This is a genomic window from Mycolicibacterium brisbanense, from assembly GCF_001570425.1.
Taxonomy (GTDB): Bacteria; Actinomycetota; Actinomycetes; order Mycobacteriales; family Mycobacteriaceae; genus Mycobacterium; species Mycobacterium brisbanense.
Genome location: NZ_BCSX01000045.1, coordinates 55,907 through 111,743, shown reverse-complemented (window position 1 = coordinate 111,743; position 55,837 = coordinate 55,907). Strand labels below are relative to the sequence as shown.

Annotated in this window: 54 protein-coding genes and 1 pseudogene (2 of these 55 cut by a window edge); 23 read left to right on the top strand and 32 right to left on the bottom strand. The window is 67.6% G+C overall.

Translation table 11 applies throughout. The features are described from left to right. The 4 genes from RMCB_RS26170 to RMCB_RS26155 all read right to left on the bottom strand — a co-directional run. Nucleotides 1-172: the start of a nickel-dependent hydrogenase large subunit gene (locus RMCB_RS26170; protein WP_062831081.1), read on the bottom strand. Its footprint begins 1,625 nt before the window's first position; 172 of the gene's 1,797 nt are visible here — the first part of the coding sequence; it begins with the start codon at nt 170-172; its stop codon lies off the left edge, out of view. Nucleotides 173-260: 88 nt separating this feature from the next. Further along, on the bottom strand, nt 261-1,316 hold the full coding sequence (locus tag RMCB_RS26165) for an NADH-quinone oxidoreductase subunit B family protein (RefSeq protein ID WP_062831080.1): 1,056 nt from the start codon (nt 1,314-1,316) through the stop codon (nt 261-263). Nucleotides 1,317-1,405: 89 nt separating this feature from the next. Then, the gene (gene hypB / locus RMCB_RS26160; protein ID WP_062831079.1) at nt 1,406-2,206 is read right to left on the bottom strand and encodes a hydrogenase nickel incorporation protein HypB; all 801 of its coding nucleotides are present in this window, start codon (nt 2,204-2,206) and stop codon (nt 1,406-1,408) included. Between the two features lies 1 nt (nt 2,207). Next, nucleotides 2,208-2,537, bottom strand: coding sequence for a hydrogenase maturation nickel metallochaperone HypA/HybF (locus tag RMCB_RS26155; protein WP_029370130.1), 330 nt, complete (start codon nt 2,535-2,537; stop codon nt 2,208-2,210). A 195-nt stretch (nt 2,538-2,732) separates the two neighbouring features. On the opposite strand from RMCB_RS26155, the gene recA reads away from it, so the two are divergent. Genes recA through RMCB_RS26140 form a run of 3 tightly spaced genes read left to right on the top strand, consistent with a single transcriptional unit; the run spans nt 2,733 to nt 4,891 of the window. After that, nucleotides 2,733-3,779 (top strand): recombinase RecA, encoded by a 1,047-nt coding sequence (recA, locus tag RMCB_RS26150; protein ID WP_029370131.1) that lies wholly within the window; start codon nt 2,733-2,735, stop codon nt 3,777-3,779. After that, nucleotides 3,748-4,308 (top strand): recombination regulator RecX, encoded by a 561-nt coding sequence (gene recX, locus RMCB_RS26145; protein WP_029370132.1) that lies wholly within the window; start codon nt 3,748-3,750, stop codon nt 4,306-4,308. The genes recA and recX overlap by 32 nt, the downstream gene beginning before the upstream one ends. A gap of 43 nt (nt 4,309-4,351) precedes the next feature. After that, entirely contained in the window at nt 4,352-4,891 is a 540-nt protein-coding gene (locus RMCB_RS26140) for an AAA family ATPase (RefSeq protein WP_062831078.1), read from the top strand. Nucleotides 4,892-4,900: 9 nt separating this feature from the next. Here RMCB_RS26140 and RMCB_RS26135 read toward each other — a convergent pair whose 3' ends face one another. From RMCB_RS26135 to RMCB_RS26125, 4 genes and pseudogenes are all read right to left on the bottom strand, one after another. After that, nucleotides 4,901-5,797 (bottom strand): amino acid ABC transporter permease, encoded by an 897-nt coding sequence (locus RMCB_RS26135; protein WP_062831077.1) that lies wholly within the window; start codon nt 5,795-5,797, stop codon nt 4,901-4,903. A 63-nt stretch (nt 5,798-5,860) separates the two neighbouring features. Continuing rightward, the gene (locus RMCB_RS36670) at nt 5,861-6,511 is read right to left on the bottom strand and encodes an amino acid ABC transporter permease (RefSeq protein ID WP_234792252.1); all 651 of its coding nucleotides are present in this window, start codon (nt 6,509-6,511) and stop codon (nt 5,861-5,863) included. 63 nt (nt 6,512-6,574) lie between these two features. Further along, nucleotides 6,575-7,387 (bottom strand): annotated as a pseudogene (locus tag RMCB_RS36665) (glutamate ABC transporter substrate-binding protein); the annotation flags it as partial. A 14-nt stretch (nt 7,388-7,401) separates the two neighbouring features. Then, nucleotides 7,402-8,130 (bottom strand): amino acid ABC transporter ATP-binding protein, encoded by a 729-nt coding sequence (locus RMCB_RS26125; protein WP_165606329.1) that lies wholly within the window; start codon nt 8,128-8,130, stop codon nt 7,402-7,404. Nucleotides 8,131-8,211: 81 nt separating this feature from the next. On the opposite strand from RMCB_RS26125, the gene miaB reads away from it, so the two are divergent. Both miaB and RMCB_RS26115 read left to right on the top strand, forming a co-directional pair. Then, nucleotides 8,212-9,792 (top strand): tRNA (N6-isopentenyl adenosine(37)-C2)-methylthiotransferase MiaB, encoded by a 1,581-nt coding sequence (miaB, locus tag RMCB_RS26120; RefSeq protein ID WP_062831076.1) that lies wholly within the window; start codon nt 8,212-8,214, stop codon nt 9,790-9,792. Beyond that, nucleotides 9,780-10,376, top strand: a complete 597-nt coding sequence (locus RMCB_RS26115) for an Rv2732c family membrane protein (RefSeq protein ID WP_062831075.1) — start codon at nt 9,780-9,782, stop codon at nt 10,374-10,376. Before miaB ends, RMCB_RS26115 begins: the two co-directional genes overlap by 13 nt. 29 nt (nt 10,377-10,405) lie before the next feature. Here RMCB_RS26115 and RMCB_RS26110 read toward each other — a convergent pair whose 3' ends face one another. Further along, entirely contained in the window at nt 10,406-11,728 is a 1,323-nt protein-coding gene (locus RMCB_RS26110) for a DUF349 domain-containing protein (RefSeq protein ID WP_072278546.1), read from the bottom strand. Nucleotides 11,729-11,959: 231 nt separating this feature from the next. Between RMCB_RS26110 and RMCB_RS26105 the strand changes: the two genes are divergently transcribed. The 4 genes from RMCB_RS26105 to hflX are packed head-to-tail and all read left to right on the top strand — an operon-like array spanning nt 11,960 to nt 15,865. After that, on the top strand, nt 11,960-12,646 hold the full coding sequence (locus RMCB_RS26105; RefSeq protein WP_062831132.1) for a class III extradiol ring-cleavage dioxygenase family protein: 687 nt from the start codon (nt 11,960-11,962) through the stop codon (nt 12,644-12,646). Continuing rightward, nucleotides 12,643-13,548, top strand: coding sequence for a tRNA (adenosine(37)-N6)-dimethylallyltransferase MiaA (miaA, locus tag RMCB_RS26100; RefSeq protein ID WP_062831133.1), 906 nt, complete (start codon nt 12,643-12,645; stop codon nt 13,546-13,548). Before RMCB_RS26105 ends, miaA begins: the two co-directional genes overlap by 4 nt. A gap of 4 nt (nt 13,549-13,552) precedes the next feature. After that, nucleotides 13,553-14,419, top strand: coding sequence for a diaminopimelate epimerase (gene dapF / locus RMCB_RS26095; RefSeq protein WP_062831134.1), 867 nt, complete (start codon nt 13,553-13,555; stop codon nt 14,417-14,419). Nucleotides 14,420-14,464: 45 nt separating this feature from the next. Then, nucleotides 14,465-15,865 (top strand): GTPase HflX, encoded by a 1,401-nt coding sequence (gene hflX / locus RMCB_RS26090; protein WP_062831074.1) that lies wholly within the window; start codon nt 14,465-14,467, stop codon nt 15,863-15,865. A gap of 66 nt (nt 15,866-15,931) precedes the next feature. Here hflX and RMCB_RS26085 read toward each other — a convergent pair whose 3' ends face one another. Together RMCB_RS26085 and RMCB_RS26080 are read right to left on the bottom strand one after the other, a co-directional pair. Then, nucleotides 15,932-17,404 carry a PE-PPE domain-containing protein gene (locus RMCB_RS26085; protein ID WP_062831073.1) on the bottom strand — a complete coding sequence of 491 codons (1,473 nt, stop codon included), beginning with the start codon at nt 17,402-17,404 and terminating at the stop codon, nt 15,932-15,934. A 105-nt stretch (nt 17,405-17,509) separates the two neighbouring features. Continuing rightward, nucleotides 17,510-19,804, bottom strand: coding sequence for a molybdopterin guanine dinucleotide-containing S/N-oxide reductase (locus tag RMCB_RS26080; protein ID WP_062831072.1), 2,295 nt, complete (start codon nt 19,802-19,804; stop codon nt 17,510-17,512). A 101-nt stretch (nt 19,805-19,905) separates the two neighbouring features. Between RMCB_RS26080 and RMCB_RS26075 the strand changes: the two genes are divergently transcribed. Then, nucleotides 19,906-21,066 carry an acyl-CoA dehydrogenase family protein gene (locus RMCB_RS26075; RefSeq protein WP_062831071.1) on the top strand — a complete coding sequence of 387 codons (1,161 nt, stop codon included), beginning with the start codon at nt 19,906-19,908 and terminating at the stop codon, nt 21,064-21,066. 168 nt (nt 21,067-21,234) lie between these two features. After that, complete coding sequence (locus tag RMCB_RS26070; protein ID WP_062831070.1) at nt 21,235-23,475, top strand: LGFP repeat-containing protein; 2,241 nt, start codon at nt 21,235-21,237, stop codon at nt 23,473-23,475. 19 nt (nt 23,476-23,494) lie between these two features. On the opposite strand, the gene lexA is transcribed toward RMCB_RS26070, so the two are convergent. Then, nucleotides 23,495-24,205: a transcriptional repressor LexA gene (gene lexA / locus RMCB_RS26065; protein ID WP_029370148.1), complete on the bottom strand. Its 711-nt coding sequence runs from the start codon at nt 24,203-24,205 to the stop codon at nt 23,495-23,497. 232 nt (nt 24,206-24,437) lie between these two features. On the opposite strand from lexA, the gene RMCB_RS26060 reads away from it, so the two are divergent. Next, nucleotides 24,438-24,920, top strand: a complete 483-nt coding sequence (locus tag RMCB_RS26060) for a LysM peptidoglycan-binding domain-containing protein (protein WP_234792249.1) — start codon at nt 24,438-24,440, stop codon at nt 24,918-24,920. Between the two features lie 160 nt (nt 24,921-25,080). Next, complete coding sequence (gene nrdR, locus RMCB_RS26055) at nt 25,081-25,533, top strand: transcriptional regulator NrdR (protein ID WP_029370149.1); 453 nt, start codon at nt 25,081-25,083, stop codon at nt 25,531-25,533. Between the two features lie 5 nt (nt 25,534-25,538). On the opposite strand, the gene RMCB_RS26050 is transcribed toward nrdR, so the two are convergent. Genes RMCB_RS26050 through RMCB_RS26040 form a run of 3 tightly spaced genes read right to left on the bottom strand, consistent with a single transcriptional unit; the run spans nt 25,539 to nt 28,387 of the window. Continuing rightward, the gene (locus RMCB_RS26050; protein ID WP_062831069.1) at nt 25,539-26,225 is read right to left on the bottom strand and encodes a PhzF family protein; all 687 of its coding nucleotides are present in this window, start codon (nt 26,223-26,225) and stop codon (nt 25,539-25,541) included. 50 nt (nt 26,226-26,275) lie between these two features. Continuing rightward, nucleotides 26,276-27,298, bottom strand: coding sequence for an alpha/beta fold hydrolase (locus tag RMCB_RS26045; RefSeq protein WP_029370151.1), 1,023 nt, complete (start codon nt 27,296-27,298; stop codon nt 26,276-26,278). Nucleotides 27,299-27,334: 36 nt separating this feature from the next. Next, nucleotides 27,335-28,387, bottom strand: coding sequence for a proteasome assembly chaperone family protein (locus RMCB_RS26040; RefSeq protein ID WP_062831068.1), 1,053 nt, complete (start codon nt 28,385-28,387; stop codon nt 27,335-27,337). Nucleotides 28,388-28,568: 181 nt separating this feature from the next. On the opposite strand from RMCB_RS26040, the gene RMCB_RS26035 reads away from it, so the two are divergent. Beyond that, complete coding sequence (locus tag RMCB_RS26035) at nt 28,569-29,396, top strand: trypsin-like serine peptidase (protein WP_062831130.1); 828 nt, start codon at nt 28,569-28,571, stop codon at nt 29,394-29,396. Here RMCB_RS26035 and sthA read toward each other — a convergent pair. After that, nucleotides 29,393-30,799, bottom strand: coding sequence for a Si-specific NAD(P)(+) transhydrogenase (gene sthA / locus RMCB_RS26030; RefSeq protein ID WP_109784435.1), 1,407 nt, complete (start codon nt 30,797-30,799; stop codon nt 29,393-29,395). The genes RMCB_RS26035 and sthA overlap by 4 nt on opposite strands. 176 nt (nt 30,800-30,975) lie before the next feature. Here sthA and RMCB_RS26025 point away from each other — a divergent pair, with 176 nt between their 5' ends. Beyond that, nucleotides 30,976-32,043 carry a DUF4192 domain-containing protein gene (locus tag RMCB_RS26025; protein WP_062831066.1) on the top strand — a complete coding sequence of 356 codons (1,068 nt, stop codon included), beginning with the start codon at nt 30,976-30,978 and terminating at the stop codon, nt 32,041-32,043. Here the strand turns inward: RMCB_RS26025 and RMCB_RS26020 are convergent. From RMCB_RS26020 to RMCB_RS26010, 3 genes are all read right to left on the bottom strand, one after another. Next, on the bottom strand, nt 32,024-32,716 hold the full coding sequence (locus RMCB_RS26020; protein WP_029370156.1) for an iron-dependent transcriptional repressor DtxR: 693 nt from the start codon (nt 32,714-32,716) through the stop codon (nt 32,024-32,026). The two genes, RMCB_RS26025 and RMCB_RS26020, sit on opposite strands and share 20 nt — an antisense overlap. 171 nt (nt 32,717-32,887) lie before the next feature. Continuing rightward, the gene (locus tag RMCB_RS26015) at nt 32,888-33,877 is read right to left on the bottom strand and encodes a sigma-70 family RNA polymerase sigma factor (RefSeq protein WP_264028723.1); all 990 of its coding nucleotides are present in this window, start codon (nt 33,875-33,877) and stop codon (nt 32,888-32,890) included. 117 nt (nt 33,878-33,994) lie between these two features. Further along, nucleotides 33,995-34,411, bottom strand: a complete 417-nt coding sequence (locus RMCB_RS26010) for a DUF3099 domain-containing protein (protein WP_029370158.1) — start codon at nt 34,409-34,411, stop codon at nt 33,995-33,997. Nucleotides 34,412-34,488: 77 nt separating this feature from the next. Between RMCB_RS26010 and RMCB_RS26005 the strand changes: the two genes are divergently transcribed. Next, nucleotides 34,489-34,725, top strand: coding sequence for a DUF3039 domain-containing protein (locus RMCB_RS26005; RefSeq protein ID WP_018600547.1), 237 nt, complete (start codon nt 34,489-34,491; stop codon nt 34,723-34,725). Here the strand turns inward: RMCB_RS26005 and RMCB_RS26000 are convergent. After that, nucleotides 34,715-35,701, bottom strand: coding sequence for a YihY/virulence factor BrkB family protein (locus tag RMCB_RS26000; RefSeq protein ID WP_062831065.1), 987 nt, complete (start codon nt 35,699-35,701; stop codon nt 34,715-34,717). The two genes, RMCB_RS26005 and RMCB_RS26000, sit on opposite strands and share 11 nt — an antisense overlap. A 61-nt stretch (nt 35,702-35,762) precedes the next feature. Continuing rightward, a complete protein-coding gene (locus RMCB_RS25995; protein ID WP_029370160.1) occupies nt 35,763-35,954 on the bottom strand; it encodes a DUF7455 domain-containing protein in 192 nt (63 codons plus the stop codon). A gap of 159 nt (nt 35,955-36,113) precedes the next feature. Between RMCB_RS25995 and RMCB_RS25990 the strand changes: the two genes are divergently transcribed. Further along, on the top strand, nt 36,114-36,476 hold the full coding sequence (locus tag RMCB_RS25990) for a DUF952 domain-containing protein (RefSeq protein WP_062831064.1): 363 nt from the start codon (nt 36,114-36,116) through the stop codon (nt 36,474-36,476). Here RMCB_RS25990 and RMCB_RS25985 read toward each other — a convergent pair. The 5 genes from RMCB_RS25985 to RMCB_RS25965 form a co-directional block, all read right to left on the bottom strand. Beyond that, complete coding sequence (locus tag RMCB_RS25985) at nt 36,428-36,832, bottom strand: RidA family protein (RefSeq protein WP_062831129.1); 405 nt, start codon at nt 36,830-36,832, stop codon at nt 36,428-36,430. The two genes, RMCB_RS25990 and RMCB_RS25985, sit on opposite strands and share 49 nt — an antisense overlap. Nucleotides 36,833-36,904: 72 nt before the next feature. After that, entirely contained in the window at nt 36,905-37,678 is a 774-nt protein-coding gene (locus RMCB_RS25980) for a glucose 1-dehydrogenase (protein ID WP_062831063.1), read from the bottom strand. Beyond that, a complete protein-coding gene (locus RMCB_RS25975; RefSeq protein ID WP_062831062.1) occupies nt 37,678-38,475 on the bottom strand; it encodes an SDR family NAD(P)-dependent oxidoreductase in 798 nt (265 codons plus the stop codon). Before RMCB_RS25975 ends, RMCB_RS25980 begins: the two co-directional genes overlap by 1 nt. A gap of 41 nt (nt 38,476-38,516) precedes the next feature. Beyond that, a complete protein-coding gene (locus RMCB_RS25970) occupies nt 38,517-39,467 on the bottom strand; it encodes an alpha/beta hydrolase (RefSeq protein WP_062831061.1) in 951 nt (316 codons plus the stop codon). Beyond that, a complete protein-coding gene (locus RMCB_RS25965) occupies nt 39,464-41,110 on the bottom strand; it encodes an AMP-binding protein (RefSeq protein ID WP_062831060.1) in 1,647 nt (548 codons plus the stop codon). The genes RMCB_RS25970 and RMCB_RS25965 overlap by 4 nt, the downstream gene beginning before the upstream one ends. A 94-nt stretch (nt 41,111-41,204) precedes the next feature. Between RMCB_RS25965 and RMCB_RS25960 the strand changes: the two genes are divergently transcribed. Beyond that, complete coding sequence (locus tag RMCB_RS25960) at nt 41,205-42,692, top strand: wax ester/triacylglycerol synthase family O-acyltransferase (protein WP_234792248.1); 1,488 nt, start codon at nt 41,205-41,207, stop codon at nt 42,690-42,692. Here the strand turns inward: RMCB_RS25960 and RMCB_RS25955 are convergent. After that, complete coding sequence (locus tag RMCB_RS25955) at nt 42,645-43,601, bottom strand: acyl-CoA dehydrogenase family protein (protein WP_062831059.1); 957 nt, start codon at nt 43,599-43,601, stop codon at nt 42,645-42,647. The two genes, RMCB_RS25960 and RMCB_RS25955, sit on opposite strands and share 48 nt — an antisense overlap. An 83-nt stretch (nt 43,602-43,684) precedes the next feature. Here RMCB_RS25955 and RMCB_RS25950 point away from each other — a divergent pair, with 83 nt between their 5' ends. Next, nucleotides 43,685-44,782, top strand: a complete 1,098-nt coding sequence (locus tag RMCB_RS25950; RefSeq protein WP_062831058.1) for an acyl-CoA dehydrogenase family protein — start codon at nt 43,685-43,687, stop codon at nt 44,780-44,782. Nucleotides 44,783-44,795: 13 nt separating this feature from the next. Here RMCB_RS25950 and RMCB_RS25945 read toward each other — a convergent pair whose 3' ends face one another. Continuing rightward, entirely contained in the window at nt 44,796-45,704 is a 909-nt protein-coding gene (locus RMCB_RS25945) for an IclR family transcriptional regulator (RefSeq protein ID WP_234792247.1), read from the bottom strand. Between the two features lie 151 nt (nt 45,705-45,855). Between RMCB_RS25945 and RMCB_RS25940 the strand changes: the two genes are divergently transcribed. Continuing rightward, complete coding sequence (locus RMCB_RS25940; RefSeq protein WP_131805583.1) at nt 45,856-46,908, top strand: acyl-CoA dehydrogenase family protein; 1,053 nt, start codon at nt 45,856-45,858, stop codon at nt 46,906-46,908. Between the two features lie 22 nt (nt 46,909-46,930). Here RMCB_RS25940 and RMCB_RS25935 read toward each other — a convergent pair whose 3' ends face one another. Together RMCB_RS25935 and RMCB_RS25930 are read right to left on the bottom strand one after the other, a co-directional pair. After that, complete coding sequence (locus RMCB_RS25935) at nt 46,931-47,722, bottom strand: SDR family NAD(P)-dependent oxidoreductase (RefSeq protein ID WP_062831056.1); 792 nt, start codon at nt 47,720-47,722, stop codon at nt 46,931-46,933. Nucleotides 47,723-47,762: 40 nt separating this feature from the next. Beyond that, a complete protein-coding gene (locus RMCB_RS25930) occupies nt 47,763-48,539 on the bottom strand; it encodes a glucose 1-dehydrogenase (RefSeq protein WP_062831055.1) in 777 nt (258 codons plus the stop codon). Between the two features lie 238 nt (nt 48,540-48,777). On the opposite strand from RMCB_RS25930, the gene RMCB_RS25925 reads away from it, so the two are divergent. Further along, nucleotides 48,778-50,412 carry a flavin-containing monooxygenase gene (locus RMCB_RS25925; protein ID WP_062831054.1) on the top strand — a complete coding sequence of 545 codons (1,635 nt, stop codon included), beginning with the start codon at nt 48,778-48,780 and terminating at the stop codon, nt 50,410-50,412. Between the two features lie 105 nt (nt 50,413-50,517). Here the strand turns inward: RMCB_RS25925 and RMCB_RS25920 are convergent, their stop codons facing one another. Next, nucleotides 50,518-51,438: a LipP1 family hormone-sensitive lipase gene (locus tag RMCB_RS25920; protein ID WP_062831053.1), complete on the bottom strand. Its 921-nt coding sequence runs from the start codon at nt 51,436-51,438 to the stop codon at nt 50,518-50,520. A 205-nt stretch (nt 51,439-51,643) separates the two neighbouring features. On the opposite strand from RMCB_RS25920, the gene RMCB_RS25915 reads away from it, so the two are divergent. Together RMCB_RS25915 and RMCB_RS25910 are read left to right on the top strand one after the other, a co-directional pair. Further along, nucleotides 51,644-52,504, top strand: coding sequence for an IclR family transcriptional regulator (locus tag RMCB_RS25915; protein ID WP_062831052.1), 861 nt, complete (start codon nt 51,644-51,646; stop codon nt 52,502-52,504). Between the two features lie 205 nt (nt 52,505-52,709). Then, nucleotides 52,710-55,607 carry an AfsR/SARP family transcriptional regulator gene (locus RMCB_RS25910; RefSeq protein WP_062831051.1) on the top strand — a complete coding sequence of 966 codons (2,898 nt, stop codon included), beginning with the start codon at nt 52,710-52,712 and terminating at the stop codon, nt 55,605-55,607. A 56-nt stretch (nt 55,608-55,663) separates the two neighbouring features. On the opposite strand, the gene RMCB_RS25905 is transcribed toward RMCB_RS25910, so the two are convergent. Further along, nucleotides 55,664-55,837: the final stretch of a CBU_0592 family membrane protein gene (locus RMCB_RS25905; protein ID WP_131805582.1), read on the bottom strand. Its footprint extends 189 nt past the window's final position; the window shows 174 of its 363 coding nt (coding positions 190-363); the start codon falls outside the window, past its right edge; the stop codon is at nt 55,664-55,666.

Sequence of the window (55,837 nt, the reverse complement as noted above, 5' to 3'; positions counted from 1 at the left end):
CGCGGAATATCGATGAGGTGCTGTGGCATTCGACGACCTCGCGGTTCTCGAAGTCGATCTTGGTGTAGATGCCGAGGCTGCCGACGATGCGCGTGATCGGGTCCCACGCCATCTCCACCAGTTGGCCGGGTTCGCGCTTGATGTGTGACGGCTCGGGGATGATGGTTGTCATCGCACTTCTCTTTCGGGTGGGCAGGTAAAGCCAGGTATGCCAACTGTTCCCGCGTTCGGGGCGGGGCCACGCGGCCCCGGCCCCGCGTCTACCAGGTGCGAGTGGCCCCGGTCTCCAGCGTCGTACCGCGATGGCGCCACTTGGGCTCCTTGTCGACGGTGCGGCCGGTGACGTGGCGCAGGCTGCGGATCACCGACCCGTAGAGCCCGGATGCCGTCGTGGACACCTTGCCGCCCGGTGGTTCGTCCATGAACGGCATGAACTTGTCCGGGAAGCCCGGCATGGTGCACCCGATGCAGATGCCGCCGACGTTTGGGCAACCGCCGATCCCGTTGATCCAACCGCGCTTGGGCACGTTGCACTTGACCACGGGTCCCCAACACCCGAGTTTCACAATGCATTTCGGCGACCCGTATTCGGTCGCGAAGTCGCCTTGCTCGTAATAGCCCGCGCGGTCACAGCCTTCGTGGACGGTGTTGCCGAACAGCCACGTGGGTCGCAGCGCGTCATCCAGCGGGATCATCGGGGCCTGGTCGGTGGCCATGTACAGCAGGTAGGTCAGGGTCTCGGCGAGGTTGTCCGGTTGGATCGGGCAACCCGGCACGCAGACGATCGGGATACCGGCCTTGCTCTTCCAGTCCCACCCGAGATAGTCGGGAACGCCCATGGCGCCGGTCGGGTTGCCTGCCATCGCGTGGATCCCGCCGTAGGTGGCGCAGGTGCCGACCGCGACGACGGCCGTGGCCTTGGGGGTGAGCCGATCCAGCCACTCGCTGGTGGTCATCGGCTGGTTGGTCGCCGGGTCGTTTCCGAACCCGCACCAATAACCCTCGCTCTTGATCCGCTCGTTCGGGATGGACCCCTCGACGACGAGGACAAACGGATCGAGCTCGCCTCTCTCCGCTTTGAAGAACCACGCGAGGAAGTCGTCGGCGCCTCCGGCCGGGCCGCATTCGAAGTCGATCAGCGGCCAGTGGACAGCGATCTTGGGCAGGCCCGGAAGGGCTCCCAGGGCAATCTCTTCGATGCTCGGTTGTGTGGCGGCAGTCAGCGCCACCGAGTCACCATCACAACTCAATCCGGCGTTGATCCACAGCACGTGGATCAGTGCCTCTTCCGCTTTGACTGCTGCCTCTGTTGGCATACGTCACAGCTTCCTGGGGCCCGGGCGCCGAACCCCAAACTCTGATCTGAGGCGCGCACCGACTTCTTCAGGGCGCCTGAAATCTGGGTCTACTCCTGGGGGTTCGTGTTGTCAACGGTAGCCCCGGGCATCGTGCTCATCGCACAGGTGTCGATCCAGGCGTACCACGACTCGAGTCCGTCCCCCCGTGTCGCCGAAACCGGCAGGATGTCGACCCGGGGGTTGACGGATCGAGCTCTGCTGCAACAGGTTTCGATGTCAAAGTCCACGTAGGGGATGAGGTCGATCTTGTTGATGACGACCAGGTCCGCGACCGCGAACATGTAGGGGTATTTCAGCGGTTTGTCGGCCCCCTCGGTTACCGAGACAACGACGACTTTGTTGCGTTCGCCAAGGTCGAACAAGGCCGGGCAGACCAGGTTTCCGACGTTCTCGATGAACAACACCGAATCGGGCTCGGGATCGAGCGCGTCGAGGGCTCCGCGGACCATGTTCGCGTCCAGATGACAGCCTGCGCCGGTGTTGACCTGAACCGAGCGCGCGCCGGCGGACCTGATCCGGTCGGCGTCGAGCAAGGTCTCCTGATCTCCTTCGATCACCGCGATGGGCCGCCGGGTCCCGTACTCGCGGATGGTGCGCTCGAGGAGAGTGGTCTTGCCCGCGCCCGGCGAACTCGTCACGTTGAGGGCCAGGATGCCGCGGCCGGCGAGCCACCGGCGATTCTGCTCGGCGACGAGGTCGTTCTTGGCGAGCACTTTCTGTTCGAGCGTGACGGTCTCGGTGTGCTCGTCGTGAGGGTGCGGGTGTTGGTGAGGGTGGCGGTGGTCGTGGTCCGTGCCGGGGATGGTGATCGTCGGCCCGTCGTGGCCGCAACCGCAGGTGGCGCACATGTCAGCTCACTTCCATCGAGAGGATGCGCAGATCCCGCCCGGCGGTCACCTCGACATCGGCGCTTCCGCAGCGGCAGAGCAGGATCAGGTCGGGAAGTTCGAAATCGGTCCCGCAGTCGCGGCAGTGTGCCGTGCCCGGTTGTATGTCGAGGTCCAGTCGGGCGCCGTCGGCGACCGTGCCCTTGGTGACCAGGTCGAAGCAGAACAGCATGGAATCCGGGACGACTGCGCACAGCGCTCCGACTTCGAGTCGCACACTGCATACCCGACGACCGGCGGCGTGTTCACACACCGCGTCGACGACGCTCTGGGTTATCGCCAACTCGTGCATCGCTGCCTCGTTCGGGCCGGATCTCCTCACGATATGCCTGAATCGCCGCAATCACGGCGTGTCCACTTGAGATCGAACATTTGTTCGTTACTGTGGGGTGCAGTTCGACTGAGCTGACTTGTCGGTGGCCTGCTCTAGCGTCACGGCCAACCGATCGGAACACCGGTCAACACGACTACTTGGAGAGGCACCACCATGGCGCAGCAAGCCCCTGATCGCGAAAAAGCCCTCGAGCTGGCGATGGCGCAGATCGACAAGAATTTCGGCAAAGGCTCGGTGATGCGCCTCGGCGAGGAGGTGCGCCAGCCGATCTCGGTGATCCCCACCGGATCGATCTCCCTGGACGTGGCGCTGGGCATCGGCGGCCTGCCGCGCGGCAGGGTCGTCGAGATCTACGGCCCGGAATCCTCGGGTAAGACCACGGTGGCGCTGCACGCGGTGGCCAACGCACAGGCTGCAGGCGGCATCGCGGCGTTCATCGACGCCGAGCACGCGCTGGATCCCGAGTACGCCAAGAAGCTCGGGGTGGACACCGACTCGCTGCTGGTGAGCCAGCCCGACACCGGTGAGCAGGCGCTGGAGATCGCCGACATGCTGGTCCGCTCCGGTGCGCTGGACATCCTGGTGATCGACTCGGTGGCCGCCCTGGTGCCCCGCGCCGAGATCGAGGGCGAGATGGGCGACAGCCACGTCGGTCTGCAGGCCCGTCTGATGAGCCAGGCGCTGCGGAAGATGACCGGTGCGCTGAACAACTCGGGTACCACCGCGATCTTCATCAACCAGCTTCGCGAGAAGATCGGCGTGATGTTCGGTTCACCCGAAACCACCACGGGCGGTAAGGCATTGAAGTTCTACGCCTCGGTTCGGCTGGACGTCCGCCGCATCGAGACCCTCAAGGACGGTACCGACGCGGTCGGTAACCGCACCCGTGTCAAGGTCGTCAAGAACAAGGTCTCGCCGCCGTTCAAGCAGGCCGAGTTCGACATCCTCTACGGCCACGGCATCAGCCGCGAAGGCTCGCTCATCGATATGGGTGTCGAGCACGGCTTCATCCGCAAGTCCGGGTCCTGGTTCACCTACGACGGTGAGCAGCTGGGGCAGGGCAAGGAGAATGCTCGAAAGTTCTTGCTGGAGAACGTCAACGTCGCCAACGAGATCGAGAAGAAGATCAAGGAAAAGCTCGGTATCGGCGCCGATGTGACCGTGGACGATGACGCACTTCCCGCCCCGGTCGACTTCTGAGTCGGCTGACGACACCCGCGAAGAGCAGACGCAGGATCCCCGCAAGCGCGAGGAGCAGGCGCGTGACGTATGTCTGCGTCTGCTCACCGTGCGGGCACGCACCCGCGCGGAGCTGGAGGGTCAACTCGCCAAGCGTGGCTATCCCGACGAGGTGAGCGTCAAAGTCCTCGACCGGCTGGCCGAAGTCGGGTTGGTCGATGACGAGGACTTCGCCGAGCAGTGGGTGCGGACGCGGCACGCCAACTCCGGAAAAGGTAAGCGCGCCTTGGCTGTCGAGCTTCGGAAGAAGGGCGTCGACGGCGAGGTCATCTCCGCTGCGCTGGCCGACCTCGACCCGGCCGCCGAACGCCAACGCGCCGAGCAGCTGGTACGCGACAAGCTTCGCCGTGAACGGCTGGGCGATGACGACGACGTGAAGGTGACCCGTCGGCTGGTCGGCATGCTGGCCCGTCGCGGCTACAGCCAGTCGATGGCCTTCGACGTGGTCAGCGTCGAGTTGGCCAGTGAGCGGGAGCGCCGCCGGGTGTAAAACCGGATGCGAGAAGGCCTGTGCTGCATCTACCTTCGTCTTCGTGAACGGAGATGTGGTCATCCTGACCGGTCCACCGGCGAGCGGGAAGACGACGGCCGCCGAGCTCATCGCCGGCTCGGCGGGCAAGTCGACGGTGCACGTCACCACCGACCAGTTCTTTCGTGCGATTCGTTCGGGTTTCATCCCCCCGCACATGCCTGAGGCGCAGGCTCAGAACGAGACCGTTGTCGATGCGATCGTGGCAGCGGTCGCGGTGTACGCCCAGGGCGGATTCGATGTGATCGTCGACGGCATCGTCGGCCCGTGGTTTCTGGCACCCTACCGAGCTGCCGCTGCGCGAACGGGTCTCGTCTTGTCGTACATCGTGTTGAGACCTGCTCTCGGCACGGCGCTGCAGCGGGCACAGGTACGCACCGGACCGGATCTGAAGGACCCCGACGTGATCACAGGATTGCATGATGCGTTCGCCGATCTGGGCGACCTCGAACGCCATGTCATCGACAACACAGACCTCGACGCTTCCGGCACTGCAGAGGTGGTTCGGCAGGCGATCGCCTCGGGCCGTTACCGCTTGAGCTGACCGTCCCGACTAGTCCCGCTGGTCCTGCAACACCACGGCACCCGGTGCGCCCTCCTGCTCGACGGCCTCGGCGTGCATGGGCGCGGGACCGCGCGTCGACCGCCGCAGGCGGCGTTCCAGCCTGGTCGCCAATGCCGAGAGCGCGAAGTTCACGCTGATCATCAGCACAGCGATGACGATCAGGGCAGGGATGTAGTTGCCGTATGCCGAACCGACGACCGTGCCCTGACGCACCATCTCCACGAACGTGATCTGGTAGCCGATCGCGGTGTCCTTGAGCACCACCACCATCTGTGACACCAGCACCGGCAGCATCGAGGTGATGGCCTGGGGCAGCAGGATCGACCGCATGGTCTGGCCCCATGTCAGCCCCAGGGCCGATGCGGCCTCGGCCTGGCCGCGCGGCAATGCGTGCACGCCCGCCCGGACGATCTCGGCGATCACCGCGCCGTTGTAGAGCGTCAGGCCCGTCACGACGCCTGCCAGCGCCAACTGCTTGGAGGGGAACACGTCGTACATCGCGTACAGGGCATAGCTGAACAGCATCATGATCAGCACCGGTACCGCGCGGAAGAACTCGACGACCACCGCGCACACCCACCGCAGCGGACCGATCGGCGACAGCCGACCGACCCCGAGCACACAGCCCAGCACGAGCGCCAGCACGATCGACAACACCGCCGCGGTCAGCGTGCCCTGCACACCCGGCAATACGTACGTCGTCCACAGGCCGCCGGTCAGGAATGGCTTCCATTTCTCCGCGGTGAGCTGGCCGGCGTCGCTGAACCGCCACACCACCGCGACCGCGGCGACCAGCACCACGGCGACCGTCAAGACGGCGGTCACGCGGTTGCGCGCCCGCGCCCGCGGACCCGGAGCGTCGTAGAGAACCGATGACTCGGCCATCAGTGTTCTCCGTTCTTCGCGCGAGCGCTCATCAGTGTTCTCCGTTCTTCGCGCGAGCGCTCATCACCGAACCACCGCCCAGCGTTTCCCGAGCCAGCCGAACAACAATCCCAGTGGCAAGGTGAGCACCAGGAACCCGGCGGCGAAGATGCTGCCCACCGCCAGCAGGGCCGCGGTGTTCTCGATCATTTCCTTCATCAGCAGCGCCGCCTCGGCCACACCGATCGCCGAGGCGATGGTGGTGTTCTTGACCAGGGCGATGAGCACCGAACCCAGCGGGATGATGACTGCGCGGAAAGCCTGCGGCAGCAAGATGATTCGCAGATTCTGACCGAAACTCAGCCCGAGTGAGCGGGCTGCCTCCGCCTGGCCGATGGGCACGGTGTTCACCCCGGACCGCAGCGTCTCGCACACGAACGACGCGGTGTAGACGGTCAGACCGAGAACCGCCAGCCGGAATCCGCTGTCGGCAATCGACGTCGGGGAGTTCGGATCGGTCAGGGTGATGTGCAACGTCGTGCCGATACCCAGGGAGCAGAAGATGAGGATCAGCGTCAGCGGCGTATTGCGCACCACGTTGACGTAGGCCGCGCCCAGCCACCGCATCACCGGCACCGGGGACAGTCGCATCGCGGCCAGCAGGGTGCCCAGCAGCAGTGCCCCGATCGCCGAGTACACGGTCAGCTTGATCGTGGTCCAGAACGCGGAGACCATCTGCCCGCTGTACTTGCCGAGGTTCAGGCCGCCGGACTCGCCGGCTTCGACGCCGGCCGAGGTGTCCAGTGGCGGCGGGGCTGGGGTGGCGATGCCGGCCGGCCCGAGGTTGCGCTCGAACGCGGCCTGCCAGGCCCCTTCCTGCTGCATCTTGGTGATGGCTTTGTTGATCTTGGTCTGCAGCGTGGTGTCACCCTTACGCAGGCCGATGCCGTACTTCTCGACCGAGAACGGCTTGCCGACGACCTTGAAGGCGCCGGGGAACTGCGCGGCGAAGCCGGCCAGGATCACCTCGTCGGTGCTCAGCGCGTCGATGGCGCCGGTGCGCAGCGCCTCGACGCAGGCCGAATAGGTGTCGTACTGCTGCAGCTGCACGCCGGGGTACTTGTCCTTGATGCGCTGAGCGGGCGTCGAGCCGGTCACCGAGCACAGCTTCTTGCCGTTCTGGAGCGACTCGACGCCGGTGATGTCGGTGTCGTCGGCCCGCACGAGCAAGCCTTGCCCGGTGATCAGATACGGCCCGGCGAAGCTGACCTTCTTCTTGCGGGCGTCGGTGATCGAGTAGGTGGCGACGATGTAGTCGACCTGGCCGTTCTCGATGAGCGTCTCCCGCTGACCGGACGGCGCCTCTTTCCATTCGATCTGGTCTGGTTTGTAACCCAGCTCGCCGGCGACGTAGGTGGCGACGTCGACGTCGAACCCGGCCATCGAGCCGTCGGGCTTCTTGACCGCAAGGCCGGGCTGGTCGAACTTGGTGCCGATGACGAGCTTGTTGCTGTCGCTGCCGCAGCCGGAGGCGATGAACGGCAGTGCGGCAGCCAGCAGCGCGAGGATGATCAGGCGAAGCGGCCGGGTGCGGCGAGTGCGAATGGGCATCTGGTCGCCGTCCCTCAGTGGTCGAGGATCTTGCCGAGGAAGTCCTTGGCCCGGTCGGACTTCGGATTGGTGAAGAACTCCTCGGGTGCCGCGTCCTCGACGACCGCGCCGTCGGCCATGAACACCACCCGGTGTGACGCGCGGCGGGCGAAGCCCATCTCGTGGGTGACCACCACCATGGTCATGCCTTCGCCTGCCAGGTCCGTCATCACGGCGAGCACTTCGTTGATCATCTCCGGATCCAGCGCGCTGGTCGGCTCGTCGAACAACATCACCTTCGGATGCATGGCCAGCGAGCGGGCGATCGCCACGCGTTGCTGCTGGCCGCCGGACAGCTGGGCCGGGTACTTGTCGGCCTGACTGGCGACGCCGACCCGTTCCAGCAGGGTCATCGCCTCCTTGCGCGTCTTCTCCTTGTCGGCCTTGCGCACCTTCATGGGTGCGAGCGTGACGTTCTCGAGGATCGTCTTGTGCGCGAACAAGTTGAACGACTGGAACACCATGCCGACGTCGGCGCGCAGCTGGGCCAGCTTGCGGCCCTCGGCGGGAAGCGGGTCGCCGTCGATGGTGATGGTTCCGGTGTCGATGGGTTCGAGCCGGTTGATGGTGCGGCACAGCGTCGACTTGCCGGAGCCCGAGGGACCCAGCACGACGACGACTTGTCCGCGCTGCACTTCGAGGTTGATGTCCTTGAGGACGTGGAGGGCGCCGAAATGTTTGTTGACGCCCTGGATCGAGATCATCGGGACCGAGGTCGCGGTGGCCATGGGTGCAGACCCTACCCAGGGAACGCTCAGCTTGGGGCGTATCTGCGTCCCCGTAACATGTTCGTCGTGACTTCCACGGTGGCGCGCGGCGCTCAGACACCCCATGAGGGGGAGTCGGACGTGCGTACCTACCAGGTCCGTACGTACGGCTGCCAGATGAATGTGCACGATTCGGAACGACTGTCGGGTCTGCTCGAATCGGCTGGTTACCGGCGTGCGGCCGACGGCGCCGAGGCAGACATCGTCGTGTTCAACACATGTGCGGTGCGGGAGAACGCCGACAACAAGCTGTACGGAAACCTGAGTCACCTGGCTCCGCGCAAGCAGTCCGACCCGAACATGCAGATCGCGGTCGGTGGTTGCCTGGCGCAGAAGGACCGCGACGCGGTGCTGAAGAAGGCGCCGTGGGTCGATGTGGTCTTCGGCACCCACAACATCGGCTCACTGCCGACACTGCTCGAACGTGCCCGGCACAACCGCGAAGCCCAGGTCGAGATCGTCGAAGCACTCCAGGAATTCCCGTCGACCTTGCCGGCGGCCCGCGAATCGGCGTATGCGGCATGGGTTTCCATCTCGGTGGGGTGTAACAACACCTGCACCTTCTGCATCGTGCCCGCGTTGCGGGGCAAAGAGGTTGACCGCAGGCCGGGCGACATCCTGGCCGAGGTGCAGTCGCTCGTCGACCAGGGTGTGCTCGAAATCACGCTGCTGGGCCAGAATGTCAACGCCTACGGCGTGTCGTTCGTTGCGGACGAGCACTTGCGCGAGGACCCGGCCCACTGGGGTGACATCTCGCGTGATCGCACCGCGTTCTCGAAACTGTTGCGGGCCTGTGGAAACATCGACGGCCTGGAGCGGGTCCGGTTCACCTCGCCGCACCCGGCCGAGTTCACCGACGACGTCATCGAGGCGATGGCCCAGACGCCGAACGTGTGCCCGACGCTGCACATGCCGTTGCAGTCGGGTTCGGACCGCATCCTCAAGGCGATGCGCCGCTCCTATCGGGCCGAGCGCTACCTCGGCATCATCGACAAGGTGCGTGCCGCGATCCCGCACGCGGCGATCACCACCGACATCATCGTCGGGTTCCCGGGGGAGACCGAGGAGGACTTCCAGGCCACCCTCGACGTCGTCGAGCGGGCGCGGTTCGCAAGCGCTTTCACCTTCCAGTACTCGATCCGGCCCGGCACCCCGGCCGCCACCATGGCCGACCAGCTTCCCAAACAGGTTGTGACCGAGCGCTATCAACGCCTGATCGAACTGCAGGAGCGAATTTCGCTGCAGGACAACCAAGCTCAGGTGGGTCGCACCGTCGAACTGTTGGTTGCCACCGGCGAAGGCCGCAAAGACGCCGCGACCGCGCGGATGTCGGGACGGGCCAGGGACGGCCGGCTGGTGCATTTCACACCCGTCGGCATCGCGCCCGACGAGATCCGGCCCGGCGACATCGTCACCACGACGGTGACCGCGGCCGCCCCACACCATTTGATCGCCGACGCGCCTGTGACGCAGCATCGGCGCACCCGCGCCGGGGATGCCCATGCGGCGGGGCAGCGGCCGCGTACCGGCGTCGGCCTGGGTTTGCCCCGCGTCGGCGCACCGCCTGTCCAACCCCCATCGGGAGGATGCAGCTGTTGACCGACGAGCACTTCGACCAGTTCAAGGGTGACCTCGACGCCGTCGAACGCAAGATGGCCCGGGAATTCGATCCCGGCAGCCGGGCGGTGGTGGTGGCGATCCTGGTGTTCGTCGTGCTGCTGTCCTTCGTGCTGCCTCATACCGGGTCGAGCAAGGGTTTCGACGTGCTGGTCGGCGACGCCACGGCCGTTGCCGACGGCATCTCGCTGCCGTCGCGGGTGTTCACCTGGATGGCGCTGGTCTTCGCCGTGGGTTTCTCGACGCTGGCGCTGTTGACGCGGCGTTGGGCCCTGGCGTGGGTGGCGCTCGCCGGGTCAGCGGTGGCCAGTGCCACCGGCATGCTGGCGGTGTGGTCACGGCAGACCGCTGTGCACCATCCCGGCCCCGGCGTCGGGCTGATCATCGCGTGGATCGCGGTGATCGTGCTGACCTTCCACTGGGCCCGCGTGGTGTGGTCGCGCACGGCGGTCCAGCTGGCCGCCGAGGAAGAACGCCGCCGGGCGGCCGCCAAGCAACACCAGCGTGGCCTGCTCGACGACATCAAGGACACCAAGCCCACCGACCCCGACAACCCGGAAGCCTGACGGCGTAACCGGGTCGGGATCTTCCTGGCCTACCTGCGTTTGCCCAGCGACTCCGCCGCGGCGTCGGCCCACTGACGCCACTGCTCGGCACTGGCGCGGGCCGCCTCGGCCTCCTTGGTCCGGCCCGCGGCCTCGGCCTTCTGCGCCTGCTTCTCGAACTGCTCGACGCGGCTACGGAACTGGTCGGCGCGGGCCTGGGCCTCCGGATCGACGCCGCCGGTCGGGGCATCGCGGATCTTCTTCTCGATCACCCGCAACCGGCGTTCCAGCTCGGCACTGCGTTCGCGGGGCACCTTGCCGATCGCGTCCCACTTGTCGCCGATCGTGCGCAGCGCTGCCCGGGCGGCATCCAGGTCGGACGTGTCGAGCTTCTCGGCCTCGGCCAGCAACGCTTCCTTGGCCACGGCGTTGGCTTCCAATTCGGCGTCACGCTCGGCATGGGCGGCGTTGCGCGCCGAGAAGAACACGTCCTGGGCCGCCTTGAACCGCTGCCACAACGCGTCGTCGACGTCCTTGGCCGCACGGCCGACAGACTTCCACTGGTTGAGCAAGTCTCGGAACGCCGCGCCGGTGGCACCCCAGTCGGTGGAGTCGGCCAACTGCTCGGCCTTCTCGCACAGCTCCTCCTTGGCCTGCCGGGCGCTGGCCCGGCCGCGGTCGAGCTCGGCGAAATGCGAGCCGCGCCTGCGGTTGAACGTCTCGCGTGCCGCCGAGTAGCGCTTCCACAACGCGTCGTCGACCTTGCGGTCCAGCCCGGTGATCGAGCGCCACTCGTCGAGAATCTCGCGAAGCCGATCGCCCGCGGCCTTCCACTGGGTGGCGTTGGCAGCCAGGTCCTCGGCCTCGGCAGCCAGGGCCTCCTTGCGCGCGGTCTGCGCGGCGCGATGCTCGTCACGCTGCGCGCGTTCGGTCGCCGCGGCCGAGTCAGCCTGGTCGAGGATGGCCGTCAGCCGGGCGCTCAGGGCATCGACGTCGCCGAGAACCGCTGCGGTGGGCAGGGTTTCAGCGAGGGAGGCCGCGGCGGATTTGATCTTGCGGGCGTCGCCCGTGCCGGAGGACAGCCGGTGTTCCAGCAGCGCCACCTCGGTGTGCAGATCGTCGAAGCGGCGGCCGAAATGCGCGAAGGCCGACTCGTTGTCGCCTGCCTGCCAGGATCCGATGACGCGTTCGCCGGAGCCGGTGATGAGCCAGACCGTGCCGTCGTCATCCACGCGGCCGAACCGGTGCGGATCGCTTGCCGGTGCCACGGGAACGACCGGTGCGGCGGCGGGGGTGGGATGGGGGACGGGGCGCGGTGGCCCGGGTCGGGGGCTGGGCTTGGGCGTGTGCTCGCCAGGCTGGCTGGTTGTCATATCGGCTCCTCGTACTTCCCCGCGGTCTACCCGCGCATCTGCCGCGCGACGCGGCGCCCGATAGCTGTCAGTTTCGAACGCTATTCAAGCAGGTCGGCTTGTGTCCTGCCCATGCCTTTCGGGTCAATGGCCTGACAAACTCGGTGCTGAGGCCTGTGGACACCGGGTGACTAGGACCGATGGTCCGCCCTGCAGGCCGGTGCGCTGGTCACCGCGCACTAGTTTGGTGTGGTGCTGAGCGCCATCGCGATCGTTCCGTCGGCACCTGTCCTGGTGCCCGAGCTCATGGGTGCGGCCGCCGCCGAACTGGCCGACCTGCGTGCCGCCGTCGTCGCCGCGGCGCAGACGCTGCCCGCACGCTGGGTGGTTGTCGGTGTCGGCGACACCGACACCGTCGTCGGATCGCAGGCAGCCGGGACGTTCGCCGGATATGGCGTGGACGTGGCGGTAGCGCTGGGACCCGGTGGCCCGCACACGCCCGTCGAACTGCCGCTCAGCGCGCTCGTCGCAGGCTGGATCAGGGGAGAGGTCAATCCGGGGGCCGTCACCGAGGTGCGCGTGTACGCCGACTCCCATTCGGCTGACGCCGCGCAGGCCCGCGGGCGCGCGCTGCGGGTGCTGATCGACGACACGGCCGACCCGGTCGGGGTGCTGGTCGTCGCCGACGGCGCACACACCCTCACCGCGGGCGCGCCGGGCGGCTACGACCCGGAATCCGGCGCGATCCAGTCCGCCCTCGACGATGCGCTGGCCGCAGGCGATGCCGCAGGCCTGCTCGAGCTGCCCGATTCGGTCGTGAGCCGGGTTGCCTATCAGGTACTGGCCGGGCTCACCGAGCCCGCACCCGCGCAGGCGCGGGAGCTCTACCGCGGCGCGCCCTACGGCGTCGGGTACTTCGCCGGGGTGTGGCACCCGTGAGGCCCATCGCGGTCATCGGGCCGACCGGAACCGGCAAATCCGCGCTGGCGCTGGCCCTGGCCGAACGGCTCGGCGGCGAGATCGTGAACGCCGACGCCATGCAGCTCTACCGCGGCATGGACATCGGCACCGCCAAGCTGACCGTCGCCGAACGCCGTGGCATCCCGCATCACCAGCTCGACGTGCTCGACGTGACCGAGACCGCCACCGTCGCCCGCTACCAGCAGGCCGCGGCGGCCGACGTCGAAGCCATCGCGGCGCGCGGCGCGGTACCCGTCATCGTGGGCGGTTCGATGCTGTACATCCAGTCGCTGCTCGACGAGTGGGAGTTTCCCGCCACCGACCCGGCGGTGCGGGCGCGATGGGAGGAGCGGCTGGCCGAGATCGGGGTGGCGGCCCTGCACGCCGAGCTCACCGCTGTCGATCCCGCGGCAGGCGCGTCGATACTGCCCACCGACGGCAGACGTATCGTGCGGGCGCTGGAGGTGGTCGAGCTGACCGGGCAGCCGTTCGCGGCGTCGGCACCGCGCATCGGGACACCCCGCTGGGACACTGCGATCGTCGGATTGGACTGGGACACAGGGGTTCTCGACGAGCGGCTGGCGCAACGTACCGAGAAGATGTTCGCCGAGGGTCTGGTCGCCGAAGTGCTGGCGCTGCGCGAGCAGGGTTTGCGCGACGGCGTGACGGCCGCCCGGGCGCTGGGGTACGCGCAGGTGCTGGCCGACCTCGACGCCGGCGGCGACGGCGCGGCCGCTCAAGAGCCGACGTTCATCGGCACCCGACGCTACGTGCGTCGCCAGCGGTCCTGGTTCCGCCGGGATCATCGGGTGGCGTGGCTGGACGGGGCCTCCGACGAGACGGTCGATGACGCCGAGCGGATCTGGCGGCACGTATCCTGATCAGGTGATTTTCGCGAAGGGCCATGGCACCCAAAACGACTTCGTGGTGCTGCCCGACCTCGACGCGCAGCTGTCGCTGCAACCGGCTGCGGTGGCCGCGTTGTGCGACCGCCGACGCGGCCTGGGCGCCGACGGCGTACTGCGGGTGACCAGGGCTGGTGCGGCCCTGGCAGCCGGGGTGTTCGAGCGCCTGCCCGACGGCGTCGCGGCCGGCGACTGGTACATGGACTACCGCAACGCCGACGGGTCCATCGCGCAGATGTGCGGCAACGGGGTACGCGTGTTCGCGCACTACCTGAAGGCCTCCGGCCTGGAGACCGCCGACGAGTTCGTGGTCGGCTCGCTGGCGGGGCCGCGCCCGGTGGTGCTGCACCATGCCGATGCCGACACCGCCGAGGTCACCGTCGAGATGGGCAAGGCCAACCGGTTCGGCACCGGCTCGGCCGTTGTCGGCGGCCGCAGCTTCTCCGGCCTGGCGGTCGACGTGGGGAATCCGCATCTGGCCTGCGTGGGAATCGACCGTGCCGAGCTGGCAGCCCTGGACGTGGGCGCGCCGGTGTCCTTCGACGCAGAGCTGTTCCCCGACGGTGTCAACGTCGAGATCGTGACCGCGCCGGTCGACGGTGCGGTGAGCATGCGGGTGCACGAACGTGGTGTCGGCGAGACCCGCTCGTGTGGCACCGGGACCGTCGCCGCAACCGTGGCCGCCCTGGCACACCAGGGTGCCGACACCGGGACCCTGCAGGTACGGATACCCGGCGGCCAGGTGTCGGTGACCGTCACCGAATCCACCAGCTACCTGCGGGGTCCGTCGGTGCTGGTGGCGCGCGGTGAACTGTCCGAGGTGTGGTGGAACACTGCACACGCGTAATTGGGATGCGCACGCGGTGGGCGGCGTGACAATCTGGAAGTACATATGACGTACCCACAGACACCCAGCACCGGCGAACTCGCCCTCCAGGATCGCGCCTCACTGCGCCGCGTCGCCGGGCTATCCACAGAACTGACCGACGTCTCCGAGGTCGAATACCGCCAGCTCCGGCTGGAAAGAGTGGTCCTGGTCGGCGTGTGGACCGACGGCTCCTCGGCCGACGCCGACGCCAGCCTGGCCGAGCTCGCGGCCCTCGCCGAGACCGCGGGCTCAGAGGTTCTCGAAGGCCTCATCCAGCGCCGCGACAAGCCTGACCCGTCCACCTACATCGGCTCCGGCAAGGCTGCCGAACTGCGCGAGGTCGTCGTGGCCACGGGGGCCGACACCGTGATCTGCGACGGCGAACTCTCCCCGGCGCAGCTGAACTCCCTGGAAAAGGTGGTCAAGGTCAAGGTCATCGACCGCACCGCGCTGATCCTGGACATTTTCGCCCAGCACGCGACGAGCCGCGAGGGCAAAGCGCAGGTGTCGCTGGCCCAGATGGAGTACATGCTCCCGCGACTGCGCGGTTGGGGCGAGTCGATGTCCCGGCAGGCGGGTGGTCGAGCCGGCGGCGCGGGCGGCGGCGTCGGCACCCGTGGTCCGGGCGAGACCAAGATCGAGACCGACCGTCGGCGGATCCGCGAGCGCATGTCCAAGCTGCGCCGCGAAATCCGCGACATGAAGAAGGTCCGGGACACCCAGCGCAGTCGCAGGCTGACCTCCGATGTCGCGTCGGTGGCGATCGTCGGCTATACCAACGCCGGTAAGTCGAGCCTGCTCAACGCCCTGACCGGGGCCGGGGTGCTGGTGGAGAACGCGTTGTTCGCGACGCTCGAACCCACTTCGCGCCGTGGGGAATTCGACGATGGGCGGCCGTTCGTGCTGACCGACACCGTCGGGTTCGTGCGGCACCTGCCCACGCAGTTGGTGGAGGCGTTCCGGTCGACCCTCGAAGAGGTCGTGGACGCCGATCTGCTCGTGCACGTCGTCGACGGCTCCGACGCCAACCCGCTGGCTCAGATCAGCGCGGTGCGGCAGGTGATCGGCGAGGTGATCGCCGAGCACGACGGTCGTCGGGCGCCGGAACTGTTGGTGGTCAACAAGATCGACGCCACCGGCGACCTGGCGCTGGCGCAGCTGCGGCGGGCGCTGCCCGACGCGGTGTTCGTCTCGGCGCACTCCGGTGACGGGCTGGACCGGCTGCGGCAGCGGATGGGGGAGCTGGTCGAACCCACCGACACCATGGTCGATGTGACCATCCCGTACGAGCGGGGCGATCTCGTGGCCAAACTGCACGCCGAAGGCCGCATCGACGCCACCGAACACGGCGCCGATGGCACCAGGATCAAAGCCCGCGTGCCCGTCCCGCTGGCGGCGAGCCTCGGCGAGTTCGCCACCTTCTGACCGCGAGCAGACGCCGCGGTACGCGACACGCCGGTTGACGGGTACCGGCGTGTCTGCTCGCCAGGGTCAGGCGGCGGGTTTCGACGTCTTGGTGTCGCTGCTCTTGTCGGTGGCCTTGGCGGTGTCCTGCCCGAGGGCCTTGCGCACCGTGCTGCCGATCGACTTCGCCAGATCACGGACGGGATGTCCGTTGAGGCCCAACGTCTTTCGCGGCGAGGGGCGATCGGTTTGGCTCGCTGATGCCGGCTTGACCACACTGCTCAGCCGCGGCGAGGGCGTGGCGGCGACTTTCTGGACGTCCGGGGTGTCGGCGGAGGTCACCGGAGCGGGCGTCGGGTCGGTCGCGATCGTCGCGGTGGTGGCGCTCTGGGTCGGGTCGGTCCAGCCGGGCAACGGCGCCAGTCCCGGTTGGCTCGCGGCGGTGATCCCTTCGGGTATGTCGTTGATGAGATCACTCGCCAACGTGACCGGGTTGACCCGCGGGACGAGTTGGAACGGGGTGGGAGTGCCGTAATTGGTTCTGTCGTAACCGGTTTCGATGAGGGTCTGCACGGTCGGCGAGATCAGGTTGACGACGGGCACCACGAGCGCCGACGTGCCCGTCGCCGCACCGAGGTCGAGCGCGGGCTGCATGATCGGCAGGTACTTGGCCGGCAGGGTGATGTAGTAGGTGTCGCCCTCCTTCTGGCAGTGCGTCGCCGCGCTGCAGTCGGTCTTGGCGTTGTCCACAGCGGCCTGGACCTGCTCGGGTGTGTAGCCGTAGGGGGTGGCCGATGCCGGGTCGGTGCCGTCGGGCGCGAGATAGGTGCCGTGGACGTACTCGAACCCGGCGACGGCGTTGGCCATGGCCAGTGGGTTGAGCACCCAGGACGGCGCATCCGAGACACCGTCGTACTGCAGCGCGATGTCGTAGGTGGTGATGCCGGTGTCGGTCGGCGTCGGCTGACCGAACGTCGCGTCGAGGACCGGCACGGTGCCCAGGATCGCGAGCCGTTCGAACAGCCCGCCGTTCGGCCGGTTGGGGTTGCCGATCAGCACGAACGTCAGGTCGTTCTTCTGGTCGGCGGGCAGATCGGCCAGCTGGCCCTTCACGATGCTGGCGACCGTCGCGCCCTGCGAGTAGCCGAAGACGATGACCGGATGATCGTCGGTGGGATTGTTGGGCCCGACGAGTTGGCTGGTCAGGCTCGTCACCCCGCTGGCCACCGAAACGTTCCATTTCGCACCCTGCAGCCCGCCCCACCCGGCGAACGGGAACGGCCAGAACTGGGCGATGTAGGGCACCGGTACGGGTGTGGCGCAGCCGTCCGTACCGCAGGTCCCGCCCGGCTCGACGTAGTAACCGACGGCATTGGCCATGTAGTTGTTGGAATCCGCCGGGTTCGGCGTTCCCGTGCCCGGCACGATCAACGGCGTCACCGCCGCATTCAGTGCGACCTCGGCCGCCAGCGTCGTCGTCACCCCGATGACCGCGGAACCGGACATCGCCACGCCGGCCACCAGCATGGTGCGGACCATCGAGCGGGCTGAGATTCGCATGCGGCCTCCTCCTTTCGCTGACGCCGACGTCAGCGCTCAGGGGATCTTTGCATCGTCACGCAACGGTCACATGCGAATCGAGCGAACTGCTCGGGCGCGTCGATCTCAGTCGGACGAGGTGCGGATCACGGGCGGTTCATGGGCCCGCAACGGCGGCAACGGCCCGTCGAACTTCTCCACCTCGACCAGCACGTGGGCACCGGTGCAGCCGCGGGCCAGCGACGATGTCCCGACATCGTCGGTCAGCACGTTCGGATTACCGTGCACGCACATCGAATCCGGGTCGGCAGGGTCGGCCGGGTCGAACCAGGCGCCGGTCGACAACTGCACGACATCTCGTCGCAGCCGGTCGTCGACGACGAGTCCGGCCAGGCAGGCTCCGCGGTCGTTGAACACTCGCACGATGTCACCGTCGACCAGTCCGCGCCGTGCCGCGTCGTCCGGGTGCATCCGGATCGGTTCGCGCCCTTGAACTTTCGAACCCTGGCTGGTGGCGCCGCCGTCCAGCTGGCTGTGCAGCCGGGTCGAGGGCTGGTTGGCTAGCAGATGCAGAGGATAGCTCCGCGCGCGCTCGCCGCCGAGCCATTCGGCCGGTTCGTACCACGCCGGATGTCCGACGCAGTCGGCATAGCCGAACCCGTCGATGGTCTCGGAGAAGATCTCGATGCGGCCACTCGGCGTACCGAGGCGGTGGGCCTGCGGATCGGCGCGATAGTCGCCCAGCAGCGTCAGCCCCGGTTCGGTGGGCAACCGTAGCTGGCCGGCCGTCCAGAATTCGTCGAACGTGGGAACGTCGAAATCGAGTCCGGCAGACCATTTTTCGTACATGTGCACGAGCCATTGCCGGGCGGTGCGACCCTCGGTGAACTGTGCTCCGAAGCCCAGCGCGTCGGCGAGTGCGGCGAAGGTGGTGTAGTCGTCGCGGGACTGCGCATAGGGCTCGACGAGCTGGGGCATGGTCACGAGCAGCGGATCGTTGCGGGAACCCGAGTAGTCCTCGCGCTCGTAGGCCGTGGTCGACGGCACGACGATGTCGGCATGTTTGGCCATGGCGGTCCAGTACGGGTCGTGCACCACCACGGTGTCGACCCGAGCCAGCGCCCGCCGCAGCCGCGGGATGTTCTGGTGGTGGTGGAACGGATTGCCGCCGGCCCAATACACACATTTGATGTCCGGATAGGTCAGCCGCTGACCGTTGTAATCGAACTGCTCGCCGGGATGCAGCAGCATGTCGCTGACGGCGGCCACCGGGATGAATGTCTGCACCGGGTTGGGGCCCTGCGGGAGCACCGGCAGCCGGCAGCGCAGCGGCGGCAGCCCGGGTTCGTTCATCGACCCGTAGCCGTGGCCGAATCCGCCGCCGGGCACCCCGATCTGGCCCAGCATCGCGGCGAGCGTCAGCCCCATCCACGGAGCCTGCTCGCCGTGGCGGATCCGTTGCAGAGACCAACTGACGGTGACCATGGTGCGCCCGGCGGCCATGCGGCGGGCCAGCGCCGTCAGCTCGTCGGCCGTGATCCCGCTGATCTGCTCCGCCCACTGCGGCGACTTCGCGATGCCGTCGTCGTGGCCGAGCAGATAGCGCTCGAACCGCTCGTAGCCGGTGCAATAGGTGTCCAGGAATGCGCGGTCGGCCAATCCCTCGGTGGCCAGCACGTGGGCGAGTCCGAGCATGACGGCCACGTCGGTGCCAGGAACGGGCGCGTGCCACTCGCAGTCACCGTCGACGTCGTCGCGCAGCGGACTGAACGACACGATGCGCCCGCCCCGGTCGCGCAACCGGCGCAGTGCATCGCGGGCGGGATGCGCGGTGGTACCGCCGTGATTGATGCCGGTGTTCTTCAACGCGAGGCCGCCGAAGCTGACGAGCAGATCCGTGTGGGCGACGATGACGTCCCAATCGGTGGATCGCTTGAACAGGTCATCGTGGGTGCCGACCACGCGCGGCATGATCACCGCGGTGGCGCCCAGGCTGTAGGAGTTCCGCGAGGACGTGTAGCCGCCGAGCATCTTGAGGAAGCGGTGCACCTGGCTCTGAGCATGGTGGAACCGCCCGGCGCTGGCCCACCCGTAGGAGCCGGCGTAGATGGCCTCATTCCCGTGGGTGTCGACGACCCGGCGCAGTTCGTCGGCCAGCAGTTCGGTCAGTTCGTCCCAGGACACTGCGACGAACTCGTCGGCGCCACGCCAGCTGCTGGGGCCGGGGCCGTCACGGAGCCAGCCGCGCCGCACCGCCGGGCCGGCGATGCGTGACCGGTGCCGGACGGCGCCGGGCAGGTTGCCGAGCAGCGGGGAGGGGTCGGTGTCGCCGGCCAACGGCGTGACAGATGCAATGTCTCCGGCGTCGACTCGCGCGGTGAACGCACCCCAGTGCGTGAGGCTGGTCGGGGACGCCGGCACGACGGCCAGTCTACGGCGTAACGCGGACACCTCGGATGTACCCAACCATCCGGTTGGTATAAGTTGGCCCCAAGTCGAAACCCAGTACCGGAGGTCACACCATGAGCGGTGTTGTGAAGTACGAGCGCACTCTGTTCGAACCTGAGCATGAACTCTTCCGCGAGTCTTACCGGGCTTTCCTGGAACGGCACGTCGCGCCGTACCACGACCAGTGGGAGAAGGACAAGATCGTCGACCGCGGGGTCTGGCTGGAGGCCGGTAAGCAGGGGTTTCTCGGCATGGCCGTGCCCGAGGAGTACGGCGGTGGCGGCAACGGCGACTTCCGCTACAACACGATCATCACCGAGGAGACGGTCGCGGGCCGCTACAGCGGTATCGGTTTCGGGCTGCACAACGACGTGGTGGCGCCGTACCTGCTGCGGCTGGCCAACGAGGAGCAGAAGCAGCGGTGGCTGCCGAAATTCTGCACCGGAGAAATCATCACCGCGATCGCAATGACCGAACCGGGCACCGGCAGTGACCTTCAGGGCATCAAGACCCGCGCCGTGCGCGAGGGCGACCACTACATTCTCAACGGCTCGAAGACCTTCATCACCAACGGCATCCACTCCGATCTCGTGATCGTCGTGGCCCAGACCGATCCCGAGAAGGGCGCGCTGGGCTTCTCGCTGCTGGTCGTCGAACGCGGCATGGAGGGTTTCGAACGCGGCCGCCACCTCGACAAGATCGGCCTGGAAGCCCAGGACACCGCCGAGCTGTCGTTCACCGATGTCAAGGTCCCGGTTGAGAATCTGCTCGGCGAAGAAGGCCAGGGCTTCGTCTACCTGATGCAGAACCTGCCGCAGGAGCGCATCTCGATCGCGATCATGGCTGCCGCGGCCATGGAGACGGTGCTCGAACAGACGCTGCAGTACGCCAAGGAGCGCAAGGCGTTCGGCAAGCCCATCGGCAGTTTCCAGAACAGCCGCTTCCTGCTGGCCGAACTGGCCACCGAGGCCACCGTGGTGCGGATGATGGTCGACGAATTCGTGCGGCTGCACCTCGACGAGAAGTTGTCTGTCGAACAGGCCGCCATGGCCAAGTGGTACTCGACCGAGAAGCAGGTCAACCTCATCGACCGGTGTCTTCAGCTGCACGGAGGCTATGGATACATGCGGGAATACCCGATCGCCCGCGCTTACCTGGATGCCCGCGTGCAGACCATCTACGGCGGCACCACCGAGATCATGAAGGAGATCATCGGCCGTAGTCTGGGGGTCTGACCCGGCCAGGACGGTGCCAAAACGCCGGTGCGCGGCCGGCCGGACGGTTGAATTGCAGGGTTTTTTGCCCTGTGATCGGCGATGTTCCTTGGTTATCGCCGTCGACTAAAGCAGAGTTGTCGGGCGGGATACATTCTTCGGAACTTTGCCGAACAGCGGGGAGGATGCATGACGAGGCCGGGAGCAAGGCTGAACGGGACCGTTCGGCGGGTGACGGCCGGTCTGTTTGCGGTGGCCGTCGCCGGCCTGTTTGCACCGGTGGCGGCGGCGAGCCCCGAGTCCGATGCCGGTGCCGCCATCTCCGCGGCCTGGGATGCCAGCGGCGGGGATGGCGGACCGCTGGGTGCCCGCAACGGTGACGTGTATGCCACCGGCTCGGGATTCGGGCAGAACTTCGCGACCGGGAAGATCTTCTTCACGCCCGCGACGGGCGCGCACTACGTGACAGGCGCCATCCTGGAGAAATACGAGGCGCTGGGCGGCCCCGCCGACAGCGATCTCGGATTCCCGACCATCGACGAAGGCGCCGGACGCGCGCCGGACAGCCGCAATTCGACCTTCAGCGCATCCGACAAACCGGTGATCTTCTGGACTCCGACGACCGGGGCACACGTGGTTCGCGGCGCGATCAACGCGGGCTGGGACAAGCTGGGCGGATCCGCCGGGGTGCTGGGCGTCCCGTCGGAGGACGAGGCCTACCGCGGCGACGTCGTCTCGCAGAAGTTCACCGGCGGCGAGCTGTCCTGGAATCCCAAGTCCAAGGAGTTCACCACCGATCCGCCTGACCTTGCCGACCAACTCAGCGGCCTGACGGTCGCCGACGACCCGACCACCGCCATCAGCGCGGCCCACCGTGCGGCGGGCGGCGACATGGGGCCACTGGGCGCCAAGGACGGCGATCAGTACCCGATCGGTGCCGACGGTGTCGGGCAGAAGTATGCGCACGGCGCGATCTTCTACACACCCGCCACCGGCGCCGCCGCGATCAGCGGCCAGCTGCTGGAGAAGTACCAGAGCGTCGGCGGCCCCGAGGGTGACCTCGGTTTCCCGACCAGCAGCGAAACCGACGGCGGGTTCGCGCAGAACAGCCGGATTGTGAGCTTCGCGGCGTCCGACAAGCCCGTCATCTTCCTGACGCCGGACTATGGCGCGGCGATCGTGCGCGGCGCCATGAACGCGGCATGGCAGAAGCTCGGCGGCGCACATGGTGACCTGGGCGCGCCGATGTCGGACCAGACCGAGAACGGCAGCGTGATCACCCAGAAGTTCAGCGGGGGAGCGATCTCCTGGGACCGCTCGGACAACACCTTCACCACCGAGCCGCCCAATCTGGCGTCGTCGCTGGCCGGTCTCGAGATCCCCGGGCTGGACGCCGGGCAGCCTCACGGCACCCCGCAGGCGTCGCCGTCGGAGCCGGGCAAGCCGTTCGCGTGGCACTGGAACTGGTGGTGGCTGCTCGCGGTGGTGCCGGTCGTGCTGTTGGCCGGGCTGATCGTCGGCGCCGCGCTGTGGCACCGCCGTCGGGGTCGGGCCGACGACGACTTCGACCACGACGCATTCGACGATGACGATCACTACGGCTCCGACTACGACGATGCCCACTATGACGACGGGCACGACGATGACGGACCGCACGACGACGGCCACTACGACGAGCCCGGCTATCAGCAGGGCCGATACGAGGCTCACGACTACGACGAGGCCCGGGCGCCGGTGCAGCACGCCGACGATTCGAACCCGTTCGAACCGGCCGCATACGGGGCCGCCGAGGCGGGAACCGCGCGCTTCGCGGGGGCCTATGAGTCCGCACCGCCTGCGGCGTCCTACACCCCGGCGGCCTCGCCGTACGACGATCCGACGGACATCGCGATGCCCGTGAGCCAGTGGGCTCCCCATGCCGCGGTCGACCCCATCGGCGACGTCGACGACGACGAACCACCGGAAGAAGCGGTCGAGCTGCTCAGCGGCCACGACAACGACGAGGACGACCTCGACGAGCAGGACGACACCGATGCCGCCGCCGATGTCGCGGAGGAGCCACGCGACCACGCCGCGGCGGAGCCGCGCGATCACGCCGCGGCGCCGCTGGATCCCGACTTCGACACCGACAACGTCGACACCGCGCCCACGCCCATCCCGACGCTGATGCCGCGGACGGATCCTGAAGCCGAGACCCACAGTGGGCGGCATGCGGCGATCGAACTGGACGAGCCGGTGCCCAGTGCCACGGCGCTACATCTGCCGCTGGACGATCCGCAGCGGGCACCCCAGGGCTACCCGATCAAGGCGGACACCAAGTCGGGCATGTACTGGTCTCCCGACAGCCGTCAGTACGACGACGCGGTCGCCGAAATCTGGTTCGCCAGCGAAGAGTTCGCCCGGACGAACGGATTCGTCCGCGCCGAGTGAGAACCGCCTCGAACGCGATCTAGATCTTGCGGATGACGGTGACGACCTTGCCGAGCACGGCGGCGTCGTTGCCCGGGATCGGATCGTAGGCGGGATTGTGCGGCATGAGCCACACCTGGCCGCGGGTCCGCTTGAACGTCTTGACCGTCGCTTCACCGTCGATCATCGCCGCCACGATGTCGCCGTTGTCGGCGACGTTCTGCTGCCGTACGACCACCCAGTCGCCGTCGCAGATCGCGGCATCGACCATGGAGTCGCCGACCACCTTGAGCAAGAACAGCGAACCTTCGCCCACGAGCTCGCGGGGGAGCGGGAACACGTCTTCGACCGCTTGCTCGGCCAGGATCGGGCCACCCGCGGCGATGCGACCGAGCACGGGGACGAACGTGGGCTCGGGTAGCGCGTCGGAGCCTGCCACGTCGGTGGTCACCAGCGGCGTCACCACAGGATCGTCGGCCGCCCGCACGTCGACGGCACGCGGCCGGTTGGGGTCACGGCGCAGGTAGCCCTTGCGCTCCAGCGTGCGCAATTGATGTGCGACTGAGGATGTCGAGGTCAGGCCGACCGCATCGCCGATCTCGCGGATGCTCGGCGGATAGCCGCGACTGGTGACCGACGCCCGGATCACCTCGAGGATGGTCCGCTGCCGTTCGGTGAGGCTGCTGTCTGGACTGCGGAGCCGACCGGTGCCGTCGTGAGGAGCAGGAATGTCGGTGCTCTCGTCGCTCATGGCGCCGAATCTAGTCGCTGAACGCCCATTGATCAAACATGTGTTCGAGGTGTGTCGGCTCGGATTGGGTGTCGGTCGACGTCTCGAAGGGCGGCGCGCTTCGTGCCGACCGAACTTGTCGGTACCCCGGTCTATCGTTTGGCAACAGTTCGATCACACGTTCTATCGTTCGAACACCTGATCGATTATATTCGAACACAGAAGCGAATCGCCCGGACCGAAAGGCAGTCAGATGGCCATCCTCCACATCCCCGCCGAGAGCCGCGCAGCTGTGTTGGCGAGCCGGCCCGCTCCGGTGCCCCAGCGCGACGCCCGCCCCGCGCGCCGTCCGCGGTCGGTGTACCGGCCGGCTCCGATGCGTCCGGCTGGCGCCCCACTCCGCTACCGCGGCACCGGCGTGCTGATGTCGCGGGCGTCGCACCGCCGCAAGCCCATCACCCCGGTCACCACGGTCCTGTTGGCGCTGGTCGCCGCGGCGATCACGGTGTGGCTGGGCCTGGTGGCGCAGTTGGGTGGGGTGGTCGGGACCGCCGCGCCGACACCCGACGAACTGGCCGTCGTGCAGGTGCGCAGCGGCGAGTCGCTGCAGCAGGTGGCCCGGCGGGTGGCCCCCGATGCGCCGGTCGCCGAGGTTGTGCAGCAGATCCGCGACCTGAACCAGCTGAAGTCGGTCGCGGTGGATGCGGGTCAGACACTGATCGCACCGGTCGGCTGACCGTGCCATGAGGCGTGAAACGGCTTGGTGTGCAACGGCACCCGCCGGATGTCCGACGACGTACGTGCCATGGGACCCGGCGTGGACCGTACCGCCGGCGGCGCAGGTAGGCTCAAGGGCGCTCGAACTTGTGGTCTGGCGGAATGACGAAGGAGCGGTGATGCACTGTCCCTTCTGCCGCCATCCCGATTCCCGGGTGGTCGATTCGAGAGAGACCGACGAGGGGCAGGCAATCCGGCGCCGACGCTCGTGCCCCGAATGTGGCCGCCGATTCACCACGGTCGAGACCGCCGTGCTGGCCGTCGTCAAGCGAAGTGGCGTCACAGAGCCGTTCAGCCGGGAGAAGGTCGTGCGGGGTGTGCGGCGCGCCTGCCAGGGCCGGCAGGTCGACGACGATGCGCTGAACCTGCTGGCGCAGAAGGTCGAGGATGCGGTGCGGAGCCTGGGCACGCCCGAGATTCCCAGTCACGAGGTGGGCCTGGCGATCCTCGGGCCGTTGCGTGAACTCGACGAGGTCGCCTACCTGCGGTTCGCCTCGGTATACCGGTCGTTCACGTCGGCCGATGACTTCGAGCGGGAGATCGAGGCGCTGCGCGCCCACCGGTCAGGCTGACCGCCCTAGTCCAGCTGGGTGCTGCCGTCGTTGGCGACGCGGCCTGCAACCCGAACCCAGCCCTCCGGGCTCCATAGCGTCTCGATGACCGACCCCTTGCCCTGGATGATCGTCAGATCGCGGCTGAGATAGTCGGTCATCCGCACGGCTGCGGCCCCGGTGGCCTCATCCTCGGGGATGCCCAGGTGCGGAGCGAACATCCGTGACCGTATGACGCCCTGATCCTGGTCGATCCACGTCCACAGGTAGGTCTCGACGTCGTCGGAGAAGTCGTCCGGTTGGGCGGCCATCAGTTCCTCGGTCGACGACAGATCGTGGATGACGAACTCGGGAGCCCATTCGGAACGCGCGCTCACCGCAGCCAGGTCGCCGTCGTACTCGACCTGAACAATGCCTGCGGGCACGTGCAGGGTCTTGACCGGTTTCCCGGTGTCGCGCAGCCACCACGATGCGCCGACGGTCGGGTGGCCCGCGAATGCCAGCTCGGATGCCGGCGTGTAGATCCGGGCCTGTGCCGATGTGCCGCCGGGCGGTGGTACATCGATGAAAATGGTTTCGCTGTAACCCAATTCGGTGGCGATGCGCTGCCGGTCGGCCGGGTCCACGGTGCTGTTGTCGACCACGCCCAGCGGGTTGCCGAACTTGCCGTCGGAATCGGTGAACACACGCAACACGGTCACATCAATGGCCATAAGCCGATGCTACGTGCGCCGATCGTCGGTGGCTTGAGCCGGGGACCGGGCTAGGTGGCGCTGCGTTCGTCGGCGCCCATCGCGTCGAGCACCGCGACCTGGGTGTCCAGTGGCCCGGAGATGGTGGCCTCGCTGATCCCGGCGCGCAGCAGGTTGCGCAGCATTTCCTGGTCGTAGACCGCAGGCTCGGTCGAATCGATGAACCGTTCGACGACCTCGACGAAGCGGTCGGGATCGTCGTGGAACGGAAAATGCCCGGACCCCTCGAAGATCTCGAGCTGGGAACCGGGCATAGCCGCGTGTGCCATGAGCGCATGACTGACCGGGATCACCGAGTCCGAAGCACCCCAGATGAGTTGCACCGGAACGGATTCGGTCAGATAACAGCGGTCCAGCATGGTGACGACCTGGCCGCGCCAGTCCACCACGGCACGCAGCGTGCGGGCGAACGCCGACGACGCGGTGGGCTCGGGCAGATCGGCGAGGATGCGCAGCATGTCCGGGATGTCCCGGCCGACGCCGGTGGAGCCGAATACCGCCCCCGCGGCCCGGCCGATGATCTGCAGCGCGGGCAGGACCAGGGGCAGTCGCAGCAAGGCGAGAGCCTCACTGCCCATGGGCAGTGAAGCGATTCGCAGTGCGACGTTGACGTCTTTGGTCACCCCGCCGGCACCGACGAGAACCAGGCGGTCGACCAATTGCGGGAATTGATAAGCGAACTGCATGGCCACGCCGCCACCCAAGGAGTGCCCGATGACGGTGACGCGGTCGATGTCGAGAACGCTGAGCAGATCCCGCATGCCGTTGGCGTACGCGGCAACCGAGTAGTCCGCCCGCGGTTTGTCGGATCGGCCGTGGCCGAGCAGATCGGGGGCGATCACAGTGAACCGCTGAGCCAGTGCGGTCTGCACGGTCTGCCAGGTGGTCGAGTTGTCACCGATGCCGTGGATCAACAGGATCGCCGGTCCCGATCCGGCCACCCGGTACGCCCGCCGGTACCCGTGGACGGTGCGGAACTCGAGTGCCGGCGTGACCTCCCTGACCGATCGCAGATTGGGCTTTCGCTCCGTCATGTTCGCCAACCTCGCTGTCGGCCCTGGTGCGGGCTCCTATGGGTGGTCAGGGTCTGTGTCGTCGGGGTCGTCCGGGCGTCTGTCGTCGCGGTACAGGTCGTCTCGATATCTGTCGTCTTTGTACTTGTCGTCCTTGAATTTGTCACCGGCCTGCTGGGCGAGGAATCGTTCGAACTCCGCGCCCAACTCGTCGCCGCTGGGCAGTTCGTCGTCCCGTGCCAGCAGAGACCGATTCTCCTGTGCGGCAACGAACGCATCGTACTGTTGCTCCAGCGCCGCCACCACTTGGGCCACCTCGGCGCTGGCCTCTACCTGCTCGTTGATCTTTCCGTACACCTCGGCGCCGGCCTCGGACAGTGCGGCCAGCGGCAACTGCAGCGAACCTGTCCGTGCCACCTCGGCCAGCAGCGCCTCCGCGGCGGGCGGGTATGCCGTCTGGGCCAGGTAGTGCGGAACATGGACGGTGAAGCCGACCACCTCGTGACCGTGCTGAGCCATCCGGAACTCCAGCAGGTTGGACACGCTGGCAGGTACCTGCACCTCGCCGACCCAGGGGGTGTGCTCGGAGATGAGCTCCTTGTTGTTCGCGTGCGCAGTGAGGGTTACCGGCCGGGTGTGCGGCACCGCCATCGGGATGGTGCCGAGTCCGATGGTCTGCCGCACACCGAGCCGCTCGGCGAGCAGCCGGACGGCAGTGATGAACCGTTCCCAGCGCAGGTCCGGCTCCATGCCTGCGAGCAGCAGGAACGGGGTGCCGACACTGTCATGCAGGGCGTACAGGTTGAGCTCGGGGTCCTCGTAGCCGGTGAAGTGGTCGGTCTTGAACGTCATCAACGGCCGCCGCGACCGGTAGTCGAGGAGTTCGTCGATGGCGAACGAGGCGACCAGTTCGGTGTCGAGGCTGTTCTTGAGGTGCTCGGCCGCCAGCCGGATCGCGTGGCCGGCGTCCGAGAACCCTTCGAGGGCGTGGATCATCACCGGTCCGCGCCCGTCGGACGCAGACAACTGCGGCGCGGGAAACTCCAGCTCGTACATCCCGCTCTGATCGGGCTGGTAGTGGTGCTCAGGGTGCTCGCTACTGTCGGCCATCACTCCGTCTCCTTGTCACTGCACGCCCTGGTCCAGATCGTGCCGAACCCTCGTGCTGTGCCATATAGTGTCGCGCATTCCCATCGTGCGGCGCGTTATGCCCCGCATGTGGAAATCGAACAGGCAGCGCCCACCCGGCATTCCAGCCTGAGCGACGGTTTTTCGGGCAGGATCGGTGGACATGCAGGTGGCGAGGGTTCGGACGGTCGCGGCAGCGGCGGCCATCGCGTCTGTCGTCGTGTCGTGTGCGGCGCCTGCCCCTGCGCGGCACACCGGGTCAGCGGCGACCCCCGCCGTCTCGGCGGCATCGGCCCCGCAGGCCGACCCCGAGGCCAACGCCGTCTCGGGCGCCGCACCCGTCGCACCGGACCCTCGGGTGGGGGCGGTGTTTCTCGGCGGGGGGACCGGTGAGTCGGTGCACACGTGCAGCGCTGCGGTCCTCGACAGCAGCACCGGGGATCTGATCCTCACCGCCGCACACTGTGTGGCCGACGGCATCGGCACCACATTCATCCCAGGCTTCCACGACGGGGATGACGACATCTGGCGGATCGCCACGGTCTATCTGGACCCCAGGTGGGTCGCATCGCAGGATCCGCACGCCGATTTCGCCATCGCCCGGGTGCATCACGAGTCCGACGAGGCGGCCCAGTCGTTGACGGGCGGCCTCACCCTCGGCTCGGCGCCGCCGGCGGGCACCTCCGTCGCGGTCACCGGCTACCCGATGGGATCTGGTGGCAATCCGCTGCGGTGTCAAGGGGTGACCGGGCTCTCGCACGACGGATATCCGTCGCTGCCGTGTATCGGTCTGACCGACGGCTTCAGCGGCGCACCATGGATCGTGGGTTCTACGGTGATCGGCTTGATCGGCGGGCCCGACGGCGGCGGCTGCGACGACGACCTGTCCTTCTCGCCCCGATTCGACGAATCGATCGTGGGGCTGCTGGCGCGCGCGGAGGCCGGCGGGGCAGGCGACTCCGCCCCCTCGGCCTACGACAGCGACTGCTAAGCGCGGAACTGGTTCAGCGCGCGCAGCTTGTTCATCACGTCGAGTGCGGCCACCTTGTAGGCCTCGGAGAACGTCGGGTAGTTGAACACCGCATCGACGAGGTATTCCACCGTGCCGCCGCAACCCATCACAGCCTGGCCGATGTGGACCATCTCGGTGGCGCTGGTGCCGAAGATGTGTACCCCGAGCACGCGTAGGTCCTCGGTGGACACCAGCAGCTTGAGCATGCCGTAGGAGTCGCCCGCGATCTGACCGCGAGCCAGCTCACGGTAGCGCGACACACCGACCTCGTAGGGGATCGAATCCTTGGTGAGGTCGACCTCGGTGGCGCCCACGTACGACACCTCGGGAATCGAGTAGATGCCGATGGGCTGCAGCTGCATCATGCCCTTGGTGGGCTCGCCGAACGCGTGGTAGGCCGCCAGCCTGCCCTGCTCCATCGAGGTCGCGGCCAGGGCGGGGAAACCGATGACATCGCCGACCGCGTAGATGTGGTCGACCTTGGTACAGAAGTTGTCGTCGACGAAGATCCGGCCCCGGTTGTCGCACTCCAGGCCGGCGTTGGGCAGGTCGAGATGATCGGTCTGGCCCTGACGACCCGCCGAGTACATGACGGTCTCGGCCGGGATCTGTTTGCCGCTGGCCAGCGTCGTGACGGTTCCGGCCGAGCCGACGTCGACCGCGGTCACCTCTTCGCCGAACCGGAAGGTCACCGCGAGGTCGCGCAGGTGAAACTTCAGGGCCTCCACGATTTCGGGGTCGCAGAAATCCAGCATGGAGTCGCGCTTTTCCACAACGGTTACCTTGGTGCCGAGCGCGGCGAACATCGATGCGTACTCGATGCCGATGACGCCCGCGCCGACGACCACCATCGAGGTGGGCAGCGACTTGAGATCGAGAATGCCGTCGGAGTCCAGCACGCGCTCTTCATCGAACTCGACGCCTGCGGGGCGGGCGGGTTTGGTGCCCGTGGCCAGCACGATGTAGCGGCCGCGCACCGTGACGAGCTCGGCGCGGTTCGGATCTTCGACCAGGATGGTGTGCTCGTCGGCGAAGCGGCCGTGCCCGGTGTAGAGCTCGATCCGGTTGCGCATGAGCTGTGAGCGCACCACGTCGATCTCTTTGCCGATGACATGCTGTGTTCGCGCCAGCAGATCGGCCGGGGTGATCTTCTCCTTGACGCGGTAGCTAGCGCCGTAGAGCTCGCGCTGGCTCATGCCGGTCAGATAGACGACCGCTTCGCGCAGTGTCTTCGAGGGGATGGTGCCGGTGTTGACGCATACGCCACCGAGCATCCGCCCACGTTCGATGACGGCGACCGACTTGCCCAGTTTTGCGGCGGCGATGGCAGCACGCTGGCCGCCGGGACCTGAACCGATGACGACGAGGTCGTACTCCTGCATCGAACCCATGGGAGAGTGTTTACGCCGGTTGCTCGGATCTCGCACGCCGACCGCATCAAATTGCGCGTGAACAATTGCGCCGGACCGTTATCCCCAAAACGAGTTTCATCCACAGGTGGCCGTGATCGGGCGCCGCGGCGGATCGCGGTGACGGTGCCTGCTGCGACGGTCATGCCATGACATATTCATCGGATTCACCGGACACCGAGCAGTTCAGCCTCGACCGGCCCGGCGCCCTGATCGCCGCATTGCCCGCAGTCCTCGGTTTCGTTCCCGTGCACTCCCTGGTGCTGGTCACACTCGACGACGGTGCAGTGGGATGCGTTATGCGCGTTGACCTTTCACCAGACATGGCACCGCGGATCGATCATTTGGCCGAGGTGGCCTCAGCGGCCGAGCCGCAGACCGCCGTCGCGGTGTTCGTCGACGAGAAAGGGGCGGACTGCCAGCAGTGCAACGACGAATTCCGGGAACTGGCAGGCATGCTGGCCGAGCGGCTGGCGGACGGGGGTATCGAACTGCTCGGCGTTCACGTGGTCGACCGGGTCGAGGCCGGCGGCATCTGGCACTGCGCCGACGGCTGCGGCAGCCACGGCATCGTCGAGGATCCGTCCGCGTCGCCGTTAGCTGTGGCCGCGGTGCTCGACGGACGCAGGCTCTACCGGCGGCGCGAGGAACTGCAACAGATCGTCGAGGCCGACTCCGGACGCGGTGCGCGGCTGGCCCGGGTGATCGCTGAGCTGCCGGCCGCGCCACGCACCCGTGGCCGGGCCGGTGCGCGCGCAAACATCGAAGCCGCGATGGCTGTTGCGGGCCGGTTCGCCGAGGGGCGGCCACCCACCGATGGTGAGATGGCCAGGATCGCCGTGGCGTTGACCGATCCGCAGGTCCGCGACACGCTGTACGCGCTGGCGGTGGGGGACAGCGCTGCCGCGGCGGAGGCACTGTGGGCCGAGCTGGCCCGCGCGTTGCCGCCGCCGTGGCGGGCAGAGGCCCTTGTGCTGCTGGCATTCTCGGCCTACGTGCGGGGTGACGGACCGCTTACCGGGGTGTCGCTGGATGCCGCACTCGACTGCGATCCCGAGCACCGGATGGCGGGCATGCTCGACACCGCATTGCAGTCGGGGATGCGCCCCGAGCAGGTCCGCGAGCTGGCCCTCAGCGGCTACCGGCAGGCCGACCGTCTCGGCGTGCGGTTGCCGCCGCGTCGAACCTTCGGATCTGTCAGACCTTCTCGACCTTGACGGCGTGCGCCATCTGGTGGGGCAGCTCGACCTGTTGGTGGCCGGGGATCAGGATCATCACGCCGCCATGGTCGTTCGCCTCGACGGTGACCCGGGCGTTGGGCACGACACCGGCTTCCTTGAGCCGTCCGATCAGTTCGGTGTCGCCTTGGACGTGTTCGGTCAGCTGACGCACCACGACCGCGACCGGCAACCCGACCGGCAGCTCGGTCAGCCGGACCAGGCTCACGTCGTCGGAGAAACCGGTGGTTCCGACACCGAGTTCGGACAGGCCGGGGATCGGGTTGCCGAACGGTGAGGTGGTGGGGTTGTTGAGCACATGCATCAGGCGTCGCTCGACGTCTTCACTCATCACGTGTTCCCACCGGCACGCCTCGGCGTGCACGTCTTCCCACGGGAGTCCGATGACGTCGACGAGCAGCCGCTCGGCGAGCCGGTGCTTGCGCATCACCGCGATGGCCAGCGAGCGGCCCTTGTCGGTCAGCTCCAGGTGCCGGTCACCGGCGACGTGCAGCAGCCCATCGCGCTCCATCCGCGACACCGTCTGGCTGACGGTGGGACCACTCTGGTCGAGCCGCTCGGCAATTCGGGCACGCAGAGGCACCACGCCCTCTTCTTCGAGGTCGTAGATGGTCCGCAGATACATCTCGGTGGTATCGACAAGATCGTTCATTCGCGCCTTCCAAGCCCAAACGTCACACGACAGTCTACCGTTCGGGCGGCCGGAACTGGCGGCCAACGTGGTCGTGCCGCTCGCCACCGAGGCGTCGCCGTTCAGGGCGGAAAAACCTGGGCAAATGCGATGTGCCCGCCGGGTATCCGGCGGGCACATCCAGGGGCACGTCTAGCTTGCGTACGACCGGAGCCGATCGGCCCGATCGCCGTTGCGGAGCTTGGCCATCACTTCGCGTTCGATCTGGCGGACCCGCTCGCGGGAGAGTCCGAACAGCTTTCCGATCTGGTCGAGCGTGCGGGGCTGACCGTCGTCGAGGCCGAACCGCAGCCGGATCACCTGCTGCTCACGTTCATCGAGCGTGGCAAGCACGTAGCGGATGTCGGTGTGCAGCAGCTCGGAGATCACCGCGTTCTCCGCCGACATGGCTTCGGAGTCCTCGATGAAGTCGCCCAACGGCGCCTCCTCGTCGGTGCCCACCGGCATGTCGAGGCTCACCGGATCCCGGCTGTGCTCCAGCAGATCGTTGATCTTCTCCACGGGGATGCCCGACTCCTCGGCCAGTTCCTCGTCGGTGGCTTCCCGGCCGAGGTTCTGGTGCATCTCCCGCTTGATCCGGGCCAGCTTGTTCACCTGCTCGACGAGATGGACGGGCAGCCGGATGGTGCGGCTCTGATCGGCCATGCCGCGGGTGATGGCCTGGCGGATCCACCACGTGGCGTACGTGGAGAACTTGAAACCCTTGGTGTAGTCGAACTTCTCCATCGCACGGATCAGGCCCAGGTTCCCCTCCTGGATCAGATCCAGCAGCGGCATGCCGCGGCCGGTGTAACGCTTCGCCAACGACACCACCAGGCGCAGGTTGGCTTCGAGTAGATGACGCCGGGCGGCCTCGCCGTCCCGGACCACGGTCGCAAGCTCACGTTTGCGGGTTTCACCGAGGCGCTTCTTGGTGTCCAGCAGGTGCTGGGCGTACAACCCGGCCTCGATGCGTTTCGCGAGCTCTACTTCATCGGCAGCATTGAGCAACGCCGTTTTGCCGATGCCGTTCAAGTACACGCGCACGAGGTCTGCAGCCGGGCTCTGGGCGTCCAGATCGGTGTCAACGCGGCTTGTGGTGGCATTTGCCATGACGGCCTCCTGATCGGCTCGAACTGTCACCACTTATAACGCAGTGGACCCAGTAAGAGTTCCCACCAGTTGCCGATTTCATGCCGCTTGACCTGCAGTTTTTCGGCGACGACCTGAGATTATCCTGAGAATAGCTAAAGAACGTCCTCAGCCTGGAACGTCGCCCCCGCGCCGGTCCTCATCCGGTTGCGGCGACGCGTGTTGGTCAGGCTGCAGTGCGGGCCTTTGCGCGGTCGGGAAAAGGGGTACCCGCTCGCCGCCATGCTGATACCGCCGGGGCTCCTCGGCCTTGCGGGGAGGACGGTCGTTGGCGATGAGCACGGCCATCCAGGGCAGCGGTACCGAGACCAAGATGATCGCCAACGAGATCAGGCCGTTGCCCCAGAGGTTGTAGGCGAGAGCCGCCAGAAGCAACGCCGGGATGCGGAACGCCATCAACGTCAGGTACTTGCGTACCCGGGCGCGGTGCTGTTCTTCATAGGCCGGCGCGGCGCGAGTGATGAGAACCGGGCGACCTTCGCCGTCGAAATCGTCGTCGAAACTCAGCTCGTGGCTTTGTTTCATACCTCTACTGTTCCACACCTGGGTGACGTCGGCGCAGGCGGATTTCCGTTGGCAGCGTCGGCGGGCACAATGAGAACATGCAGACCCAGACGATCGAGCGCACCGACGCAGACGAACGCGTCGACGACGGGACGGACAGCGACACCCCGAAGTACTTCCACTACGTCAAGAAGGACAAGATCGCCGAGAGTGCTGTGATGGGCACCCACGTCGTCGCGCTGTGCGGCGAGGTGTTCCCGGTGACCAAGGCCGCCAAGCCCGGCTCGCCCGTCTGCCCCGACTGCAAGCGCATCTACGAATCGCTCAAGAAGTAGTCGGCTCGTCGGTGGCGTCGGCGGCCGAGCCCTTGGCCGCCGAGCCATTGCCGTTGCCGTTGAGGGCTTTGTCCTCCAGCCAGTCCCGCAGACGCTTGGTGTGAGTGTCCGCCGCGGGCCATTCCTCCTGGATCGCGGCGTTGAGTTCAGCCCCCAGCATCACCGCGAAGCCCAGAAAGAACGCGAACAGCAGGAAAGCGATGGGTGTCGCGAGCGCGCCGTAGGTGTAGCCGGTGCGCGTGATCCAGTTCAGGTAGAACCGCAGGCCCACCGTCGCCACCAGGAACACGACGGTGGCCAGCACCGAGCCCAGCAACAGCCGGTGTGATGGCAGCGGCTTGGGCAGAGCCACGCGGTACAGCAGGGTCACCCCGGCAACCCCGGCCACGAACAATGTGGGGAAGTAGCCGTAGCGCAGGATGTTGTCCCAGCTGTCGGGGATGTGCTCGCTGATGGTGCGCGGCCCCAGGGCGATGAACGGCGCCGTGGCGATGACGCCGATCAGCATCACGACATAGAGCCCCAAGGCATAGAACCTCTGGCGTACGGGATGCCGCAGCGGCGTCTGGTCGTGGGCCTCCACAACCGAATCGACGAATGCCGACACCGCGGACGAGCCCGCCCACAACGAGATCACGAACCCCAGTGACACCACCTCGCCGCGGGCGCTGGACGCGATGTCACGAATTGTGGGTTCGATGATCTCGTTGACGACGTTCTTCGAGAAGAAGCTGTTCGCCGCGTTGATCAGCTGGCTGATGATCGCCGAAAGGGTGTCCGGTCCGAACAGCGGGGCGATGTACGCCAAGCTGCCCAGCACCCCCAACAACAGCGGCGGTAACGACAGCGCACACCAAAAGGCGGCCTGGGCCGACTCCGAGAAGATGGAGTCGTCCCAACTCTTGGAGAGTGTGCGCCGTGTTATGTGCCAGATGTGATGGCGTGATGGGGGTAGTGGAAGCGGCTGGCCGGTCATGTTCAGACCAGCATTACGGACGAAGCGTGCTCCTGCCCAGTCGGGTGGTGCTCAGCGGCGTTTATGCCTCTACCGGGCTGACTTCGATGACGGCTGCCAGCTCGATCAGCTTCGCCTCGTGCTCATTGGCGTGGTGCTGGCAGAAGAGGAGCTCGCTACCTGACGGCAGGGTCGCGCGCACGCGTGCGGCGGCACCGCAGCGGTCGCAACGATCGGCTCTGGTTAGCTCCGGGGTGGTCAGAGTTGCGTTCATGGCTCCTCCGTCTTCTGCTCTGCGCCTCCCGGCAATGGCGCCGGGTTTGCGTATATCCACTCTCTCAGACGTTTTCGGTTCCGGCCTTGTTCCCTAGGGGTTTACCGGTGTGTCGTGTCTCACTTGTCTGCCGAGTTGCTCGACCGGCAAGCTGGCACTATGCGTCCGTCGCCGCCCGTGCTGGTTCACCTGTGTAGTGCCGATGAGTGGCGGGCCGCCCAGGTGTCCGGCGAGCACCGCCCCTCCTCGCTGGGTGCTCAGGGCTTCGTCCATCTGTCGGCTCCCGAGCAGGTCCACCTGCCCGCCAACCGGCTCTACGCGGGCCGGACCGACCTGGTGTTGCTCTACATCGACGCGGCGGCGCTGACTGCCCCTGTGCGGTGGGAGCCCGGCGTGCCGTCCGACCCCGGGGCCATGCTGTTCCCGCATCTGTACGGGCCGCTGCCTGCCGCGGCGGTGACCGCCGCGGCCGCCTACCTGCCGGCCTCCGACGGCACGTTCTCGCCGCTTGCGACGACGTAGGCGTCCGCCTCGATCTCGACCAGCAACTCGGGAGCGATCAGCGCCGAAACCTCGACCATCGTCGTGACGGGACGGATGCTTCCGAACACCTCGGCGTGGGCTGCCGCGACATCTTTCCATCGGCTGATGTCGGTCACGAACGCTCGGGTGCGCACCACGTCGGTCAGGCCGGCGCCCGCGTCGTGCAAGGCCTTCTCGATGCGGGCCAGTGCATCGCGGGTCTGAGCGGCGATGTCGTCTCCGGCGCCGGTGGTGCCGGAGACCGCGACGTGATCGCCGATGCGGACCGCGCGGGAGTACCCGACGATGTCCTCGAACTCGGATCCGGAGCTGATGTTGATACGCGCCTGCGACATGCGGTCAGCGTAGTGGGCACTCGATGCCGTGGTGGGCGTCAGGCGCACCCCGGCGGCCCTCTCGCGGTTCGGTCAGGTGGAATGCACCGGGGTGATCGGGATCCGGCCTGCGCTGGCACCGCCGTCGACGGTGAGATCGGCCCCCGTGATGTAGGACGACGCGTCGGACGCCAGGAACGCCACCACCTCGGCCACCTCTTCGGGCGTCCCGACCCGGGTCAGCGGTGCGCCGGGATGCCCGCCCGGACCGCGTTCGACCTCGAGATGGGCGATCATCGGCGTATCGATCATCCCGGGGTAGACCGTGTTCACCCGAATTCCCAATGGGCCCAATTCGATTGCCGCCACCTTCGACATGCCGCGCAGGCCCCATTTGGACGCGCCGTAGGCGGTGTAGCCCGCGAGTCCCTGCACGCCGGCCTGCGACGAGATGTTGACGATGGACCCGCCGCCGGCTGCCTTCATCGGCTCGACGACAGCCTTGACGCCCAGAAACGCGCCGAGCAGGTTGACCCGCAGCATCTGGTCGAACCCATCGGCGGTCTGCTCGGTCAACGGCACCACCCTGCAGACGGCGGCGTTGTTCACCAGTACATCGAGGCGGCCGAATTCGTTCACCGCGGTGTCCACCGCTGCGGCCCAACCGCTTTCGTCGGATACGTCATGGGGCACGAACCGTGCCGCGGCACCGATCGACTCCGCCACCTGCCTGCCTTTGTCGACCAGAACGTCGGTCAGCACCACCCGAGCACCCCGATCGGCGAACAACCGGGCTTCTGCTGCGCCCTGGCCTTGCGCCGCACCGGTGATGATCGCGACCTTCCCGGCCAGATCGACCCCCGCCATCAGTCGCTGTCCTGATCGATGCCGGTCAGCATGAGCTCGGAGACCCGGCGGGGGAACTCGGTGAACTTCGCCATGGCCACGATGCTGCGCGGCAGTATGACGTGGCGGCGGTTGTGTTCGATCGCATCGGCGATGGCCGCGGAAACCGTTGCCGGGTCCAGTGATTCACGGGGGATCATCCGCCACCGGATGGACCGCTCGATGGTGCGTCGCGCCGGGCCGAATTCGCGGATGTTGTCGATCATGTCGGTCTTGACCTCGCCGATCTGAACGAGCGTGGTGCCGACGGGCTTGTTGCGCAGTTCCATGCGCAGCCCCGCGGTGAAGTGGCTCAGCCCGGCCTTCGATGTGCCGTACAGGGTCAGCCCCGGTCCCTGCGATATGGCGCCCATCGACGACACGTTTACGATGTGGCCACGGCCGCGCGACACCATGCGCGGCATCACCTGACGGCAGATTTCCATCGGCGCCGCGAGGTTGACCTGCAGCAGATCGCGGACCTGCTGGGGGCTGATCTGATGAAACCTGCCGACGTGGTCGATTCCGGCGTTGTTGACCACGATGTCGACCGCACCGTCGGCCTCGACCCGGTCGACGAGGCTCTCCACAGCAGCAGGATCTCCCAGGTCGGTCGGGTAGGCCTTCCCGTCCAATTCTTGGGCCAGTGCCTCAAGAGCCGCACCGTTGCGCGCGACCAGCGCGACCTCGGCGCCCCGGCGGGCCAGCGTCTCGGCGATGCTCCTGCCGAGTCCGCGGCTTGCGCCGGTGACCAGCACCCGCGCGTTACGAACTTCCATGGCTGTGCCTTTCCCGATTTTCCGATGTGGGGCTTGGTGTTTCAGGACCCGAGCGCGTCGCGGACGACGGCGCAGACGTCGTCGGTGGCTTGCGCTGCGTCCGGCAGATGGTCGGCGAGATTGAAGAAGCCGTGGAAGCCACGGTCGTAACGCCGGAGGCTGACTTTCGCGCCGCCTGCGGCGAGCCTGCGCGCGTACTCCTCGCCCTCCTCGCACAGCGGGTCGAGCCCGCCGGTGAGCACGTGAGCGTTCGGAAGTCCGGACAGGTCACCGAGAATCGGCGATACGTTTGCGCTGCTCGGGTTCCCGCCTGCGCCCAGGTATTGCTCGGTGAACCACTGCATGTGCGCGGCGGTGAGCACACCGCTTTGGGTGTGCGGGCTGGACAGTGAGGACTTGCGGCGCTGGTCGACGACGGGATAGATCAGCACCTGGAACGCGATCGCCGGGGCGCCGCGGTCGCGGGCTGTCATCGCCATCACCGCGGCGAGGTTGCCGCCGGCACTGTCCCCGGCGAGCACCAGCCGGGACGGGTCGCCGCCGAGTTGGTCGACATGGCCGGCCACCCACTCGGTGGCCGCCCACGCGTCGTCGACCGCGGCCGGGTACGGGTGTTCGGGAGCCAGCCGATAGTCGACCGAAACCACCACGGCGCCAATGCCGTTGGACAGCCGACGGCAGCACGAGTCGTGTGAATCCAGGTCGCACAGCACGAATCCGCCGCCGTGGAAATAGATCACCACGGGCAGACCGGCATCGCCTGCGCCGAGCGGATGGTAGATGCGTACCGGTATCTCGCCGGCGGGACCGGGGATCGTCCGGTCTTCGACGGTGCCGACCTCGACGGGTCTGGCGGGCCGGCGGCTGGCCTTGAGCCGGGCCCGTACCTCGGCCGCTGCGGCGACGGGATCCGTGCCGCCTTCGGCGATCGGGGCGAAGGCGTCGCCCATGCGGCGCGCGACCTCACGCTTCATGGTGTCGGAGTCACTCATTTGGCGCCTCCGGTGAGCTCGCCGCGCAGCACCTTCCCGGTCGCATTACGGGGCAGGCTGCTGACGAACTCGACGTCGCGGGGCACCTTGTAGCGCGCGAGGTTTGCCTTCACGAACGCCTTGACACCGTCGGCGTCGAGGGTGGCTCCGTCGTTGAGCACCACGTAGGCGTTTAGGCGCTGGCCGAAATCGGCGTCGCTGACCCCGATCACCGCGACCTCGTCGACGTCGGGGTGGCCCGTGATGAGGTTCTCGACCTCCAGGGGGTAGACGTTCTCGCCGCCACAGATCACCATGTCGTCGTCGCGGCCGTCGACGTAGAGCCGACCGCTCTCGTCGAAATGGCCGACGTCACCACTGCTTTGGAGGCCGCCGATGGTTTGCTTGGTGCGGCCGTCGGTGTAGCCGCCGAAGCTCACGTCGCTGCCGGCGAATATCCTGCCGATCACACCCGGCTCGGTGATCTCGTTGTCGGCCGAATCGTAGAGTCGCACAGCGCAACCCACCGGAGGCCGCCCTGCGGTGCGCGGATCATGACGCAGATCCTCGGGGGTCGCGACGGTCATCACCGCAAGCTCGGTCGAACCGTAGAGGTTGTAGAGCACCGGGCCGAATTCGGCCAGTGCACGTTCGACCAGGGCGGGCGGCATGGCCGAACCCGACGCGAAGATGATCTTCAGCGACGACGTGTCATAGCTGTCGCGAATCTCCTTCGGCAGAGCCAGGATTCGCTGCAGCATCGTCGGCACCACGACCAGCACGTCGCACCGGTAGGTCTGCACCCCCCGCAACGTGGCCTCGGGGTCGAATCTGCGGCGCAGCACCAACCGGTTACCGAGAGCCAGCGACAGCACGGCCTGGCCCAGGCCGGTGCCGTGGAACATCGGGGCGGCCAGCATGCAGGTCTGGCCCCGTCGGCGCGGCACCCGGTCGAGCAGCTGGGCGGAAAACAGCGGCGAGGTCTTGCCGCGCGGGGCGCCCTTGGGCGTACCGGTGGTGCCGCTGGTCAGCAGAGTCATGCCGCCCGGCCTGGCGGGGGCGGCCACCGGTGCCGGTGAGGTCGCCGCGATCAGGCCCTCCAGGGTGCCCTCGATGTCGGTGGCCGACCGGTCGTCGGTCCAGGCCAGGAATCGCCGCACGTCCGGATCGATCGCGCTGACCAGGTCAGTGAACTCCTCGTCGTAGACGAGCACGTTGACCTTCTCGCGGGCGGCGACGTCGGCGAGCTGTGGTTGGGCGAATCCGGTGTTCATCAGCAGCAGCTGGGCGCCGACCTTGCCCGTCGCGGCCAGCACTGTGAGAAGCCCGCGGTGATCGCGACACAGCGCGGCGATCACCGAGCCCTGACCGATGCCACGCGAATTCCACGCGCGCGCCAGGGCGTTGACGCGACCGTTGAGTTGCGCGAACGTGATGTCGCCGATCTCGTCGGTGATCGCGATGGCGTCGGGGTTGCGCACGGCGGCGCTTTCGATGACGGCCGCGAAACCGCCGAACTGACGAACGAGCCGGGCCTGCCGGATGCCGTCGGCGGCTCCTGCGGACAGCCCGGATTCGCGCAGTACCGCGATACTGCGGGCGATGACCCGCACCCGGTTGATCTTGGCGGCAAGGGCCTCGCTTCCTGGGATAGCTCGCTTCATGGCAGGGAACCGTACGGCTCGTCGCACCGCCGGTGGATCGTCAAATCCCGGTGGCCGGGACAGGTTGTCTCGCCGGACACACAAATGGAGAAGAGTGACCACAGCCACATGCGCCGCCGGGTTCGGCGGCCGGACACGCGAGGTGAACATGCGCCGTTTGAAGGGTGAGGACAACAGCTTCCTGGCATGGGAGAGCGCGGTGCAACCGCAGCACACCATCAAGGCGGTCGTGCTCGACCCTGCCCGGATTTCCGAACCGCTCAGCTTCGATCGGCTCAAGAGTGTGGTCCAAGGGTGGGTGGATCGCGTCGAGCCGCTGCAATGGCAGTTGCTGTCGCCGCGCGTCGGTTTCGGGCGCCCGTGGTGGGTGTCCCGGCCGCAGATCGATCTCGACCATCACGTCCAGCGGACCACCGCGCCTGCCCCCGGCGGCGCCGAGGAACTCGCGGCCACCATCGGCGACATCTTCGAGGTCGCGCTCGACCGCGACCGGCCTGCCTGGCAGCTGTGGTACGTCGACGGCCTGGCCGACGGCCGGATCGCGCTGGTACTCAAGATCCATCACGCGGTCGCCGATGGCAGCGCCTCGCTGCGCCTGCTGGAAATGCTCTACAGCACCGACCCCGAGTTGCCGCTCCCGCGACCGCGCAGGATTGCGCTGCCCGACGAGAAGCGGCCGGCCGCCGTGGTGTGGTGGCCGTTGGTGGTGCGGCACCAAATCGCCGCGCTCAGCCGGTTCCCGCGCATCATCACGCGCACGGCCAGGGTCACCGGCGTCATCCGACGGCGGCAGAAGGCCGGAAAGCCCGGCTATGCCGAGGCGTTCACGGCGCCCGCGATGACCTTCAACGAGCCGTTGTCGGCCCGCCGCCGGTTCGCCTACCGCTGTTGCGACGCCGTTGAGATCAAACGGGTCGCCAAGGCCTTCGGCGTCACAGTCAACGATGTGTTCCTCACGATGTGCGGGGGAGCACTGCGCGGTTACCTGCAGGAGCGCGGCCAGCTCAGCGATGACCCGCTGACTGCCGTTGTGCCAGTGTCGATGCGGCCGGCCGGCAGCGATGCGCAGTGGGGCAATCAGGTCGCCCGGTGGAACGTCGATCTCGCGACCCACATCGCCGATCCCGTGGCCCGTCTGGAGGCTGTCGCGGCGGCCACCCGGACGGCTCGTGAGGTCCAGGGTGAGCGCGATGCGTGGCTGCAGCACGACTGGATGGAGTACTGGCCGTTGTTCTGGCTGTATTCGCGGGTGCTGCCGATCCTGGGCGCCCGGATCAAACAGCGTCCGATGTTCAGTCTGATCGCGTCGAACATGCGCGGGCCCCAGCAGACCCTGTATTTCGGCGGTGCCCCCATCGAGCAGCTCATCTCGTCCGGGCCGGTGGTGTTCCCGATGGGCCTCAACTTCACCGGGTGGAGCTATCGGGATGACATGACGATCTCTGTGCTGACCTGCGGGGATCATGTCCCGGCCCCGTACCGCATCGCCGACCGGCTGCCGGCTGTGCTCGCCGAGTTGTCCGGGCGGGCCGGCTCAGCCGGCCCTGTCGAGGATGTGCACCGCCAGGCGGTATCCGGCTGACACGTCCAGCCACAGCCTGGTGACCGGGTCGGTGGCGTCCAGCGCGTGGCGGTTGCCGCTGGCCAGGAGCCGGTCGGCGGCGTCGCGGGCCCGGGCGACGGCTTGCAGTTGTGCCCGTGCCGCTGCTGCGGTTTGGGAGCGCAGTGATTCCTCGAGTTGTAACGTGGCGGCGTCGATCGCCGACGCGGTTTCGGCCACCGCGACGGCCGATGCCGTGCGTTCGGCGGTGTCCTCGCTGCCGTACGAGGTGGCCAGCCGCTCGCGTACCTGGTCGACGTGTGCCTGCCAGATACCGGCGGCGGCACCGAGGACCGCCGCCGCGGCCGCGGCGCCGGTCACGGCCGCCGCGACGACGTCGAATTCGGCATCCGCACACTGGTTTTCGTCGGCATGCAGGTACACGGCCGACCCGTCGACGACGGTATCGGCCACTGTCACGTCGCAGATGCCGGTGGTGCGCAGGCCGACGATGTCGTTGCGGGCTACCAGCTCTGCGGCATCGCGCGGCAGCAGCACCCAGCGGGCAGTGCCGTCGAGATCGGCGCGCAGCAGCAGCCAGTCTGCGAATGCGGCGCCGGTGACCGTGTCCCACCGCCCGGCGAGCCGAAAGTTGGGGCCCTGCTGTGTCAATCGGCCCTCGGCGCGCGTGGCGATGGTCACCAGCGCGCCCTGGTCACGACCCCAGACCCGGTCTGCGGCACCCGCGCCGATGGCGGCCACCTGGTTGGCGGCGGCGTTGAGGATGGCCGTGAGCCAACCCGCGGACCCGTCGCGCCGGGCGAGTTCGGATACCGCCGAGACGAATTCGGTGACAGGGACCGCCCGACCGCCGTGGCCGGCCGGCTGCAGCAGCCGCGTCGTGGACGAATCGCCCAGCACGGCAATTGATTCACCGGGCGGCTGGGCCATATGACCTCCTGGGCGGGGTGACGAATGGTATCCACGATGGTGACACACCGGAGACACCGCGCAGGCGGGATAGGCGGTAGGCGATGACACAGAGCGTGCGCAGCGCGGTCGGTCGGTTGCTGCCGATGATCGAGGGCGCCGCGTCGGACGTGGACCGCAGCGGTGCGGTCGACGCGTCGGTGATCGCGCGTCTGCACGATGCCGGATTCTTCGCCATGCTGCGCCCCAAGGCCTTCGGTGGGCTCGAAGCCGACCCGGTCGAGTATCTGACGGTGGTCCGGGAGCTGTCGGCGGCCTGTATGTCCACCGGGTGGATGGCGGGCTGGCTCGGGGTCAACACCTGGCATCTGTCGCTCTTCGACGAGCAGGCACAGGAAGACGTCTGGGGTGCCGACCCGAACACGCTGGTCTGTGAGTCGTACGCCCCCACCGGACGGCTGGAACGGGCCGGTGACGGGTTCCGGCTGTCGGGCCGATGGAGTCGATGTACCGGCATCGGGCACGCGTCGTGGTTGATGGCCGCGGCCGTTCTCGTCGGTGACGACGGGGCCGCCCAGGATTTCGTGGTGGCGTTGGTGCCCCACGAGGACTACACCGTCGAATCAAGCTGGAACAGCGTGGGTTTGCGGGGCATCGGCGCGCACGATGTCGTCGTGTCGGGGGCACCGGTGCCGCGCTACCGCACCTTCGGGTGGGTCAGCGGTGAGCAGCGGGTGGTTCCGGGGCCGCTGTACCGGCTGCCGCAGCCGACGATGTACATCCACACCGGCACAGTGCCGTTGATCGGAGCGGCCGACCGGGTGCTGGCAGCGCTGCGGCCGGATGCTTCCTCGCCGCTGAGTCCGGTCGCGATGGCGAGCTCCGACGTCGAGCTGTCGATGCGGCAGATCGACGGCAACATCCGCGCTCTGATGGACTGTGCCCGCGCCGACGCAGCCCCGGACACCGGCCTGGTGTTGCGCTCGCGGCGCGACCAGGTGCTGGCGACGGACCGTGCCTATGACGCCATCCGGACGTTCATGCGGCACGCAACCGGCCACGCCGCCGATGACGCTGTGGTGGAACGGATCTGGCGGGATGTGCAGACCGCGCGCACCCATGTCGCGAGCAATGTCGAGCAGGTGCTTGCCCTTGTCGGGCGCTACTCATTCGGCATGGAGGTCGACGACATTCTCTGGTGAGATCCGTGCGTCGTCAGACCCAGGCGTCGGAGGTGATGGTCCGCAGCACCCGGGACAGCAGGTTGTCGGTGGCCAGGGCCGGGGCACTCGACGGTGCCGGCTTCGCGTCGAGGTCGGCGCCGAGCTGCTGGGAGATGTGACGCGCGGCGCGGATGACGAACGGGGCCGTGCGCTGCAATCGGTGCAGGGGAACCGTGCCGCTCAGCGACAGGCCGGCCACCTCGCCGTCGACCGAGCGCAGCGGCGCCGCCACGCTTGTCAGGCCGATGGCGAGTTCCTCGTTGTCGTAGGCCAGGCCGTGGCGCGAGCGGATGCGGGCCAGTTCGCGGTGCAGGGTGGGCAGGTCACCGATGGTGGCCCGGGTGCACCGCACGAGCCGCTGCCCGACGATGGCGTCGACGTCCTCGGCGGGAAGCTGCGCCAGCATGGTCTTGCCCAGTGCGCTGGCATGCGCCGGGGTGTGTCCGGCGACGCGGGTCGGCACGACGGCGCTGTTGCGCCCTGCGACCTTGTCGAGGTACACCACGTCGCCGCCGAAGAGCACCCCGAGGTGCACCACGAGGCCCGTGTCGGCGTGCAGCCGCGACAGGGTCGGTGATGCCACGCCACGTAGTCGGGAGTGGTCGACCATCCGGGTCACGGGCAGCGGTGAGGCGGCCAGCGCGTAGCCGTCGCGGCGGTGCTGCAGCAGGCCGGCCTTGTGCAGCTGTTTGAGAATGCGGTGCACCGACGAGCGCGGCAGCTCGGTGCGGCCGGCGATCTGATCCAGCCGCAGGTGCTTGCCCGGTTCGTCGAATGTGTTGAGGATCAGCGCGACTCGATCCACCATCGACACCGCGTTGCTATTTTGGTGCTCCTCGCGTACGCGGTCGCGCTGGTCGGGCCGCGGCTGGGCCGGTTCACGGCTTGTGCAACTCGGCATCTGCGCCGTCCCTTCTGCGTGGACGTCGGACCCTCGGCCCACCACGATCCCATTCAGTGAGATTGCGGCGCAACCCCTCGACCACATCCCCCACGATGGTCGACAGCGCGCAATGCGGGCGACAAGGGAGTTGTGGATGCGTGGTGTTGACATGACCAGAGATGTTCTGGACGGCATCGACGAGCAGGCCGCGGTGTTGCGGGCGCTCGGAACCGTCAACGAGGCGCTCGGCCGGTTGGACGACCGCTGCGCCGAAGCGCTGCGTCGGTGCGGGGTGATGCACATGCTGCAGCCCGAGGAGTTCGGTGGCGTCGAAACGCATCCGGCGGATTTCGCGGACGCCGTCTTCGAGATCGCCCGCCTGGACGGTTCGGCGGGCTGGGTCGCGGGATCGGTCGGCGTGCCGCCGTGGATCGTGGCCACCACCGACCGGCGCCCGCGTGACGAGGTGTGGGAGGCCGACCCGGACAGCTGGATTGCATCGGCGTATTCCGTTGCAGGGTTGCTGTTTCCGGTCGCAGGCGGCTATCGGCTGTCGGGCGAGTGGCAATGTGTGGCCGGCGTCGATCATTGTGACTGGGTCGTTCTGGGCGCGCGCGTGGTCGACACCGCAGGCGCCGCGGGGCTCGTATATGTCCTGGCCCCGGCCGCCGACCTGCTGATCGTCGAGGATTCCTGGAACGGCGTCGGGTTGGCGGGCGCAGGCAGCAAGACCGTCGCCGCCGACGACGTCTTCGTGCCCGCACACCGCGTGCAGCGCGGCGTCGCCGACGGGACCGCAGCCGAGCAGGCGGGTGCGCGTAATCCGATCTACCACTTGCCGTTCGGCGTGGTGGCGCCGCTGGGCATCACGGCCGCGGTGATCGGCATGGCCGACGGTGCGCTGGCTCATCATGACGAAGGATCCGACGATGTGGCGATCGAGCAGGCTGCCGCGGAGATCAGGGCTTCGCGGCTGGCGCTGCTCGACACTGTCAGCTCGTCGTTCCACCTTGTCCTCGACGGGCCGATCGACGCGGGTGTGCGGAAGCGGGCACGGCGCGATCAGGTGGCGGCGGCACGCCGTGCCGTGCGTGCGGTCGACGACATCGTGTCGCGGTCGAGTGTCGACGCCCTGCGTCGCGACCACCCGCTGCAGAGGTTCTGGCGGGATGCCCATGTCGGGCTCGCCGGGGTGGTTGCCGCGTCGGGGCTGATGAGCTGAGAGCCCCGACGCGCCCGCCTGCTCAGGCGTGGGTTCCACCGTCGATGCGGATCTCGGTGCCACTGATGAACACGCCGTCCTCGGACACCAGCATCGCGATCACACCGGCGACCGCACTGGGATCGCCCATGGCCGCGGTGCCGGAGGTGAGCGTCGTCGGCACGATCGGCGACAGCTTGGCGAACAGTGACCAGTCGGCATCGGAGGGGATGAATCCCGCTGTGGCATCGGTGATTCCGGACTTGATGCTGCCCGGCGCGACACTCACGGCGCGCAGCCCCTGTTTGCCGTACTCCAGTGCCAGGGCGTGTGTCATCGACTGGATTCCGCCCTTGCTGGCCGCATACGCCGCCATGTAGGGATGGGCGAACGCCGCGGAGGTCGAACTGAAGTTGACGATCGCGCTGCGCGGATTGGCCAGCAGCGCCGGCAGGGCCTCGCGGATCACCAAGAAGGTGCCGGTCAGGTTGACCGCGATGATCTGATTCCACGCCGCCAGGCTCATCTCGTGGGTGTGCACCGCGCGCAGGATGCCGGCCGCGTTGACCACCGCATCGAGGCCTGCGAGCGCATCGATCGCGGCTTTGACCCCCTCGACGACCGAGGTCTCGTCCCCGATGTCCATGGTCAGGGCGGTGAACCGGGAGTCGGTGCCTGCCTGCTGCGCGAGTTCGCCGGTGTGGACGAGCCCGTCGGTGGAGATGTCGGCGGCGACCACAGTCGCGCCTTCGTCGAGCAGGCGCAGGACGGTGGCCTGCCCGATGCCCGACGCCGCGCCGGTCACCAGGATCCGGTGGTGTTCGAGTCGCTTCATGCTGTGCTGCTCCTGTCGCAGATGGCCCGGTCGTCGGATGTCATTGACCCATCACATATTTCACCGTGGGGCCCGCGGTCCACCCGCCGTCGACCGCGATCTCCGCGCCGGTGACGTAGGAGGCGGCGGGGGACAGCAGATAGGTGACCGCGCCGGCGATCTCGTCGGCCTCACCGACGCGGCCCATCGGGGTGTTGGGGTAATTCCCCTCACCCTGAACGATGCCGACCTGCGCGGTCATCGGGGTGTACGTCATGCCGGGGTGCACCGAGTTGACCCGGATACGGTCGCCGCCGAGCTCCACGGCAGCGATCTTCGTCAGGCCCCGCACACCCCACTTCGAGGCGCCGTAGCCGGCCGTCAGCGCGAGGCCCATCAGGCCTGCGGCCGACGAGATGTTGACGATCGAACCGCCCCCGGCGGCGCGCATCGGTGCGATGACCGCCTGCAGGCCGTTGAAGACCCCGACGAGGTTGACCTCGAGCACGGTGCGGAAGTGGTCGAGCGGTTCGTGCTCGATGAACTGCCCGGTCGAGATGCCCGCGTTGTTGACGAGACCGGTGAGGGTGCCGAATTCGGCAAGGGTGAGCTGCACCGCCGATTCCCAGTGCGCCGGATCGGTCACGTCGAGGTGGACGTAGCGCGCGCTGGGCCCGAGGTCACCGGCCAGTCGGCCACCCTCGTCGTCCAACACGTCGGCGATGACGACCTTGCCGCCACCGGCGACGATGTGTCGCGCGAACGACGCGCCCAGCCCCCGTGCGCCGCCGGTGACGATGGCCACCACGTCCGCCAAGCTCTGTGAAACCGCCTGCATCCCAGCAACTTCCTTTCAGCGTCGGCTGGGCAGAGGTCCTGGCCGGCCCCGCCCGCGCATTGACGCAATCACATCGAGGGGCGTTGCGTGGGGTTTAGTCCTACTCAGTGGGAATTCGGGTGCCGGACAATCCGGCCGGTGCGGAGGGCGTTGTGCCGGTCAGTGAGACAGCGGCTGTGGCCGCACGGATCCGATTCGTAGCGTGGCATTTCCGAACACCACGCGAAAGGCGACCATAGTGGCAGTCCAAGCACCATCGTCAGAGAACGCGGAAGTTGCGGCCACGGTGGATGTCGTGGTGGTCGGCGCCGGGTTCGCCGGGCTCTACGCGTTGCACCGCCTGCGCGGTCAGGGGCTTTCGGTACGGGTGTTCGAGGCGGCCCACGGTGTGGGCGGCGTGTGGTACTGGAACCGCTATCCGGGGGCCCGTTGCGACGTCGAGAGCGTCGACTATTCGTATTCGTTCGACGAGGCGCTGCAGCAGGAGTGGGACTGGAGCGAGAAGTACGCGACCCAGCCGGAGATCCTGCGCTACCTCAACCACGTGGCCGACCGGTTCGACCTGCGCCGTGACATCACGTTCGAGGCCAGGGTGACCGACATGGTGCTCGATGAGCAGATGCTGCGCTGGGAGGTCCGCACGGACCGCGGCCACGTTGTCTCGGCACGCTTTTGCATCTTGGCGGTGGGCCCACTGTCCAACGCGAACATCCCGGCGATCGACGGGCTGAACTCGTTCGCGGGCGAGGTTTACCACACCGCCCACTGGCCGCATGCCGGCGTGGACTTCACGGGCAAGCGGGTCGGGGTCATCGGTACCGGATCCTCTGGCATTCAAGCGATCCCGTGCATCGCCGACCAGGCCGCACAGCTGTACGTCTTCCAGCGGACCCCGAATTACAGTGTGCCGGCGGGCAATGTGCCGCTCGACAACGACACTCGCGCCCGGCAGAAGGCGAACTACGCCGAGCGGCGGCGGCTGTCACGCGCGAGCGGTGGCGGCTCCCCGCACCAGCCGCATCCCAGGTCGGCACTTGAGGTTTCCGACGACGAGCGTCGGGAGATCTACGAGCGCCGCTGGGAACTCGGTGGCGTGCTGTTCTCCAAGGCGTTCCCTGATCAGCTGATCACCATCGAGGCCAACGACACCGCGCGACTCTTCTGGGAGCGCAAGGTCCGTGAGGTCATCGACGATCCCGCGACGGCGGATCTGCTGATCCCGAAGGATCATCCGATCGGTGCCAAGCGGATCTGCACCGACGACAACTACTTTCAGACTTTCAACAGCGACCATGTACACCTGGTGAACTTGCGGGCCACGCCGATCGAGCGGATCGACGCCACCGGCGTCGAGACGTCTGACGCCCATTACGCCGTGGACGCCTTGGTGCTGGCCACCGGGTTCGACGCGATGACCGGGTCGGTGCAGAAACTCAATGTGGTCGGTCGCGGTGGCCGCACCCTCAACGAGGCGTGGGCGCATGGGCCCGTCACCTACCTGGGCCTCGGGGTCGCGGGCTTCCCGAACATGTTCAACGTCGCCGGACCGGGCAGCCCGTCGGTGCTGGCGAACATGGTGCTGCATTCGGAGTTGCACGTGGATTGGGTGGCCGACGCGATCGCCTATCTGGACGCGCGGGATGCGCGTGCCCTGGAGGCGCGCGCCGACGCGGCTGCCGAGTGGGTGCAGGAGTGCAGCCGCCGGGCCGCGGCGACCTTGATGCCGCAAGCGAATTCGTGGTACCTCGGCGCGAACATCCCGGGCAAGCCGCGAGTGTTCATGCCTTTCGTCGGAGGTTTCGGGGTGTACGGCCAGATCATCGCCGATGTGGCCGCGGCCGGCTACAAGGGATTCGACATCCTCGAGGACTGACCGCCGGGCAGCCCGTCGCGAATGTGAATCCTCTGCGCTGTGACGGCCTGTTTTTCGCTGACGATGCACGCTCGCGAGGGCAGTCTGCGATTGCTAGTCATCCGCTCAGCGGTTCACCACGGACGTGATATCGGTGGCCACCTGGCGTCGGGCCTCGCCGGCCAGGGTGAGCACCGGCATGGTCATGAATCCGTGGATCGCGCCGCAGTAGCGCCGATGGGTCACCGGAACACCTTTGGCTGCAAGGGCTTCGGCATAGTGGTCGCCTTCAGAGCACAACGGGTCGAAGCCTGCCGTCAGCACCACCGCCGGGGGTAGCCCGGAAAGGTCGGCCCGCAGCGGTGAGGCATACGGATGGGTGCGGTCCGATATGCCCGGAACGTACTGATCCCAGTACCACGCCATGGCGGCAGCGGTGTTGTAGTACCCGGTCGCGAACCGGCGGTAGGACTCCGTGGTGAAATCGGCGGCGATCACCGGATACAGCAGGGCCTGGCACGCGATGCGGGGTCCACCTCGATCACGCGCCAGGACGGCCGTCACCGCAGCGAGGTTGCCGCCGGCGCTGTCACCGGCGACCACCAACCGGGCCGCGTCGCCGCCGAATTCTCGGGCATGCTCAGCGGCCCAGCACAGCGCGGCGTACACATCCTCGGCGGCCGTGGGCCACCGCGATTCCGGGGCCAGCCGGTAGTCCACCGATACCACGACGGCCCCGACGTCGTTGGTGAGCGACCGGCACAGGTCGTCATGGGTGTCCAGATCGCAGAACACGAACCCGCCCCCGTGGGCGAACACGATCAACGGCAGTGGCCCGGTGAAAGGCATTGCAGGCCAATAGGTTCGTACCGGTATACCCTCGGGTGTCACGCTGTCACGTACCGCACCGACGGGCCGTGGTCGGGCGGGCCGGCGGAACCGTGCCCGGACGGCGGCGCGGGCCTGAGCGCCCGTCATGGTCTCGACGGCGGGGAAGCCGGTGTTGAGGACCGGCAGCAGCTCGGCGATTTCAGGATCCAGCCGCATGTGCTCGCGCGTCCCTGCCCGCGATGGTGCCGAGTGCGTCATGGGTGAAGATCGTCATCGCGGGGCTGAAATTACGCACGACTTGTACCGCTGAGCGGGACAACGGACGACGAGAATGTCCCGTGCACTGCACCATCACAATGCCCGGCACAAAACCGAACGAACGCGCCGGAAGCGATTTCATGATCAAGATGAGGAGACAGTCATGGTGCCGGCCGTCAAGGACAGCCCCGATACCCCGCCGATCGCCGCGATTGGACGAGTGTCAGCGCTGCTGGATGCCTTCGACGGTGGCACTCGCCTGACCTTGGCCCAAATTGCCCGCCGGACCGGCCTGCCGCGCTCCTCCACACACCGCATGCTCGATCAGTTGGTGCGGCTGCAGTGGCTGCTCCGCACCGGACACGAGTACGAGCTCGGAACCAAACTCATCGAACTGGGACACCGTGCCGTACATCAGAATCGCGTGTACCGGGCCGCGGCACCTTTCTTGTGGGATCTGCATCGCGCCACGGGCATGGTGGTACATCTGGCGATTCTCGACGGCGCCGATGTCGTGTACCTCGAGAAGGTGGGCGGCCGCATGGGACTGTCGATTCCGACGCAGGTCGGCTCGCGTCAACCGGCCCATTGCACAGGTGTGGGCAAAGCGATTCTGGCCTACAGCCCGCTCGCCCGGCTGGAGCGCCTCGAGGGCGACGAGCTGGCCCGCAAAACCAACTACTCGATCACGGATCCGGCAGAGCTTCGGGTCGCCCTGAGCGAGATCAGGGCCCGCGGTGTCGCCTTCGACCACGAGGAGTGTGTCCCCGGATTCGGATGTGTAGCAGCCCCGGTCGGGCCGATCGACGGGCCCGTTGCCGCGGTGTCGGTGTGCGGACCGGTCGACCGACTGCCGTTCGACAACCGGCTTGCCGCGCCCGTACGCATCACGGCTCTGCAGATCTGGCGCAATCTGGACGATGTCGCACTCGGCTGCTCGGGCCCGCGGCACCGGCCTCGAAAGCGCACCGGATCGAACGCCGCCGACCATCTGATGCCGACCTGCCCCAAGCCGACCCTCTGAACCGAGTTCTGTTCGGCAAGGGGGCCGATCTGTTCATAGGCCCGCGCCGAAAATTCGAGTAGTGCATTACTCGATCCCGCATGCCGACCCCGGCCATATGCTCGCCACAAGGTATTCCACAGGAAACGCGAGCAAGGATCACTGGCAAAGATGAAGCGCGGTCCGGCGGGAAGCGTCGATTGTTCGGACAGATGGACGAACAACCATGATTGAACGCGTTGTGCTGCAGGAAAAGCTCCGGGTGCCCGAGGTTTCGGGTCTCTCCCGGGCCCGGCTGGAAGGGCCGTTGCTGTCCGGCTCGCAAACCAATGTCGATCTCGTGGTGGCGCCCGCGGGGTGTGGCAAGACCACCCTGCTGGCCCACGTCGCGACGGCGTCGACCCGGCCGGTGGGGTGGTACCGGATCACCTCCGACGATTCGACCGAACCTCGGATGGTCGCGCACCTGGCGGCGGCGCTGTCGGCGGTGACCGATACCGGCGACGCGCGTTCGATGGCCGACCTTCTGGCCGCATTGGATCGCAGGACGAGCGTGTGCGGCGTCCTGATCCTCGATGATGTGCACGAGATCGCGGAGACCCCGGCCGAGCGGGCGTTGGAGCAGTTCATCTCGCTGCGGCCGCGGGGCCTTCAACTGATCTGCGGGTCGCGCCGGATGCCCGACTTCAACATCTCCCGCATCCGGGTGTCGGGGTCGATCTCCGAAACGGGAAGTGACGACTTGCGTTTCCGGTCCTGGGAGGTCGAGGAGTTGTTCGCCTCGGTCTACCGCGAGCCGTTGCGTCCGGAGGCCGCCGCGGCGTTGACGCGCCGCACCGGCGGGTGGGCCGCGGGCCTGCAGCTGTTCCACCTGGCCACCGTCGGGCGCACCGCGGTCGAGCGTCATCAGGCCGTCGCCGGCCTCGGCGGCCGGTCCAAACTGGTGCGTTCCTATCTGACCCGCAACGTGCTGGCTGAACTCCCCGCTGATCGCCGCGAGTTCTTGTTGCGAACCTGCACGCTCGGACGGCTCTCCGGTACGGCCTGCGACGCCCTGCTGGGGATCACCGGAAGTCACCGCATCCTCGAAGACCTGGAAAGTGCCCAGTTGTTCACCTTCACCGACGACGGCGGCGTCTACTTCCGCTATCACGAGGTGCTGCAGTCGCATCTGGAGCTGGCGCTGGTCGAGCAGTACGGTCCGGCAGCTGCCCGCGAGTGCTACCGCAAGAGTGCAGGCGTCCTGGAATCGCTCGGCGAGACCCGCTCGGCGGCACGGGCTTTTGCGAAGGCCGGCGACTGGGCCTCGGTGTCGCGACTGGTGCAGGACACCGGCGGACCGCGTATCGATGCGACGGCGCTCGATGACGCCCATTTGCTGCCGGCCAGCACCTGGCAGCACGATCCGTGGTTGGCGCTGGCCCACGCGCGGCGATTGGTCCGCGAAGGCGCATTGACGCGTGCCGTCGAGGCCTACCGGCACGCCCGCACGCTGTACGACGAGCCCAACTATCAGCAGATGTGCCGCGACGAATCCGCTGTGGCGTCGGCTTGGCTGCCCGCCGACCAGGCCAGGCGGGCGCCGGGTTCGGGGACTCTGGCCCACCACTGGAGCGCGCCGTTGCGCCAAGCCCTGGTCCGCTCACCTGATTTCACCGGCGACCACCGGTGCGCGGATGCTCGCGAACAGTTGACCTGTGGGCTTGCGGCGATCGCTGCGGGCGAGCTCAGAACAGCGAGAGCGCTGCTGGAATCGATCGCCGGCACGGTACCGGCCGAGGGACCCGTCGACGTACTGGCGGCGGTCGGTGCAGACCTCGCACTGGCCGCGCTCGATCTGTTCGACGGCGCCGCCGCCGATCCGTCCGCACGGTTCAGCACCATCGCGGTGGCAGCCGACAACGAGGGTTTGCCGTGGGTTGCGCGGCTCTGCCATGGGCTGGAGCAAGTGTCACTGATCGTGTCGCGGGATGCGCTGTGGCGCTTGGACAGTTGCTCGGACATCGTCGACGCGGCCGAACGGGTGGGGGACCGATGGGGCGCGGCCCTGCTGCTGTTTGCGGCGGGTCTTGCCAAGAAGCGAGTCGGCCAGGACGGCAGCGGCGAATTGGACGGTGCCAACCGGATATTCGGTGAACTCGGTGCGCCGGTGCTGCAGCTGTGGTGCCGGTTGGTGGCGACGGATCCGAACGACACCGAGCCCGTGATCCGGGAACTGGTGGAAGCCGGCCAGGCGCTGCGATCGCGCGGTGCGCAGGCGGTGGCGCTGGGCCTGCTGGCGTCGGCGCGCGCCGGTGAGGGGATCGCCGAAGCTGCCCGGATGGCCGAGACCTTCGGCGTACCGCTGCTGGGTCACGGTGACGCCGACGCGCCCCGGGGCGCGGTCGCCACCGCGGCCGAGGTGGTCGAGGCCAGCCTGCCCCCCGTCGCGATCACCTGCTTCGGCGAATACCGCATCGCGATCGACGGCGAGGTCGTCGGGCTGAATCAGCTTCGGCCGCAGGCACGTTGGGTCCTGCAGATCCTCTCGGCGGCGCCGGGGCACGACCATCACCGCGAACTCCTGGAAGACATCCTGTGGCCGGGTGTCGACCACCAGGTGGCCTGTCACCGACTGCAGGTGGCGGTGTCGAGCGTGCGAACCATGTTCGGTCAGGCGGATCTGGTCATCGGTCGCCGCGGCGAGTCCTATCGCTTGGAATTGGGGGAGCGATCCACCGTCGACGTCCGGGACTTTACCGATGCCCTGGCCCGGGCGGCCGCCGCGTCGGCGCGCGGCGATCTGCACGGCCGGATGACCGCGCGGCATGAGGCGATGAACCTGTACACCGGCGAACTTCTGCCGGAGATCTCGGGCTCGTCTTACCTTGACGCGGAACGTGATCGGCTGCAGCGCGCGGCCGCGGCCGCCGCCGCGGCACTCGCAGCGGATCACCGCGGCCTCGGTGAGTTCGAGCAGGCGCTTGTCATGGCGCAACGCTCGGTACAGCTTGAGCCATACCAGGACACCGCCTGGGCGGTACTGGCCGAACTGCACGAGGCCCTGGGCGACCACAGCTCCGCCGAATTGGTGCGCCACGAGTACGCGCGGATGCAGGCCGACCTGGAACCGTCACATTTGTGACCAGACGCAGTGCTGGGCACCAGGTTTCGCCGGTCTCGGCCGCGCGTCCGGCGCGATCAGGCGTCGGCCGGGGAGGGCGTGGGGTGCCCGTGATCTTTCTCACGGCCGGGCAGCGGCAGGAAGGTCTTTGTGGCGGAGGCGACGGTAACGAAGCCAACACTGGCCCAGATGACATTCGACACGGCGCTGGGCCACGCGCCGTACAGCGCCGCTGCTATCGCGCCGGAGGT

Bases quoted from the DNA above. Each gene is read 5' to 3' on its own strand.
- RMCB_RS26165 (WP_062831080.1), bottom strand. From the start codon at position 1,316: ATGCCAACAGAGGCAGCAGTCAAAGCGGAAGAGGCACTGATCCACGTG.
- hypB (WP_062831079.1), bottom strand. From the start codon at position 2,206: ATGTGCGCCACCTGCGGTTGCGGCCACGACGGGCCGACGATCACCATC.
- RMCB_RS26155 (WP_029370130.1), bottom strand. From the start codon at position 2,537: ATGCACGAGTTGGCGATAACCCAGAGCGTCGTCGACGCGGTGTGTGAA.
- recA (WP_029370131.1), top strand. From the start codon at position 2,733: ATGGCGCAGCAAGCCCCTGATCGCGAAAAAGCCCTCGAGCTGGCGATG.
- recX (WP_029370132.1), top strand. From the start codon at position 3,748: ATGACGCACTTCCCGCCCCGGTCGACTTCTGAGTCGGCTGACGACACC.
- RMCB_RS26135 (WP_062831077.1), bottom strand. From the start codon at position 5,797: ATGGCCGAGTCATCGGTTCTCTACGACGCTCCGGGTCCGCGGGCGCGG.
- RMCB_RS36670 (WP_234792252.1), bottom strand. From the start codon at position 6,511: ATGGTCTCCGCGTTCTGGACCACGATCAAGCTGACCGTGTACTCGGCG.
- RMCB_RS26125 (WP_165606329.1), bottom strand. From the start codon at position 8,130: ATGATCTCGATCCAGGGCGTCAACAAACATTTCGGCGCCCTCCACGTC.
- miaB (WP_062831076.1), top strand. From the start codon at position 8,212: ATGTTCGTCGTGACTTCCACGGTGGCGCGCGGCGCTCAGACACCCCAT.
- RMCB_RS26115 (WP_062831075.1), top strand. From the start codon at position 9,780: ATGCAGCTGTTGACCGACGAGCACTTCGACCAGTTCAAGGGTGACCTC.
- RMCB_RS26110 (WP_072278546.1), bottom strand. From the start codon at position 11,728: ATGACAACCAGCCAGCCTGGCGAGCACACGCCCAAGCCCAGCCCCCGA.
- hflX (WP_062831074.1), top strand. From the start codon at position 14,465: ATGACGTACCCACAGACACCCAGCACCGGCGAACTCGCCCTCCAGGAT.
- RMCB_RS26085 (WP_062831073.1), bottom strand. From the start codon at position 17,404: ATGCGAATCTCAGCCCGCTCGATGGTCCGCACCATGCTGGTGGCCGGC.
- RMCB_RS26075 (WP_062831071.1), top strand. From the start codon at position 19,906: ATGAGCGGTGTTGTGAAGTACGAGCGCACTCTGTTCGAACCTGAGCAT.
- RMCB_RS26070 (WP_062831070.1), top strand. From the start codon at position 21,235: ATGACGAGGCCGGGAGCAAGGCTGAACGGGACCGTTCGGCGGGTGACG.
- lexA (WP_029370148.1), bottom strand. From the start codon at position 24,205: ATGAGCGACGAGAGCACCGACATTCCTGCTCCTCACGACGGCACCGGT.
- RMCB_RS26060 (WP_234792249.1), top strand. From the start codon at position 24,438: ATGGCCATCCTCCACATCCCCGCCGAGAGCCGCGCAGCTGTGTTGGCG.
- nrdR (WP_029370149.1), top strand. From the start codon at position 25,081: ATGCACTGTCCCTTCTGCCGCCATCCCGATTCCCGGGTGGTCGATTCG.
- RMCB_RS26050 (WP_062831069.1), bottom strand. From the start codon at position 26,225: ATGGCCATTGATGTGACCGTGTTGCGTGTGTTCACCGATTCCGACGGC.
- RMCB_RS26045 (WP_029370151.1), bottom strand. From the start codon at position 27,298: ATGACGGAGCGAAAGCCCAATCTGCGATCGGTCAGGGAGGTCACGCCG.
- RMCB_RS26040 (WP_062831068.1), bottom strand. From the start codon at position 28,387: ATGGCCGACAGTAGCGAGCACCCTGAGCACCACTACCAGCCCGATCAG.
- RMCB_RS26035 (WP_062831130.1), top strand. From the start codon at position 28,569: ATGCAGGTGGCGAGGGTTCGGACGGTCGCGGCAGCGGCGGCCATCGCG.
- sthA (WP_109784435.1), bottom strand. From the start codon at position 30,799: ATGCAGGAGTACGACCTCGTCGTCATCGGTTCAGGTCCCGGCGGCCAG.
- RMCB_RS26025 (WP_062831066.1), top strand. From the start codon at position 30,976: ATGACATATTCATCGGATTCACCGGACACCGAGCAGTTCAGCCTCGAC.
- RMCB_RS26020 (WP_029370156.1), bottom strand. From the start codon at position 32,716: ATGAACGATCTTGTCGATACCACCGAGATGTATCTGCGGACCATCTAC.
- RMCB_RS26010 (WP_029370158.1), bottom strand. From the start codon at position 34,411: ATGAAACAAAGCCACGAGCTGAGTTTCGACGACGATTTCGACGGCGAA.
- RMCB_RS26005 (WP_018600547.1), top strand. From the start codon at position 34,489: ATGCAGACCCAGACGATCGAGCGCACCGACGCAGACGAACGCGTCGAC.
- RMCB_RS26000 (WP_062831065.1), bottom strand. From the start codon at position 35,701: ATGACCGGCCAGCCGCTTCCACTACCCCCATCACGCCATCACATCTGG.
- RMCB_RS25995 (WP_029370160.1), bottom strand. From the start codon at position 35,954: ATGAACGCAACTCTGACCACCCCGGAGCTAACCAGAGCCGATCGTTGC.
- RMCB_RS25990 (WP_062831064.1), top strand. From the start codon at position 36,114: ATGCGTCCGTCGCCGCCCGTGCTGGTTCACCTGTGTAGTGCCGATGAG.
- RMCB_RS25985 (WP_062831129.1), bottom strand. From the start codon at position 36,832: ATGTCGCAGGCGCGTATCAACATCAGCTCCGGATCCGAGTTCGAGGAC.
- RMCB_RS25980 (WP_062831063.1), bottom strand. From the start codon at position 37,678: ATGGCGGGGGTCGATCTGGCCGGGAAGGTCGCGATCATCACCGGTGCG.
- RMCB_RS25975 (WP_062831062.1), bottom strand. From the start codon at position 38,475: ATGGAAGTTCGTAACGCGCGGGTGCTGGTCACCGGCGCAAGCCGCGGA.
- RMCB_RS25970 (WP_062831061.1), bottom strand. From the start codon at position 39,467: ATGAGTGACTCCGACACCATGAAGCGTGAGGTCGCGCGCCGCATGGGC.
- RMCB_RS25965 (WP_062831060.1), bottom strand. From the start codon at position 41,110: ATGAAGCGAGCTATCCCAGGAAGCGAGGCCCTTGCCGCCAAGATCAAC.
- RMCB_RS25955 (WP_062831059.1), bottom strand. From the start codon at position 43,601: ATGGCCCAGCCGCCCGGTGAATCAATTGCCGTGCTGGGCGATTCGTCC.
- RMCB_RS25950 (WP_062831058.1), top strand. From the start codon at position 43,685: ATGACACAGAGCGTGCGCAGCGCGGTCGGTCGGTTGCTGCCGATGATC.
- RMCB_RS25945 (WP_234792247.1), bottom strand. From the start codon at position 45,704: ATGCCGAGTTGCACAAGCCGTGAACCGGCCCAGCCGCGGCCCGACCAG.
- RMCB_RS25940 (WP_131805583.1), top strand. From the start codon at position 45,856: ATGACCAGAGATGTTCTGGACGGCATCGACGAGCAGGCCGCGGTGTTG.
- RMCB_RS25935 (WP_062831056.1), bottom strand. From the start codon at position 47,722: ATGAAGCGACTCGAACACCACCGGATCCTGGTGACCGGCGCGGCGTCG.
- RMCB_RS25930 (WP_062831055.1), bottom strand. From the start codon at position 48,539: ATGCAGGCGGTTTCACAGAGCTTGGCGGACGTGGTGGCCATCGTCACC.
- RMCB_RS25920 (WP_062831053.1), bottom strand. From the start codon at position 51,438: ATGCGGCTGGATCCTGAAATCGCCGAGCTGCTGCCGGTCCTCAACACC.
- RMCB_RS25915 (WP_062831052.1), top strand. From the start codon at position 51,644: ATGGTGCCGGCCGTCAAGGACAGCCCCGATACCCCGCCGATCGCCGCG.
- RMCB_RS25910 (WP_062831051.1), top strand. From the start codon at position 52,710: ATGATTGAACGCGTTGTGCTGCAGGAAAAGCTCCGGGTGCCCGAGGTT.